The sequence below is a fragment of the Kitasatospora sp. NPDC059648 genome, assembly GCF_042734825.1.
GTDB lineage: Bacteria > Actinomycetota > Actinomycetes > Streptomycetales > Streptomycetaceae > Kitasatospora.
The window spans coordinates 182,728-225,320 of sequence record NZ_JBHWDU010000001.1 but is presented as its reverse complement, the minus strand read 5'-3'; the positions used below and the strand labels follow the sequence as shown (position 1 = coordinate 225,320).

The window sequence follows — 42,593 nt, the reverse complement described above, 5'->3', positions numbered from 1 at the left end:
GGGGGGGCCCCCCCCCCCCGGGGGCCCGGGGGCGGGGGGGGTCGGGGGGGGGGGGGGGGGGGGGGGGGGGGGGGGGGGGCCCCCCCCCCCCCCCCGCCCCGCCGGTCACCCGGCCGCCGCGGGCCCGCCGTGGATCCGCAGGAATGCGTCCACGCCCGCCGCCGCGATCCGCTCGACCTCCTCCGCGGCCACCGGCAGGGCGCCCCAGAAGGAGCGCTCGGCCACGCCGTGGAAGGTCAGCAGGGTGAACTGCTCGGCGGCCAGCTCCCCGTCCTCGACGGCCAGCAGTCCGCGGCCGGTGAGCACCGTGAAGTGCTGTGCGAGGTCCCGCTGGGAGGCCACCGGACCGGCTTCCAGCCAGGCCTCCAGCACGTCCGCCGGGATGTTGGCCACCTCGGCGCGGATGGCCCGGCCGAGCGCCCCGTGTTCGCCCGCGGACAGGACGGCGTTCGCCCGCTCGACCGCGAAGTCGACCAGGCCGCGGCGCGGGTCCACCACCCGGTCGAGGTGCTTTACCATCAACTCCCGAATCCGCTCGGTCAGTTCGGCCGAGCTCTGAAGCGCCACCGACAGGAAGAGGGTCTCCTTGTCGGCGAAGTGGTTGTAGACCGTGCGCTTGGACACCCCGGCCTCGGCCGCGATCGCGTCCATGCTGGCCCGGACGTAGCCCTCGCGCCCGAAGACCGTCGTCGCGGCCCGGGTGATCGCCTTGCGCTTCTCCGGTCGTCCCGCTCCGCCTGTGCTCGCCACGGCCCTCCTCCTTCTGCGCCGGCGTCCTCGCCGGCCTCCTAGAAACTGCTCGGTGCAGTGTAGGCGGACCTGCTCGCGGGCGACTTGCCGCCGAACAGGCGTGCTCTATGCTGCGTACGATCTCTACACCTCTGTAGAGCAAATCCGAAAACGTGCCTGCCCCCGAGCAGCGACGGGAAACCGGGAACGGGAACCGGCCGGCCGAACACCAGCGTCCCGTACTGGCAGCGCCGCTACCGCTCTTCCACGGCTGACCCGGCGCAGCGCCGAGGCGGCGCGCGAAGCACGGGAACACCGGGGGTGAGTGAGTGGCGGGGCAGCGAGGACGGTCGCCAGACCAGGGTTCACGGCGGCGGCCGGCGGGTCGCCCCACCGGCCCCACGAGGCCCTTCTCCGGCGGGCCGGCGCTGCCCGGGGTGGTGGCCGTGGGGCTGCCGCTGGTGGGCGCCGTGGTCGACGAGCTCTCGGGGCCGGGCACGGGCATCGCCTTCGCGGTGTGCGCGGTGCTCGGCACCGGCCTGGCGGCGGGGCTCAGCACCCGCCGCGGCTGGTGGTGGGTGCTCGCCGCCTCCCCGCTGGTCGTGCTCGGCGTGACGGCCGCCGTCGAATTCTCGGCGAACTCCGAGAAGTACCGGGGCAACGCCCTGGCGACGGGCTCCGCGAAGTGGGTGGTGCACGGCTTCCCGGTGATGGCACAGGCCGCGGCCGCGGCCCTGCTGGTGATGGTGGCCCGCGTGGTCGTGGACCGGAGGAGGCAGCATGGCTGACGAGCGCGAGCGACCGGAGGGCGGCCGGCCAGCCGCCCGCAGGGGCCCGGACGCCCCGGCGGCGCGTCGCGGCTCCCCGCTGCTGGTCGCCGCCCGGGTGGTCGCCTGCACGGCGGGCTTCGCGGTGTTCGCGGCCAGCGGCGTGGTCTGGTACGAGTACACGTCGCTGACCGACGGGATGACCACCTCCAACGCCATCTCGGAGACCAGGAAGGACGCCCCCAAGCACCTGGACAACTCGGTCAACCTGCTGCTGATCGGCCTGGACAGCCGCAAGAACATGGACGGCTCCGACCTGCCCCCGCAGTTCGTCCAGGACGAACTGCACGCCGGCCACAGCTCGGACGTGGGCGGCTACAACACCAACTCGCTGATCCTGCTGCACATACCGGCGGGCGGCGGCAAGGTTCAGGCGATCTCCATCCCGCGCGACGACTACGTCATGACCTACAACGGCGACGGCACCCAGCAGGGCATGCACAAGATCAAGGAGGCGTACGGGATCGCGAAGGAGAAGGTGAACCCGGGCCTCCAGGCCAAGGGCCTCAAGGGCGCCGATCTGGAGAAGGCCGGCCGCGACGCCGGCCGCGCGGCCACCGTCCGCACCGTGCAGAAGTTCCTCGACCAGCCGGTGGACCACATCGCCGAGGTCAACCTGATGGGCTTCTACGACATCGCCAAGGCCGTCGAGCCGATCCAGGTCTGCCTGACCCACGACACCAGGGACCCGGCCATGGAGGGCCAGGGCTCCGGCGCCGACTTCAAGAAGGGCGTCAACACCCTCAACGCCTCCCAGGCGCTCGCCTTCGTCCGCCAGCGCCACAACCTGGACGACGGCAAGGGCAACACCGGCGACTTCGCCCGCACCCACCGCCAGCAGGCCTTCATCTCCTCCGTCGTGCACAAGCTCAAGCAGGACGGCATCATCAGCGACATCGGCAAGCTCAAGGACCTGTTCGGCGTCGTCCAGAAGGACCTGGTGATCGACAACGAGTGGAACGTCCTGGACTTCGCCCAGCAGGCCCCGGCGCTGACCGGCGGCAACGTCGAGTTCAACACCCTGACCTTCGACGGCTTCGGCACCCGCAACGGCCAGGACGTCAACCTGGTCACCCCGGCGAAGATCCAGAAGGTGGTCAAGCAGCTGTTCGGCTACGCCGACGCGGCCGCGCCCGCCGCCGCGGCCGACGGCGCCACCGACGCGCCGACCACCGAGGCCCCCGCCCCCTCCCCGACCGCGACCACCCCGGCCAAGGCGGCCTCCCCGGCCACCGTCGACGTGTTCAACGGCTCCTCGGCCGCCGGGGTCTCCTCGACCGCCGAGTCCAGGGCCCTGGTCGCGATGGGGTTCAAGGAGGGCAGGACCGGACCGGCCGCCGGCAAGCCGAAGACCACCACGGTCACCTACGGCAAGGGCGCCAAGGACGCCGCCGACCAGATCGCCGCCCGCTACGGCGTCACCGCCACCGAGTCCGCCGCCGTCGCCCCCGACCACGTGGCGGTCACCCTCGGCAGTTCCTTCACCGGCGTCGCCTCCGACAGGCCCACCGCTCCCACGGGCCCCGCTCCCAGCGGCGACCCGGCCGCCAACCTGCCCATGCAGGGCCCGGGCGTCGACGCCGAGTCCGACGGCGGCATCCCCTGCGTCTTCTGACGCGACCGGCACCGCACCGAGGGAGGCCCCGCCGGGGCCTCCCTCGCGCCGTTTCCGACGCGGCTTCCCGGAGCAATCCTCCGAAGCGGTTTCCCGAAGGGGTTTCCCGCGCCGGCGCTTCCCGCCGACCCCTGGCGAGTTTCTCCGTACTATGTATAGTGTACTTCGTACGGGATAGCCGTGCGCCATGACGAGAGGGCTCCGCCATGCAGATCACCGACACCGCCGTCTCCCTGACCGTCGAGGACACCGCCGCCTCCGCCGCTTTTCTCCGGCGGCACTTCGGCTACACCGAGCAGATGTCCGCCGACGGGTTCGTCTCGCTCGCCCACCCGGGCGGCGGCGTCAACGTCGTCTACCTGCGGCGCGGCCTGGAGGTACTGCCCGAGGAGCAGCGGCACCGGACCGCGGACGGGGTGACCCTGGCCTTCGTGGTCGAGGACGTCGCCGCCGAAGAACGGCGGCTGCGCGGGGAGGGGGTCGCGATCACCCTGCCGCTGCGCGAGGAGCCGTGGGGGGAGAAGCTGTTCCAGGTCGCCGACCCGAACGGGGTCGTGGTCGAGCTGGTCGAGTGGGTGCAGCGGTAACCGTCCCGCGGAACGCGAGGCGCCCCCGCCCCGGGGGACCGGGACGGGGGCGTCGAACTCGACGCGTCGAACTCGCCGCGCCGGACGGTCAGTCCACCGTCCAGGTGTCGCTGCCCGCCAGCAGCGCCGCCAGGTCGCCCGGGCCGTGCCGGTCGACGGCGGTGGCCAGCTGGTCCGCCATCAGCTCGTCGTAGACCGGCCGCCGGACGTCCCGCAGCACGCCGATCGGCGTGTGGTGCAGGGTGTCCGCGTCGGCGATCCGGGAGAGTGCGAAGGCGGTGGCGGGGCCGGCCGCGTGGGCGTCGTGCACCACGACGTCCGCCTCGTTGTCGGCCGTGACCGGCGCCACGAACAGCTCGCCGTCCGGCCCCCGGAAGACGCCCTTGGCGGCGTCCGCGCCGAAGCGGACCGGCTGTCCGTGCTCCAGCCGGATCAGCGCCTCGTCCCGGGTGCCGGCCTCCTTCAGCACCTCGAAGGCGCCGTCGTTGAAGATGTTGCAGTTCTGGTAGATCTCCACCAGCGCCGTGCCCTCGTGCTCGGCCGCCGCCCGCAGCACCGACTGGAGGTGCTGGCGGTCCGAGTCGATGGTCCGGGCGACGAAGGAGGCCTCCGCGCCGATCGCCAGCGACAGCGGGTTGAACGGCGCGTCCAGCGAACCCATCGGAGTGGACTTGGTGATCTTGCCGAGTTCGCTGGTCGGTGAGTACTGGCCCTTGGTGAGGCCGTAGATCCGGTTGTTGAACAGCAGGATCTTCAGATTGACGTTCCGCCGCAGGGCGTGGATCAGGTGGTTGCCGCCGATCGACAGCGCGTCGCCGTCCCCGGTCACCACCCACACGCTGAGGTCCCGCCGGGAGGAGGCCAGCCCGGTCGCGATCGCCGGCGCCCGGCCGTGGATCGAGTGCACCCCGTAGGTGTTCATGTAGTACGGGAAGCGCGAGGAGCAGCCGATCCCGGAGACGAACACGGTGTTCTCGCGCTTGACGCCCAGCTCCGGCATGAAGCCCTGCACCGCTGCCAGGATCGCGTAGTCCCCGCAGCCGGGGCACCAGCGCACCTCCTGGTCGGTCTTGAAGTCCCGGGCGCTCTGCGGCCCTTCGGCCCTGGGCACCAGTCGCAGCGACGGGAAGCCGCGCTTCTCGGAGTCAACGTCACTCATCGGTGGTCCTCCTCGTCCAGGCTGCCGATCGCCGCCCGCAGCACGTCCGCCAACTGCGCCGCCTTGAACGGCAGTCCGCGCACCTGGTTGTAGGACTCCGCGTCCACCAGGTACTTCGCCCGCAGCAGCAGCGCGAGCTGCCCGAGGTTCATCTCGGGCACGATGACCTTCTCGTAACTGCGCAGGACCGCACCCAGGTTGGCCGGGAACGGGTTGAGGTTGCGCAGGTGCGCCTGGGCGACCTCGCCGCCGTCCGCGCGCACCCGGCGCACCGCCGCGGTGATCGGGCCGTACGTCGAGCCCCAGCCGAGCACCAGCACCCGGGCGTCGCCGGTCGGGTCGTCGACCTCCACCGGCCGGACCGTGATGCCGTCGACCTTGGCCTGCCGGGTGCGGACCATGAAGTCGTGGTTGGCGGGGTCGTAGGAGATGTTCCCCGTGCCGTCCTGCTTCTCGATGCCGCCGATCCGGTGCTCCAGGCCGGCCGTGCCGGGCACCGCCCAGGGCCGGGCCAGGGTGTGCGGGTCCCGCAGGTACGGCCAGAAGGCGCCGTCCTCGCGGTTCGGCTCCGTCGCGAACCGCGGGTCGATCTCCGGCAGTTCACCGACCTCCGGGATCCGCCACGGCTCCGAGCCGTTCGCCAGGTAGCCGTCCGACAGCAGGAACACCGGGGTGCGGTAGGTCACCGCGATCCGGGCCGCCTCCAGCGCCGCGTCGAAGCACTCGGCGGGCGTGGCCGGGGCCACGATCGGCACCGGCGCCTCGCCGTTGCGCCCGAACATCGCCTGCAGCAGGTCCGCCTGCTCGGTCTTGGTGGGCAGACCGGTGGACGGGCCGCCGCGCTGGATGTCCACCACCAGCAGCGGCAGTTCCAGCGACACCGCCAGGCCGATCGTCTCGGACTTCAGCGCCACGCCCGGCCCCGAGGTGGTGGTCACCCCGAGCGCCCCGCCGAAGGCCGCGCCGAGCGCCGCGCCGATGCCGGCGATCTCGTCCTCGGCCTGGAAGGTGCGCACTCCGAAGTTCTTGTGCTTGGACAGCTCGTGCAGGATGTCCGAGGCCGGGGTGATCGGGTACGAGCCCAGGTAGAGCGGCAGGCCGGAGCGGTGGGCGGCGGCGATCAGCCCGTAGGACAGCGCCAGGTTGCCGGAGATGTTGCGGTAGCGCCCGGCGGGCAGCCTGGCCGGCGCCACCTCGTAGGAGACCGCGAAGGACTCGGTGGTCTCGCCGAAGTTCCAGCCCGCCCGGAAGGCGCTGATGTTCGCCTCGGCGATCTGCGGCTTCTTGGCGAACTTGCCGCGCAGGAAGGCCTCGGTGCCGCGGGTGGGCCGGTGGTACATCCAGGACAGCAGCCCCAGGGCGAACATGTTCTTCGCCCGCTCGGCGTCCTTGCGGGCCAGCCCGCTGTCCTTGAGCGCCTCCAGGGTCAGCGTGGTGAGCGGCACCTTGTGCAGGTGGAAGCCGTCCAGCGAACCGTCGCCCAGCGGGTCCGCCGGGTAACCCACCTTCGCCAGCGCCCGCTTGGTGAACTCGTCGGTGTTGACGATGATCTCCGCGCCGCGCGGCAGGTCCGGCAGGTTCGCCTTCAGCGCGGCCGGGTTCATCGCCACCAGAACGTTCGGGGCGTCGCCCGGGGTGAGGATGTCGTGGTCGGCGAAGTGCAGTTGGAAGGACGAGACACCCGGCAGCGTGCCGGCGGGCGCCCGGATCTCCGCCGGGAAGTTCGGCAGCGTGGAGAGGTCGTTGCCGAACGCGGCCGTCTCCGAGGTGAACCGGTCACCGGTGAGCTGCATGCCGTCACCGGAGTCGCCGGCGAACCGAATGATCACCCGGTCGAGTCTGCGAACGGGCTTGGCGCGCCCGGGCGGCGGGCTGCCCGGGGCGTGCGGACCGGCCGGCCCGGCCGCTCCGGGGCGCTGCCCACCGCTGCCGGCGCGGGCCCCGTCGCCGTCCGATCCGTCCACTGCCTCTGACTGATCGACCTGACTGGTCACTGCCGCGGACCTCCTCGTGGGCACACCACCGCGGGCGCGGCCCCGTGCCCCGTCCGCCTGGTGCACCGCTCGCATCCTATGCGCGGGCACACGAGCCCGGCCGGAACTCCGGCAGGAATTTCCGCCCGCCCGCGGCTCTCGCCGCACCTACCGACAACGCCCGGCCACCGGAGATCATTCCGGGTACGGAGCAGCGCGCCGCGACGGGGCCGGAAGGGCTTCCCGGGCCGCGGGCGGGAGCGCCCCGGGAGCCGTCGCGGTCAGGAGTTGAGGTAGGTGAGCACCGCCAGCACCCGGCGGTGGTCCTCCGGGCTCTGCGCCAGGCCGAGCTTGAGGAAGATGTTGCTGACGTGCTTCTCCACCGCGCCGTCGGAGACCACCAGCTGCTTGGCCACCGCCGCGTTGGTGCGCCCCTCCGCCATCAGCCCGAGCACCTCGCGCTCGCGCGGGGTGAGATTGGCCAGAACGTCGCCCTTGCGGCTGCGGCTGAGCAACTGCTGCACCACCTCCGGGTCCAGCGCGGTGCCGCCCTCGGCGACCCGCACCACCGCGTCGGCGAACTCGCGCACCTCGGCGACCCGGTCCTTCAGCAGGTAGCCGACGCCCCGGGTGGAGCCGGCCAGCAGCTCGGAGGCGTAGCGCTCCTCCACGAACTGCGACAGCACCAGCACGCCCAGCTGCGGGTAGCGCCCGCGCAGTTCCACGCAGGCGCGCAGGCCCTCGTCGGTGTGGGTCGGCGGCATCCGCACGTCCGAGACCACCACGTCCGGCAGGGCGTCCGAGGCCGCCAGGTCGTGGACGGTCTTCACCAGGGCGGCGCCGTCCCCGACACCCGCCACGACCTCCAGGCCGCGGTCGGTGAGCAGCCGGGTCAGACCTTCCCGCAGCAGTACGGAGTCCTCGGCGATGACGACGCGACGCATGGTGACCTTCCGGGCAGGCGTGAGCTGACGGGAGCCAGTCTCCCCCATCCCGGCGGCGCCGTGGGCGGGGATCACATGGTGCGGATGGCCACCGCGTCGCACAGGCCGTCCAGGGCCGCCTTCGCCGCGCAGTCCGGCAGCGGGGCCAGCAGCGCCCGGGCCTCCTCGGCGTGGCGCAGGGTCTCCCGGCGGGCGCGCTCCAGCGCGGGGTGGGCGCGCAGCAGGCGCAGCGCCTCGGCGTGCAGGGCGTCGTCCGAGAGGTCCTGGGTGAGCAGTTCGCGCAGCCGGGTGTCGTCCGGGTCGGCCGGGTCGGCCGGCATCTGCTGGAGCAGCAGGGTCGGCAGGGTGGCGACGCCCTCGCGCAGGTCGGTGCCGGGGGTCTTGCCGGACTCGTCGCCGTCGCTGGCGATGTCCAGCACGTCGTCGGCCAGCTGGAAGGCGATGCCGATCCGCTCGCCGAACTCGCCGAGGGTGTCCACCAGCCACGGCTCGGCGCCGGCCACCAGCGCTCCTATCCGGCAGGAGACGGCGATCAGCGACCCGGTCTTGCCCTCCAGCACGTCCAGGTAGTGCAGCAGAGGGTCCCCGTCCGGGCCGGGGCCGCGGGTCTCCAGGATCTGGCCGGTGACCAGCCGCTCGAAGGCCTCGGCCTGCATCCGCACCGCCTCCGGGCCGAGGTCCGCCAGCACCTGGGAGGCGCGGGAGAACAGGAAGTCGCCGGTGAGGATGGCCACCGAGTTGTCCCAGCGGGAGTTGGCGCTCTCCGTCCCGCGGCGCACCGGGGCCTCGTCCATCACGTCGTCGTGGTACAGCGTGGCCAGGTGGGTCAGCTCGACCACCACCGCGGCCGGCACCACGCCGGGCGCCCCCGGGTCGCCGAACTGGGCGGCGAGCAGCAGGAGCAGCGGGCGGAAGCGCTTGCCGCCGGCCTCGATCAGGTGGCTGGCGGTGACGGTGATGAAGGGGACGTCGCTCTTGACGGCCTCGGAGAGCGCCGCCTCCACCGCCTCCAGTCCGAGCTGGACGTCCCGGGTCAGGTCGCGGTCCTGCACGCTGAGCCCGAAGGGTCCCACGACGGTCACGAAGACCACTCCTCTGTCCCTGGTCGATCTAGCGGCCTGGTCCCTGAGTGCCGCCGCTGGCCATACAGGCAGGGTATCCGGTCGCGAGTGGATCACTGCACGGGCGTGCGGATCCCGTCATGCCCGCGCCCGAAGGCCTGGTCAGGGGCGCTTCGGGGGCGAAACGGCGGTGGGGGCGAATGCGTCCGGAAATAAGGGCTGGAGATCGGCCCGGCACCCGGACCGATCTCCAGCAAACCGACCGGTGACGGTCAGTACGCGAACAGCGAAGCCTTGGAGGCGAGGTCCAGGAAGTACTGCGGCAGCAGGCCCAGGCCCAGCGTGACCAGCACCCCCACCCCGATCGCCGTCGCCGTGAAGGCGCTCGGGATCGCCACCGTCGGGCCGCCCGGCTTCGGGTCGGAGAAGAACATCAGCACGATCACCCGGATGTAGAAGAACGCGGCCACCGCCGAGCTCAGCACACCGACGATCACCAGCGGCGTCGCCCCGCCGGCCGCCGCCGCCTGGAACACCGCGAACTTCCCGGTGAACCCGGAGGTCAGCGGGATCCCGGCGAAGGCCAGCAGGAACAGTGCGAACACCGCCGCCACCAGCGGCGAACGCCGCCCCAGCCCCGCCCAGCTGGACAGGTGGGTCGCCTCGCCCTTGGAGTCCCGCACCAGGGTGACCACGGCGAAGGCGCCGAGCGTCACGAAGGAGTACGCCGCCAGGTAGAACAGCACCGAGGACAGGCCCTGCTTGTTGACCGCGATCACCCCGGTCAGGATGAACCCGGCGTGCGCGATCGAGGAGTACGCCAACAGCCGCTTGACGTCCTGCTGGGTCACCGCCAGCACCGCGCCCACCACCATGGTCAGGATCGCCACGCCCCACAGCACCGGCCGCCAGTCCAGCCGCAGCCCCGGGAAGGCCACGTAGAACAGCCGGAGGAACGCCCCGAAGGCCGCGACCTTGGTGGCCGAGGCCATGAACCCGGTCACCGGGGTCGGCGCGCCCTGGTAGACGTCCGGCGTCCAGGAGTGGAACGGCACCGCGCCGACCTTGAACAGCAGGCCCACCGCCAGCATCGCCAGGCCCATCAGCAGCAGCACGTCGCCCTGGGTGCTGCTCAGCTGCGCCGGGGTGGTCGTCGTCTTGCCGGAGACGATGTCCGCGATGTCGCCGAGCTTCACGCTGCCGGCGTAGCCGTACAGCAGCGCCGTGCCGAACAGGAAGAACGCCGAGGCGAAGGCGCCGAGCAGGAAGTACTTGACCGCCGCCTCCTGGGACAGCAGCCGGCGGCGCCGGGCCAGCGCGCACAGCAGGTACAGCGGGAGGGAGAAGACCTCCAGCGCCACGAACATGGTCAGCAGGTCGTTGGCGGCGGGGAAGAGCAGCATGCCGCCGACCGCGAACATGGTCAGCGGGAACACCTCGGTGGTGGTGAAACCGGCCCGGATCGCGGCCCGCTCCTGCTCCCCGCCCGGGGTGGCGGCGGCCTGGGCGGCGAAGGCGTCGGCGGGTTCGCCGCCGGCCCTCGGCTCCAGCTTCCGCTCGGCGTAGGTGAGCACCGTGACGACCGCCACCAGCAGGATCACGCCCTGGAGGAACAGCGCCGGGCCGTCCAGCGCGACCGACTCCATGGCCAGCAGGTCGAGCCGGGGGGCGCCGTGGCCCTGCGCGGCCAGCACCACCACGGCGACGAAGGCGCCGACCAGCGCGACCAGGGCGAGCGAGACCTGGGTCCAGTGCCGCAGCCGCCGGGGGACGAACGCCTCCACCAGGATGCCGGCCACGGCGGCGCCGAACACCACCAGCATCGGGGAGAGTTGGCCGTACTCGATGTGCGGTGCGGGAATGCTCGGGGTGTTGCCGCCGGCGGCGGCGAGCACTGCGCTGGCACTCACTTCTGCTCACCTCCTGAGGTGGCGGCGACCGGGTGGGCCGGCGCCGGATCGGTCCGGTGGACCTGCGAGAGCGTCGCGTCCACCGAGGGGTTCACCAGGTCGGTGAGCGGCTCGGGGTAGACGCCGAGCAGGATCGTCAGCGCCACCAGCGGTGCCACCACGGCCAGTTCGCGGACCTTGAGGTCGGGCATCGAGCGCACGCCCTCCTTCACCGGCCCGGTCATGGTGCGCTGGTACAGCAGCAGCGCGTACAGCGCGGCCAGCACGATGCCCACGGTGGCGATCACACCGATCGCCGGGTAGCGGGTGAAGGTGCCCACCAGCACCAGGAACTCGCTGACGAACGGGGCCAGCCCCGGCAGCGACAGGGTCGCCAGGCTGCCGATCAGGAACGTCCCGGCGAGCACCGGGGCGACCTTCTGCACCCCGCCGTAGTCGGCGATCAGCCGCGAGCCGCGGCGGGAGATCAGGAAGCCGGCCACCAGCATCCACGCGGCGGTGGAGAGGCCGTGGTTGACCATGTAGAGGGTCGCGCCGCTCTGGCCCTGGCTGGTCAGGGCGAAGATGCCCATGATGATGAAGCCGAAGTGCGAGATCGAGGCGTACGCGACCAGGCGCTTGATGTCCTTCTGGCCGATCGCCAGCAGCGCGCCGTAGACGATCCCGATCAGCGACAGCACCAGGATCGCCGGGGCGAAGGTCTTCGAGGCGTCCGGGAACAGCCCGAGGCAGAAGCGCAGCATCGCGAAGGTGCCGACCTTGTCTACCACGGCGGTGATCAGCACGGCGGTGCCCGCGGTGGCCTCGCCCATCGCGTTCGGCAGCCAGGTGTGCAGCGGCCAGAGCGGGGCCTTCACCGCGAACGCGAAGAAGAAGCCCAGGAACAGCGCGTTCTGGGCGGTGCCGGACAGCTTCAGGCTGCCGCCGGCGATCGCGTTCGTCAGGGTCGGCAGGTCGAAGGTGCCGAAGCCCTGGTCCTGGGCGACCACGTACAGGCCGATCACGGCGGCCAGCATCACCAGGCCGCCGAGCAGGTTGTACAGCAGGAACTTGACGGCCGCGTAGGAGCGCTGGCGCGCCGACTCGGGGCCGCCCGCCCGGTCGCCGAAGCCGCCGATCAGGAAGTACATCGGGATCAGCATGGCTTCGAAGAACACGTAGAACAGGAAGACGTCGGTGGCGTAGAAGGAGACGATCACCATCGCCTCCACCGCCAGGATCAGGGCGAAGAAGCCCTGGGTGCGGCGCCGCCGTTCGAAGGTGTCGGGGTCGACGGTGCCGTCCGGCGCGGCCGGCCCCGGGTCGGCGTCGTGCCAGGAGGCCAGCATCACCATCGGCACCAGGACGGCCGTGAGCAGCGCGAGCACCGCACCGATGCCGTCCACGCCGAGCGAGAAGGTGATGCCGAAGGAGCGGATCCAGCTGTACGACTCGGTCAGCTGGTAGCGGGCGCCGTGCGGGTCGAAGCGCAGCGCCACCGCGGCGGCCAGCGCCAGGGTGACGGCCGAGACGGCCAGCGCGACGGTCTTGGTGGTGCGGCGCCGGGCCTCGATCGCCCCGGCGGGCAGGGCGGCGGTCAGCACCGCGCCGGCCGCCGGGACGGCGCAGGTGACGGTCAGCAGGGCGCTCATGCCCGGCCTCCCCCGCGGGTTGTGGGTTCCTTGTCCATCACACGGACCTCATCAGGAGAGTCGAGGCGACCAGCACCAGCGTGCCGCCGAACATGGAGAGCGCGTACGAGCGGACGAAGCCGTTCTGGATCCTCCGCAGCCGGCCGGACAGGCCCCCGATGACGGCGGCCAGACCGTTGACGAAGCCGTCCAGGCCGCGGCTGTCGAAGAAGACCAGGGTCGCGGTGAGCGCCGAGCCCGGCCGCACCAGCACGGCGTGGTTGAAGTCGTCCTGGAGCAGGTCGCGGCGGGCGGCCCGGGTGAGCGGGGAGCCGACCGGCGGCACCACCGGGACGGGCGAGCGCCCGTACATCACGTACGCGAGGCCCAGGCCGGCCAGCATGCAGACCGTGGTCAGCCCGGTGACGGTCCACGGGGCGAGCGGCGAGTCGCCCTCGCTGTGTCCGGTGACCGGCTCCAGCCACTTCACGAAGGAGTCGTTGATGTCGAACAGCGCGCCCGCGAAGACCGAGCCGAACGCCAGCAGCACCATCGGGACCACCATGGTCTTCGGCGCCTCGTGCGGGTGCGGCAGGTCGCCCTTGGCGTCCGGCTGCCAGCGCTTCTCGCCGAAGAACGTCAGCAGCATCACCCTGGTCATGTAGAACGCGGTGATGGCCGCGCCCACCAGCGCGCACAGGCCGAGGATCCAGCCCTCGGTGCCGCCCTTGGCGAAGGCCGCCTCGATGATCCGGTCCTTGGAGAAGAAGCCGGACAGGCCGGGGAAGCCGATGATGGCGAGGTAGCCGAGGCCGAAGGTGGCGAAGGTCCAGGGCATGTGCTTGCGCAGGCCGCCGTAGTGACGCATGTTCACCTCGTCGTCCATGCCGTGCATGACCGACCCGGCGCCGAGGAACAGCCCGGCCTTGAAGAAGCCGTGGGTCACCAGGTGCATGATCGCGAAGACGTAGCCGATCGGGCCCAGGCCGGCCGCCAGCACCATGTAGCCGATCTGCGACATGGTCGAGCCGGCCAGCGCCTTCTTGATGTCGTCCTTGGCGCAACCGACGATCGCACCGAACAGCAGCGTCACCGCGCCGACCACCACCACGGCGGTCCGGGCGCCGGGCGCCAGGTCGAAGATCGCCGCGGAGCGGGTGATCAGGTAGACCCCGGCGGTCACCATGGTGGCCGCGTGGATCAGGGCCGAGACCGGGGTCGGGCCCTCCATCGCGTCCCCGAGCCAGGACTGCAACGGCACCTGCGCCGACTTGCCGCAGGCCGCCAGCAGCAGCAGCAGGCCGATGGCCGTCAGCTTGCCCTCGCTCGCCTCGTGCGCCGCCCCGAAGACCGGGGTGAAGGCGAAGGAACCGAACTCCGCGAACATCAGCATGATCGCGATCGACAGGCCCATGTCGCCGACCCGGTTGACGATGAAGGCCTTCTTCGCCGCCGTCGCCGCGCTCGGCTTGTGCTGCCAGAAGCCGATCAGCAGGTACGAGGCCAGGCCCACGCCCTCCCAGCCGAAGTACAGCAGCAGGTAGTTGTCCGCCAGCACCAGCAGCAGCATGGCGGCCAGGAACAGGTTCAGGTACGCGAAGAAGCGGCGCCGGCGCTCGTCGTGCGCCATGTAGCCCACCGAGTACAGGTGGATCAGCGTGCCCACCCCGGTGATCAGCAGCACGAAGGTCATCGACAACTGGTCCAGCCGGAACGACACGTCCGCCTGGAAGCCGTTCACCGGCACCCAGGTGTAAAGGTGCTCGGTCAGCGTCCGGTGCTCGGCGTCACGGCCGAGCAGGTCCGAGAACAGCGCCAGGCCGAAGCCGAACGAGAGCGCGGCGAGTGCGGTGGCCAGCCAGTGGCCGAACCGGTCGAGTGCCCGGCCGCCCAGCAGCAGCAGGGCGGCGCCGGCCAACGGGGCCGCCACCAGCAGCGGAATGAGAGAGTTCACCGAAGGCCCTCCGCCTACAGCTTCATCAGGTTGCTGTCGTCGACCGAAGCGGAGTGCCTGGTCCGGAAGATGGAGACGATGATGGCGAGGCCGACCACGACCTCGGCCGCCGCGACCACCATCGTGAAGAAGGCGATGATCTGGCCGTCCAGGGTCCCGTGCATCCGGGAGAACGTCACCAGCGCCAGGTTCGAGGCGTTCAGCATCAGCTCGACGCACATGAACAGCACGATCGCGTTGCGCCGGATCAGCACCCCGGACGCCCCGATGGTGAACAACAGGGCCGACAGGTACAGGTAGTTGACCGGGTTCACTGCGCCTCCTCCTCGTCGCTCTCGTGGTTGCCGTGACCATTTGCGCCGGCCGGCTCCAGGGACTTGCGCGGACCGCCCGCCGCGGGCCGCTCCGAGGACGGACGGCCCAGCCAGTCCGCCGTGCTGTTCTCCAGCTCCGCCATCCGCCGCAGCATCGCCTGGCTGACGTCCCGGACCTGACCGCGCTCGCGCAGCGTCGCCATCACCGAGTCCTCGGCGACCGTGCCGTCCGGCAGCAGCGCCGGGACGTCCACCGCGTTGTGCCGCGCGTACACGCCCGGCGCCGGCAGCGGCGGCACCTGGATGTTGTCCCGCACCCGCTGCGCCGCCAGCTCGCGCTGGGTCTTCGGCGCCTTCACGTGCTCGCGGTGGGTCAGCACCATCGCGCCGATCGCCGCGGTGATCAGCAGCGCGCCGGTGACCTCGAAGGCCCACACGTACCGGGTGAAGATCAGCCGGGCCAGAGCCGGCACGTTGCCCTCGGCGTTCGCGTCGGCCAGCCCGGTGAAGTGGTCCAGCCTCGCGTTGGCGATCCCCGCGATCAGCAGCACGCCGAAGCCCAGCCCGCACAGCACCGCCGCGAACCGCTGGCCCTTCAGCTGCTCCCCGGGCCCCTCCTGCCCGTTGGCGGGCAAGGAGGGAGAGTCCTCGCTGGTCACGCCGACCAGCATCACCACGAACAGGAACAGCATCATGATCGCGCCGGTGTAGACCACGATCTGCACCACTCCCAGGAACACCGCGCCCTGGGCCATGTAGCAGACCGCCAGCGCCAGCATGGTGGCCGCCAGGCACAGCGCGCTGTGCACGGCCTTGCGCATCAGCAGCATGCCCAGCGCGCCACCGACCGCGATCACCGCGAGCACCCAGAACTGGACGGCCTCACCCGTGGAGGTCGTCCCGCTCGCCGCCGCCAGATGTGCGATCACGGCCGCACCTCCCTCTCCCGGTCGGTGCGCTCCTGCCGGACCGTCCCCGGCGCCGCCGCGGTGACCTCGCCCCGGTAGTACGCACCCTCGTCGGCGCCCGGGAAGATCGCGTGCGGGGTGTCGACCATGCCCTCGGACAGGCCCACCAGCAGCTGCTCCTTGGTGAAGATCAGGTCCTTGCGGGAGGAGTCGGCCAGCTCGTACTCGTTGGTCATGGTCAGCGCCCGGGTCGGGCAGGCCTCGATGCACAGCCCGCACAGGATGCAGCGGGCGTAGTTGATCTGGTACACCGCGCCGTAGCGCTCACCCGGGGAGTAACGCTCCTCGTCCCGGTTGTCCGCGCCCTCCACGTAGATCGCGTCGGCGGGGCAGGCCCAGGCGCACAGCTCGCAGCCGACGCACTTCTCCAGGCCGTCCGGATGCCGGTTCAGCTGGTGGCGGCCGTGGAAGCGCGGAGCGGTGGGCTTCTTCTGCTCCGGGTACTGCTCGGTGAGCCGCTTCTTGAACATGGCCTTGAAGGTCACGCCGAAGCCGGCGGCCGGGCCGAGGATCGACGGCCGGTCGGCCCGCTCGGGCCGGCCCGTCTGGTCGGACGACATCGCGGATCAGCTCCCTTCGGAATGGTCGGCCCCGTTGAGGGCGTCCTGGAGTTGCTTCGGGGCGCGGCCGGGCCGGCGCGGCACCGGCGGGAGCATCTGGCCGGGCAGCGGCGGCACCGGGTACCCGCCCGCCATCGGGTCGAACTCGCCCCTGGCCGGACCGTCCCCGGCCGCCTCGGCCTCCTCGGGCTGCTTCCGCAGGAAGTCCCGCACCAGCGCCAGCAGCAGGACCGCGCCCACCGGCGCGCCCACGTACAGCACCACCTGGCCGAAGCCGTACCCCTCGTTGCGCAGCGCCCGCACGCTCGCGATCAGCACCAGCCACACCAGCGAGACCGGGATCAGCACCTTCCAGCCCAGCTTCATGAACTGGTCGTAGCGGAACCGGGGCAGCGTGCCGCGCAGCCAGATGAAGAAGAACAGCAGCAGCTGGATCTTCAGCGTGATCCACAGCATCGGCCACCAGCCGTGGTTGGCGCCCGCCCAGAAGGCCGACACCGGCCACGGGGCCCGCCAGCCGCCCAGGAACAGGGTCGAGGCCACCGCCGAGACCGTCACCATGTTGACGTACTCGGCCAGCATGAACATCGCGAACTTCAGCGAGGAGTACTCGGTGTTGAAGCCGCCCACCAGCTCGCCCTCGGCCTCCGGCAGGTCGAACGGCGCCCGGTTGGTCTCGCCCACCATCGCGATGACGTAGACGATGAACGACACCGGCAGCAGCGCCGCGAACCAGGTCGGCTGCTGGTGCGCGACGATCTCCGAGGTCGACATCGAACCCGAGTAGACGAACACCGCCGCGAAGGACAGGCCCATCGCGATCTCGTAGCTGATCATCTGCGCCGAGGAGCGCAGCCCGCCCAGCAGCGGGTACGTCGAACCCGAGGACCAACCCGCCAGCACGATCCCGTAGATGCCCACCGAGGCCGTCGCCAGCACGTACAGCAGCGCCACCGGGAAGTCGGTCAGCTGCAGCGGCGTCCGGGTGCCGAAGACCGACACCTCGTTGCCGGGCGGACCGAACGGGATCACCGCGAAGGCCATGAACGCCGGGATGGCGCAGACGATCGGGGCCAGGACGTAGACCACCTTGTCCGAGCCCTTGACCACCAGGTCTTCCTTCAGCGCCAGCTTCACACCGTCCGCCAGCGACTGCAGCAGGCCCCACGGGCCGTGCCGGTTCGGCCCGATGCGCAACTGCATCCAGGCCACCACCTTGCGCTCCCAGACGATCGCGACCAGCACCGTCAGCACCAGGAACGCGAAGCAGAACACCGCCTTCAGCGCCACCAGCCACCACGGGTCCTGCCCGAAGAAGTGGAGCGTCTCGTACGGCTGCGAAGTCATCGGACCTCCCCTTCCCGGGCCACGGCACCGGCCTCGGAACCGGTGCCGGCCTGCTCCAGCTCGGCCGCGGCGATCGTCACCAGGTGGCCGACGGTGGTGCCGAGCGCGCGATGGGCGCCGCCCGGCGTGGAGTTGAGCGGGATCCAGACCGTGCGGTCCGGCAGCGACTCGGTGATCTCCAGCGGCAGCACCAGCGAACCGGCCGGGCCGGTCAGCCGCAGCGCACCGGCCGCCCGCGCACCCGCCTCCCGCGCACCCGTCTCCTGTGCGCCGACCTCCTGTGCGGTGGCCGGCGAGACCCGGGCCACCGCCCGGTGCCGGGTGCCCGCCAGGTGCGGATCACCCTGCTGCAGCGAGCCCTCGTCCAGCAGCAGGCGCCAACCCGCCAGCACCGCCTGGCCGGTGGCCGGCCGCGGCAGCACACCCGGGTGCGCCGCCGGAGCGGCCGCCCGATCGCCCCGCCACGGCTCGAAGCGGTCCAGCTCCAACCGGGCGGCCCGCACGTCCGCCAGGTCCAGCCGGTGGCCCAGCGCGTCCGCCAGCATCGTCAGCACCCGCAGGTCCGACTGGAGGTGGCGGCCCATCTGCTGGTCCGGCTTCAGCGCGGCTTCGAACATCCGCACCCGGCCCTCCCAGTCCAGGAAGGTGCCCGCCTTCTCCGCCACCGCCGCCACCGGCAGCACCACGTCGGCGCGCTCGGTCACCGCCGACGGACGCAGCTCCAGCGACACCACGAACGCCGCCGCCAACGCCTCCCCGGCCAGCGCCGGATCCGGTAGGTCGTCCGGATCCACCCCGCCGACCAGCAGTGCGTCCAGATCGCCCCGCACGGCCGCGGTCAGGATCTGGCCGGTGTCCCGGCCCGGACGCGACGGCAGCTCCGCCACCCCCCACACCGCGGCCGCATCCGCCCGGGCCGCCGCCGCGGCCACCGGACGGCCGCCCGGCAGCAGGCCCGGCAGCGCACCCGCCTCCACCGCCCCGCGCTCGCCCGCCCGGCGCGGCACCCAGGCCAGCTCGGCCCCGGTCGCGTGCGCCAGCCGCAGCACCGCCGTCAGCGCACCCGGCACCGACGCCAGCCGCTCACCCGCCAGGATCACCGCACCCGGCCGGCGCAGCAGCTCCGCCGCCCGGCCCGCCTCGTCGTTCAACGGCTCGTCCGCGGCCAGCGCCGCGAACCACTCCGGCTCGGTGCCCGGAGCCGCCGGCAGCAGCGCACCGCGCAGCTTCGCCAGCCCCCGGGAGGCGAAGGCCGCCACCGAGAACACCTTCAGGCCGTTCGCCCGGCTCGCCTTCCGCAGCCGCAGGAAGACGATCGGCGACTCCTCCTCCGGCTCGAAACCCGCCAGCAGCACCGCCGGGGCCTGCTCCAGCCGCTCGTAGTCCACGCCGGTGCCGTCCACGTCCACCCCGCGCCCGGCGACCGCCGCGGCCAGGAAGTCCGCCTCCTCACCGCTGTGCGGGCGGGCCCGGAAGTCCACGTCGTTGGTGCCCAGCACCACCCGGGCGAACTTCGCGTAGGCGTACGCGTCCTCCACCGTCACCCGGCCGCCCGCCAGCACGCCCGTACGGGCCCCGCGCAGCCCCTCCGCCGCCCGGGCCAGCGCCTCCGGCCAGGACGCCGGCACCAGCTCGCCGTCCACCCGCACCAGCGGCGTGGTCAGCCGGTCGCGCTGCTGGGCGTAGCGGAAGGCGAACCGGCCCTTGTCGCAGTTCCACTCCTCGTTCACCGCCGGGTCCTCGCCCGCCAGTCGGCGCAGCACCTTGCCCCGCCGGTGGTCGGTGCGCTGGGCGCAGCCCGACGAACAGTGCTCGCACACGCTCGGTGAGGAGGTCAGGTCGAAGGGCCGCGAGCGGAAGCGATAAGCCGCCGAAGTCAGCGCACCCACCGGGCAGATCTGGATGGTGTTCCCGGAGAAGTAGGACTCGAAGTCGTCCCCCACGCCCGTGCCGACCTGTTGCAGCGCCCCGCGCTCCACCAGGTCGATGAACGGGTCCCCGGCGATCTGCTGCGAGAACCGGGTGCAGCGCGCGCACAGCACGCAGCGCTCCCGGTCCAGCAGCACCTGGCTGCTGATCGGCACCGGCTTCTCGTAGGTGCGCTTCATCCCCTCGAAGCGGGAGTCCGCGTCGCCGGTGGACATCGCCTGGTTCTGCAGCGGGCACTCGCCGCCCTTGTCGCAGACCGGGCAGTCCAGGGGATGGTTGATCAGCAGCAGCTCCATCACGCCGCGCTGCGCCTTCTCGGCTACCGGCGAACTCAGCTGGGTGCGCACCACCATGCCCTCGGCGACCGGGACGGTGCAGGAGGCCACCGGCTTGCGCTGGCCCTCGATCTCCACGATGCACTGCCGGCAGGCGCCGGCCGGGTCCAGCAGCGGGTGGTCGCAGAAGCGCGGGATCTGGGTGCCGATGGTCTCGGCCGCCCGGATCACCAAGGTGCCCTTGGGGACCTTCACTTCGACGCCGTCGATGGTGAGCGTGACCAGTTCGACCGCGGCTGTGTCGTTCGTGGAGGCGGTCGGCTCGGTGATCGTCACGCGTGCACCTCCCTTTCGGTGGCGGACTGGTGGCCGGGGCGGGGGCCGTCGGCCCAGACGGTGGAGGCGGCCGGGTCGAACGGGCAGCGGCGCTCGGCCAGGTGCTGCTCGTACTCGGCCCGGAAGTACTTGAGCGAGGAGACGATCGGGCTGGCCGCGCCGTCGCCCAGCGCGCAGAAGGACTTGCCGTTGATGTTGTCGGCGATGTCGAGGAGCTTCTCCAGGTCGCCCTCGACGCCCTCGCCGGCCTCGATCCGCTTCAGCAGCTGGACCAGCCAGTAGGTGCCCTCCCGGCAGGGGGTGCACTTGCCGCAGGACTCGTGGGCGTAGAACTCGGTCCAGCGGGTGACCGCCCGCACCACGCAGGTGGTCTCGTCGAAGACCTGCAGCGCCTTGGTGCCGAGCATCGAGCCGGCCGCGCCGACGCCCTCGTAGTCCAGCGGTACGTCGAGGTGCTCGTCGGTGAACATCGGGGTGGAGGAGCCGCCCGGGGTCCAGAACTTCAACCGGTGTCCGGCCCGGACGCCGCCGCTGAGGTCCAGCAGCTGGCGCAGGGTGATGCCGAGCGGCGCCTCGTACTGGCCCGGGTTGGTGACGTGGCCGGAGAGCGAGTACAGCGTGAAGCCCGGGGACTTCTCGGTGCCGAGGCCCTTGAACCACTCCTTGCCGCGCGCCAGGATCGCCGGCACCGAGGCGATGGACTCGACGTTGTTGACCACCGTCGGACAGGCGTACAGGCCGGCGATCGCCGGGAACGGCGGCCGCAGCCTCGGCTGGCCGCGCCGGCCCTCCAGCGAGTCCAGCAGCGCCGTCTCCTCGCCGCAGATGTACGCGCCGGCGCCGGCGTGCACGGTGATGTCGAGGTTCACGCCGGAGCCGAGGACGTTGCGGCCCAGCAGCCCGGCCTCGTACGCCTCGGCGACGGCCGCGTGCAGGCGGCGCAGCACCGGGACGACCTCGCCGCGCAGGTAGATGAAGGCGTGGTCGCAGCGGATCGCGTAGGAGGCGATCACCATGCCCTCGATCAGCGAGTGCGGGCTGGCGAACAGCAGCGGGATGTCCTTGCAGGTGCCCGGCTCGGACTCGTCGGCGTTGACCACCAGGTAGTGCGGCTTGCCGTCGTTCTGCGGGATGAACTGCCACTTCATCCCGGTGGGGAAGCCCGCGCCGCCGCGGCCGCGCAGGCCGGAGTCCTTGACCAGGGCGATCACGTCGTCCGGGGGCATGGCGAGGGCCGCCTTGAGGCCCTCGTAGCCGTGGTGGCGGCGGTAGGTGGCGAGGGTCCACGGGCGGCTGTCGTCCCAGGAGTCGGACAGGACGGGGGTGAGCAGCTTCTCGGCCGGCTCGGCGGAGGTCATCACGCTTCGGTCCCTTCCTGGCCGTCGGCCTTGCCCTCGTGGCGGAGCTCGTCGTGGCGGAGCTCGTCGTGGCGGAGCTCGTCGTGGCGGAGTTCCTCGTGGCGGGGGGAGACGACCTTGGCGCCCGGGGTGCCGGGGAGGGCCTCACCGCGGGCCAGCCGCAGGCCGGCCAGCGAGGGGGCGCCGCCCGCGCCGGACTCGTCGTTGGCGCCGGGGCGCTCGTCGGGGAAGCCCGCCAGGATCCGGGCGGTCTCCTTGAAGCCGCACAGCCGGGCGCCGCGGGTGGGCCGCACCTCGCGGCCCGCCCGCAGGTCGTCCACCAGCTGCCGGGCGCTCTCCGGGGTCTGGTCGTCGAAGAACTCCCAGTTGACCATCACCACGGGGGCGTAGTCGCAGGCGGCGTTGCACTCGATGTGCTCGATCGAGATCCCGCCGTCCTCGGTGGTCTCGTTGTTGCCGATCCCCAGGTGCTGCTGGAGCTCGGCGAAGATCTGGTCGCCGCCGAGCACCGCGCACAGGGTGTTGGTGCAGACCCCGACGTGGTATTTCCCGGCCGGGCGCCGCCGGTACATCGTGTAGAAGGTGGCGACGGCGGTGACCTCGGCGGTGGTGAGGTCCAACTGCTCGGCGCAGAAGCGGATCCCGGTCGGGCTGACGAAGCCCTCCTCGGCCTGCACCAGGTGCAGCAGCGGCAGCAGCGCCGAACGGGCCTGGGGGTAGCGGCCGATCAGCTCGGCGGCGTCGGCGGCGAGCCGGGCGCGCACCTCCTCGGGGTAGGGCGGGGCCGGCAGCGCCGGCAGTCCGAGTTCGACGTTGGTCACCGGTCCACGCCTCCCATCACCGGGTCGATCCCGGCCACCGCGACGATCACGTCGGCCACCTGGCCGCCCTCGCACATCGCCGCCATCGTCTGCAGATTGGTGAACGACGGATCCCGGAAATGGACCCGGTACGGGCGCGTCCCGCCGTCGCTGACCACGTGCACGCCCAGCTCGCCCTTGGGCGACTCGACCGCCGCGTACGCCTGGCCGACCGGGACCCGGAAGCCCTCGGTGACCAGCTTGAAGTGGTGGATCAGGGCCTCCATCGAGGTGCCCATGATCTTGCGGATGTGGTCGAGCGAGTTGCCCAGGCCGTCGGGCCCGACGGCCAGTTGGGCGGGCCAGGCGATCTTCTTGTCGGCCACCATGACCGGGCCCGGGCGCAGCCGGTCCAGACACTGCTCGACGATCCGCAGCGACTGCTTCATCTCCTCCAGGCGGATCAGGAAGCGGCCGTAGGAGTCGGCGGTGTCCGCGGTGACGACCTCGAAGTCGTAGTCCTGGTAGCCGCAGTACGGGTCGGTCTTGCGCAGGTCGTGCGGCAGGCCGGTGGCCCGCAGGATCGGGCCGGTGGCGCCGAGGGCCAGGCAGCCGGCCAGGTCCAGGAAGCCGACGTCGACCAGGCGGGCCTTGAACACCGGGTTGGTGGTGGCGAGTTTGTCGTACTCGTGCATCCGGGAGCGGAAGGTGCGGACCGCCTCGCGGATCTGGTCCACCGCGCCCGGGGGCAGGTCCTGGGCCAGCCCGCCGGGGCGCACGTACGCGTGGTTCATGCGCAGTCCGGTGACCAGCTCGAAGACGTCCAGGATCAGTTCGCGGTCCCGGAAGCCGTAGATCATCAGGGTGGTGGAGCCGATCTCCATGCCCCCGGTGGCCAGGCAGACCAGGTGCGAGGCGATCCGGTTGAGCTCCATCATCATCACGCGGATGACGTTGGCCCGTTCCGGGACGTCGCCGGTGATGCCGAGCAGCTTCTCGACCGCCAGGCAGTAGGCGGTCTCGTTGAACAGCGGGGTCAGGTAGTCCATGCGGGTCACGAAGGTGGTGCCCTGGACCCAGCTGCGGAACTCCATGTTCTTCTCGATGCCGGTGTGGAGGTAGCCGATGCCGCAGCGGGCCTCCTTCACCGTCTCGCCGTCGATCTCCAGGATCAGCCGCAGCACGCCGTGGGTGGACGGGTGCTGGGGGCCCATGTTGACGATGATGCGCTCGTCGTCGGCCCGGCCGACCGCCTCGACCACCTCGCCCCAGTCGCCGCCGGTGACGGTGAAGACCCGGCCCTCGGTGGTCTCGCGGGCGTCTGCTTCCTCGTAGTGCTGGGTGCTCATCAGCTGTACGACCTCCGCTGGTCGGGTGCCGGGATCTGGGCGCCCTTGTACTCGACGGGGATGCCGCCGAGCGGGTAGTCCTTGCGCTGCGGGTGCCCCAGCCAGTCGTCCGGCATCATGATCCGGGTGAGCGCCGGGTGGCCGTCGAAGACCAGGCCGAAGAAGTCGTAGGCCTCGCGCTCGTGCCAGTCGTTGGTCGGGTAGACGCTCACCACGGAGGGGATGCGCGGGTCGGCGTCCGGCGCGGTGACCTCCAGCCGGATCAGCCGGCCGTGGGTGATCGAGCGCAGGTGGTAGACCGCGTGCAGCTCGCGGCCCTTGTCGCCGGGGTAGTGCACTCCGCTGACGCCCAGGCACAGTTCGAAGCGCAGCGCCGGGTCGTCGCGCAGGATGCGCACGGCCTTCAGGAGGTGGGCGCGGTCGAGGTGGAAGGTCAGCTCGCCGCGGTCGACCACGGTCTTGTCGATCACCTCGGCCGGGTCCAGGCCCTGCTCCTCCAGGGCGCCCTCGAACTCGTCGGCCATTTCGTCGAACCAGCCGCCGTACGGGCGTTCACTCGGGCCGGGCAGCACGATCGGGGCGGACAGGCCGCCGAAGCCGGAGGTGTCGCCGCTGCCCCGGGTGCCGAACATGCCCTGGCGGCGGCCGACCACCTCGACCGGGATCTCGCGCACCGGCTGCGCACGGCGGGTCTCGGGTACCTGCTCGTTCATCGCAGCTGCCCCCGCATCTCGCTGACCGGGGTGGCCTTGAGGGCCAGGGCCTCGCCGAGTTCCTCGGCGCGGCGCCGGTTCACGCCCAGCGGCTCGTGCTGGATCTTGTCGTGCAGCTTCAGGATGGCGTCCATCAGCATCTCCGGGCGGGGCGGGCAACCGGGCAGGTAGATGTCCACCGGGACGATGTGGTCGACGCCCTGGACGATCGCGTAGTTGTTGAACATCCCGCCGGAGGAGGCGCAGACGCCCATCGAGATGACCCACTTCGGGTTGGCCATCTGGTCGTACACCTGGCGCAGCACCGGGGCCATCTTCTGACTCACCCGGCCCGCCACGATCATCAGATCGGCCTGCCGGGGGGATCCCCGGAAGACCTCCATGCCGAACCGGGCCAGGTCGTAGCGGCCGGCGCCGGTGGTCATCATCTCGATCGCGCAGCAGGCCAGACCGAAGGTGGCCGGGAAGAGTGACGCCTTGCGCACCCAGCCGGCGGCCGTCTCCACGGTCGTGAGCAGAAAGCCGCTCGGCAGCTTCTCCTCGATTCCCATCAGATCCCTCTCAATGCCCTCAAGTCCTCTGGTACTTCCGGCGATGCGCCCGGTGAGCCTCCGGGGTGCGCCCGGGGAGCCCGGGAGAACGTCCGGGGAGCCCGGGAGGACGTCCGGCTCGTTGGAGCTTGTCCGCTCGTTCACAAGGGCGGCGGCGCCGCCCCCGGCTCAGTCCCGCTCCAGGGCTCAGTCCCACTCCAGGCCGCCGCGGCGCCAGACGTAGGCGTAGGCGACGAAGACGGTGGCGATGAACAGGAGCATCTCGACCAACCCGAAGATCCCCAGGGCGTCGAAGGTCACCGCCCAGGGGTAGAGGAAGACGATCTCGATGTCGAAGACGATGAAGAGCATCGCCGTCAGGTAGTACTTGATCGGGAACCGACCGCCGCCCACGGGCTGCGGGGTCGGCTCGATGCCGCACTCGTACGCCTCCAACTTGGCCCGGTTGTAGCGCTTGGGGCCGGTGAGTGAGGCCATCACGACGGAACCGACCGCGAACGCCGCCGCGATGGCACCGAGTACGAGGATCGGCGCGTAGGCATTCATAGCCCCCGCTCCCTCCGTCCAGTCGTCCTTGACTGCAGATCGGAACCGACGGGTCACGCTGAGGTGAACCCGCGTTCCAGTTCCCGGGATCCACCTCATGTGAGGCAGTTCACAAAGCCTGGAACGAGCGCATCCTATGCCCGGTAGCTTGTGATCTGCGACACGCAGTTCGTCGCCATCTTTGTGATCTACGACACCATGTGAATGGTCGCGAATGTGAACATGCCCAGAGTTGTCGACGTAAAGGAGTCAAATGGTCACAAGCAGTCGCATTTATCTTTGAAGCGACTGGTCAGGGACGGGTTCCTATATCAACTATGCGTCGCGAGTGGCAAATTTCCGGACGTCATGTTGACGTGTTATGGGGGCTCACTCGGAGGGGTGGTGAGGGGAGGAACGCTTGCTTGACCCTTCGTTCACAAGCGCGCGAAGTTGTCGTGGGGTCCTCTCCCCCCTCCCCGCCCGCCGCCCGCCGCCCGCCGCCCGCCGCCCGCCGCCCGCCGCCCGCCGCCCGCCGCCCGCGCCAGGGTTCCCCACCTGCTGCCGGTGTCACGTGCGCTGAGCCGGCCGGTCTCAGCGCGGAGCTGCTGCGCGCTCGCAGCTCCGGCAGCCTGTTGGGTGGGGCCCTGGGGCCTGCCCTCGCCCTCGTCCTCCTCCACCGCCTATCGCGGCTCTGCGTTCCGTTGCGGGCGGCCCGACGTCCTGGTGCGGCCCTCGAATCCCTCAGCCCGCCTCCACCTCTGGCGTCGCCCTCCTCTCGTTCGCGGGGCTCACCCTTGTGCGGGCCTCCTCCCGTGATCCGCTTACGCTCTGCGGGCCAGGCAGCCGGTTACCGGTTACTGGCTGCCCGTTCCCACACCCAGGCCGCGACGCCCACCCGGTTGCGGGCGCGGAGCTTGCGCTGGATGTTGGCGAGGTGGTTCTTCACCGTTCCCGGTGAGATGAAGAGCCCGGCGCCGATCTCGGCATTGGTCGCTCCGTCGGCCACCAGCTCAGCGATCTCTCTTTCTCTCTCGGTCAGTTCCTCCGCCGGGCCGGCTATCAATGGGCCTGACGCACCTACCGCGGCCGCGGGCCCGGGCGCCGGGCCGGAACCGGGCAGCGCCATGTGCTGCAACAGCCGGACCGTGATCTGTGGGCTGATCATCGCGTCGCCGGCCATCGCCGCCCGGACCGCCTCGATCAGCAGTACCGGCCCGGAACGCTTCAGCAAGAAGCCCGCCGCACCGTGCCGCAAGGCCGTGTACACGTACTCGTCCAGGTCGAAGGTGGTCACCACGATCACCTTGCACTGGCCGGCCAGCTGCCTCGTGACCTCCAAGCCGTCCAGCTTCGGCATCCGGATGTCCGCGAGCACCACGTCCGGCCGCAGCCTCTTCGCCTCCTCCACCGCGGCGGCGCCGTCCGCCGCCTCGGCCACCACCGCCATGTCCGGCTGGGCGTCCAGGATCATCCGGAACGCGCTTCGGACTTCGGCCTGGTCGTCCGCGACCAGGATCCGGATCGGCCTTGCACTGTTGCTCATCTGCTCTTCTCCCCTGCACCCGCACTGGTCCTCATCGGGGTCTCCGAACGCTCCGGTTCCGCCCGCCCCGCCAGTGGCAGCCTCGCCGTCACGCGCCAGTCCTCCTGCCCGTGCGGACCTGCGTCGAACGCGCCGCCCAGAGCCTCCACTCGCGCTGCCAGTCCTGCCAGTCCGCTGCCGCCGCCACGGCGGGGGCGGGCGACCGGACCCGGCGCCCGGCCGTCGTTCGTCACGGTCAGCTCCAGCCATTCACCGGTGCAGCTGGCCCGGACGTCGATACGGCGGGCGCCCCGGGCGTGCCGTCGGACGTTGGTCAGCGCCTCGACGACGATCCGGTGGACCGTCCCACCCGCCTCGCGCGGGACCGGCTGGTCCGGCAGCACCAGCTGGACCGCGGCACCACCGGCGGCCGTGAACTGCTCGGCCACTTGGACCAGTTCGGCGAGGCCCGGCTGTGGACTGCGGCCTCCCGCCTCCTCGCTGCGAAGCAGCTGCACGGTTCGGTCCAACGAGGCCAGGGCCCGCTGCCCTGCCTGTTCTATCCGCTCGAACATCTCGGCCGTCCGGGCCGGGTCGACGGAGGCCAGATACGCCCCCGCCTGCGCCTGGGCGACCATGCCGCTGACGTCGTGCGCGACGAAGTCGTGGAGGTCGTGTGCCAGCTCGATCCGCTGAGCACGCCTGGCCTCGGCGACCGCACGGGCCCGGCCCTCGTCCAGACCGCGCAGGTAGAGGCCGATCAGCACCGTCGGCAGGGCCAGCATCGATCCGAACCCGAAGAGCGTGAGCGCGTCGACGGGCCCGTCGAACCGGGACGGCCAGAGCGCGACCGCTCCGCATGCCGTCCAAGCGGCCGCCGCACACCGCGGGCCGTCCTCGGCGCGCAGGCTGAGGAGCACCGCCAGCAGCAGGCCCGCCAGTTCGGCCAGGCCGACCAGTCCGGTCCAGCGGTCCGCCTCCGCCCAGTGGCCGGCGAACCAGACGACGAACGAGACCGCCACCGACACCGCGCCCAGCGCGGTGGTCACCGCCGCCGGTCCGTAACGGCCGCGGAGCAGCCAGGCCGGCAGCAGCAACGCCGGGACGGCCAAGGACAGGAGCTGAGTCATCGTCACCGCCTCTCGTGAACTCTTCGACTGCCGTCACATTACGACGGGCCGAAGCCGGTCCACCTGTGCCGATCGGCATATTTCACAGTCCGGTTGAGCAGGGGGAACAGCCCGATCGGCACTGCCGCAGCCCCCTGGTGGACCTCCAGTCTTGAGTCATCGCACCGGCCGAGGGGGCCGGGCCGAAAGGAGCGCACCGTGTCGAAGCTCGCGATCAACTCCCGCGTCGCTGCCACCCACCGAGGCCGTGCTGCCGGAGCGGCGGGCGTGGCCGTCGAGCCCGCGCCCCGCTGGGCTCAGCTGGCCGCCAAAGCCGCCGCCCTGAGCACCGTCCCCTCGGGGGTGTGGCGGATCGTCTTCGGCTTCGGCGTCCCGGTCGGCTTCAGCGGGGCGACGGCCGCGGCCTTCGAAGCGCACCAGCCGGGTTGGGGCACGGTCTACTGCGTGGTGCTGAGCGCCCTGACGGAGGCACTGGCCTTCCTGACCCTGGGCCTGGTGCGATCCTGGGGGCTGGTGGCGCCCCGGTGGATCCCGCTGATCGGCGGCCGCCGGGTCCAGCCGCTCGCCGCGATCGTGCCGGCTCTGCTGGGTTCGGCGATACTCACCTCCCTCGGCTTGGAGGGGTTGTTCGGCCGCTGGGCCCACAACCTGGCCGATCCGGATGCGCCGCACGGATTCGCCGGCCTGGTGATGACGGCCGCGTACCTTCCTCTGGTGGCCTGGGGTCCGCTGCTCGGCGCAGTCACCGTCGACTACGCCCGTCGGACGCTGTGGCGGCGCCGGTGACCACGACGACGGATCACGCCGGGGTGGACTCCCGGGTCTGCCTCCCGGTCCTCGCGTCCGCCGCCGCACCTGCCTCCTCCTCGCCCCTGGCCGGGCGCGGTGCGGGGGCGGTGCGCCGACCCCACTCGGTGGCGAACAGCACCAGGGCCCCGCCGAGCAGGGCGAGCGGGCCCATCCGGTTCCCGGCGACGGTGATGCCGAAGACCGCGGCCCACAGCGGTTCTGTACCGAGCAGCAGGCTCACCCGGGACGGCGAAGTCGCCCGGACGGCCCACATCTGAACGAAGAAGGCGAAGAGCGTGCAGAACAAGGACAGGTGCAGCAGCCAGGCCCACTGGCCGGCTCCGTACGAGAGCGCGACGGTCCACGGGGCGGGGCCGACGGCGAATGCGACGACGGCGAACACTGCGCTGGCAACCGCCAGTTGGATCCAGGTGACGGCGAGCATGTCGGTGTCGCGAACGGCCCGGGTGCGGGCCATGGCGAGGACGTACGCGGAACGGACCAGGGCGGCGCCGAGTACAAGGAGGTCGCCGAGGGTCGGAGGGTGCAGCCCGCCGTCGCCGGTGAGCAGGGCGACGCCGAGGACGGCCAGCCCGGCAGCCGCGAGGAAGGCTCGTGGTGGTGCGGTCCGGCCGAGGGCGCTCTCGCCGAGCGGGGTGAGCACCATGGCGAGGCTGATGATCAGCCCGGCGTTGGTGGCGGAGGTGTGCACAGCGCCATAGGTCTCCAGCAGGAAGATGCCGCTGAGGACGAGGCCCAGTGCGCCGCCGCCGAGCCACTCGGCGCGCGTCAGCTTCCGCAGGGCCCGCCACGCAGCCAGCCCGAGCAGCGGCAGCACCAGCCCGAAGCGCAGCACGAGCATCGCCACGACCGTCCCGGGCTCGGCCACCCGTTGGACGGCGAGGAAGCTCGATCCCCAGACCACTGCCACCAGCAGGACCGGCAGATCACGAAGAACCGACGAGGACGAGGACAGGGAGGCACGCATGAGGAGGATCCCTCCGAGCGAACGGAACCGGCGGGTGCGAGGACCGTACGGCGTCGGACGGACCCAGGAGCTGGGCGTGTGGCTCAGCGGCGGACGGGGTGAGGGGTGGAGCAAGGGGGCGCCATCCTCGCGCACCAGGCCGCCGGTGATCAATGCCCCGGCCGGGTGCCGACGGGTCAGGAGGCGAGCAGGCCGTTCGCGTCGGCAATGGCCTCGATGTCGGCTGGGCTGCCGGACATGATGGCTCGGACCTGCTCGGTGACGAGTTCGACCGGCCAGTCCCACCAGGCGGCGCGGAGCAGGCGTTCGATGTCGGCGTCGTCGAAGCGGCGCCGGATCGGACGGGCGGGGTTGCCGCCGACGATCGTGTAGGGCTCGACGTCGGCGGTGACCATCGCACCGGCCGCGATGATCGCTCCGTCGCCGATCCGGACGCCAGGCAGGACGGTGGCGCCGAAGCCGAACCAGACGTCGTTGCCGACCACGGTGTCGCCCCGGCTGGGGAGACCCGTGACGATGTCGAGGGTCTGCTCCGTCCAGCTGCCGCCGAACATCGTGAAGGGGAAGGTGGACACACCGATGGTCGGATGGGCGGCCCCGGCCATCAGGAAGCGGGTTCCGGTGGCGATCGCGCAGTACTTGCCGATCACCAGCCGTTCGGGCCCGTAGGCGTAGAGGACGTTGCGCTCCTCGAAGCGGGTGGCCCCGTCGGGGTCGTCGAAGTAGGTGTACTCACCGACCTCGATCCTCGGGTCGGCGACAAGCGGGCGCAGCAGGACCACCCGGTCGTGGCCGGTGAGCGGGTGGAGAACGGTCGGGTCGGGGATGGCGGTGGCGGTCACACAGGCTCCTCTCGTAATGCGACTCAGGTCGCATTAAGATGAGCATGGCATGATCGCCACCCCGCAGCAAGTCTTAATGCGACTGGAGTCGACTTTGAGCGAGCCCACCCACCCCGACCAGCACCCCCGCACGCCGTCCCCGCGTCCAGGCGGCCGCAGCGCCCGGGTCCGTGCGGACGTGGTCGCCGCCACGCTCGCCGAGGTCACGGAGAAGGGCTACGACAGCCTCACCGTGGAGGCGGTCGCAGCCCGGTCCGGCGTCCACAAGGCGACCCTCTACCGGCGCTGGGGCGGGGTCGACGGACTGGTCGCGGACGCCCTGGCCGCCTCGGCCGACCAGCCCTGGCCGCTGCCCGACACCGGAGACCTCCAGGAGGACCTCCGCCGGATCACCCAGGAGGTGTTCACCGTCTTCACCGACCCCGAGCAGAGCCCCACACCCACCGCGCTGATCTACGCCGCCCAGCGCTCCGACGCCGGGGCGGCAGCCCTTCGCGAGTTCTTCGCGGCCCGTCACCGCCAGGCCGCCGAAGTCGCCCAACGGGCTGTCGCCCGAGGCGAGTTGTCGGCCGGGACGGACGGCGCCGAGATCATCAGGGCCGCCACCGCCCCGCTCTACTACCGACTGTTCGTCACCGGCGAACCACTGGAAGCCCGCACCGCCGAACGGGCCGCCGACGCCGCCGCCCTGGCCGCCCGCGCCGGGCTGTTCACCTCCGCCCCGGCCGACCCGGAGCCCGACACCGCCCCGACCGACCCGGAGCCCGACACCGCGCCGAACGCCCCCACCCCATAGCCGCAGGCCGGCAACCCAACACGTCGGCAACCCAACACGTCAGCAGGCCAGCAGCCCCGGTCGGCCACTCCCGCAAGCCAGCCGACCGGCCGTCAACACCACGCGACCAAAGGAGCCCCAGCCGCCCCGACCCCCTACCGGAGACCCACCCGGCCGTGGATGATGCCTCCATGACAAGCATGCCGTCCACCACCCCACGGAAGGCCCGTCACGTGAAGCGCAAGCACTGGGCGCTGGTCGCCGCCGCCACCGTTCTCCCGCTCGCCGTGAGCACCGGCACCGCCGTCGCGGCACCATCCGGCGCCAGCCCCGCTCAGGGTGCGGCCTGCACCTACACACCCGCCGTCCCGGCCGACAACTTCAAGGGCATCCCGGCCTTCGACGCCCAGCAGGCCGCCCGCCCCTACCACGCGACCCTCCGGACCAACCAGGGCCCGATCACCTTCGAGGCGCTGACCGACAAGGCGCCCTGCACCACCTTCTCGTTCCGGTTCCTCGCCGAGCACGACTACTTCGACCGCAGCCACTGCCACCGCCTCACCACCCAGCGGATCTACGTCCTGCAGTGCGGGGACCCGACCGGGACGGGCAGCGGCGGTCCGGGCTACTCCTTCCCGGACGAGAACCTGACCGGTGCCACCTACCCTGCGGGCACCGTGGCCATGGCCAACGCCGGTCCGAACACCAATGGCAGCCAGTTCTTCATCGTCTGGAAGGACACCAAGCTCTCCCCCGCCTACACCCCGTTCGGCCGGGTCACGGCCGGCCTCGACGTCCTGCAGAAGATCGCCGCCGCCGGCGAGGACGACCAGAACGGCCCCGGCGACGGCTACCCCAAGGTCCCCGTGAACATCCGCAACGTGCAGATCAGCAAGCACTGACTGTCAGCCGACCGGCGGGAGGGCCGGGCGCAGCCGCCCGGCTCCACCCCCCGTTGCCGCTCCCGTACGGTGGCAGCACCAACAACACCGCAGGGAGCAGCACCACATGGACGGCCGGATCTGGGAGAGCGTCGACCACCTGGTCGCATGGCTGGACGAGCACAGCACGCAGTCGCCGCAGGAGGAGCGCCTGCTGCGGCTCCTCAAGCTCTCCGAGGAGGTGGGCGAGGTCGGAGCCGCGGTGATCGGCGCCACCGGTCAGAACCCGCGCAAGGGCGTCACTCACAGCTGGGAGGACGTCCAGCACGAACTCTGCGACGTCGTCTTCAGCGCCCTCGTCGCCCTGCGGACGCTCACCCCCGACGCCGCCCAGGTGTTCGCCGAGCGCCTGGCCTACGTCGAGCAGCGCTCCGCCGCCTCCCGGCGCCCGGTCGGCGGGCCCGATAAGACGGCGGAGACGGCGTAGAAGACGGCGGCGGAGACGGCGCAGTAGACGGCAGAGGAGAAAGCCCGAGCCGGAGCCCACCCAAGACCGACGAGGCCCGAACCAACCCCACACCGCCGTCAGGCGCCGCGCATCAGGCGTTGGGCGCGACCTTCGCCAGCCCGTTGATCACGCGGTCCATCGCGTCGCCGCCCTTCGGGTCGGTGAGGTTGGCGAGCAGCTTGAGGGTGAAGCGCATCAGCAGCGGCCGGGGCAGGCCGTGCTGGGCGGCGAGCTGCATCACCTTGGGGTTGCCGATCAGCTTCACGAACGCGCGCCCGAGCGTGTAGTAGCCGCCGTACACGTCCTTGAGGATGCGCGGGTAGGCCTGCAGGGCGCGCTCGCGGCCGCCGTCGGTGAGGCGGGCGTGGGCCTGCACGATGACGCCTGCGGCGATCTGGCCGGATTCCATCGCATAGGCGATGCCCTCGCCGTTGAACGGATTGACCATGCCGCCCGCGTCGCCGACGAGCAGCAGGCCGCGGGTGTAGTGCGGCTGCCGGTTGAAGGCCATCGGCAGCGCGGCGCCGCGGATCGGTTCCGTCATGTTCTCGGGGGTGTAGCCCCACTCCTCCGGCATACCGGCGCACCAGGCCTTGAGCACCTCGCGCCAGTCGAGTTCGCCGAACGCGGGCGAGGAGTTGAGGATGCCGAGGCCGACGTTGGAGGTGCCGTCGCCCATGCCGAAGACCCAGCCGTAGCCGGGCAGCAGCTTGCGCTGGCCGCCGCGGGTGTCCCACAGCTCCAGCCAGGACTCCAGGTAGTCGTCGTCGTGGCGCGGCGAGTTGAAGTAGGTGCGGTAGGCGACGCCCATCGGGCGGTCCTCGCGGCGGTGCAGGCCCATGGCGAGCGAGAGCCGGGTGGAGTTGCCGTCGGCGGCGACCACGAGCGGGGCCCGGAACGTGACCGGCCGCTTCTCCTCGCCGAGCTTGGCGGTGACGCCGACGATCCGGCCGGTGCGGTCGTCCAGGACCGGGCCGCTGACGTTGCAGCGCTCGTAGAGCCGGGCGCCGGCCTTCTCGGCCTGACGGGCCAGCAGCTCGTCGAAGTCGGCGCGCTTGCGGACCAGGCCGTAGTCCGGGAAGGAGGCCAGCTCGGGCCAGTCCAGCTCCAGCCGGACGCCGCCGCCGATGATGCGCAGGCCCTTGTTGTGCAGCCAGCCGTTCTCGGTGGAGACGTCGATGCCCATGTCCACCAGCTGCTTGGTGGCGCGCGGAGTCAGGCCGTCGCCGCAGACCTTCTCGCGGGGGAAGGCGGTCTTCTCCAGCAGCAGCACGTCCAGCCCCGCCTGGGCGAGGTAGTACGCGGTCGTGGAGCCGGCCGGGCCCGCGCCGACCACGATGACGTCGGCGGTGCTCTCGACCGTGCTGTCCCGCTTCGTCAGATCGGCTGCGGTCTCGGACACGTGGACACACTCCTGGAGCTGCGGCGGGGGATGGCGGCTTTTGTCTCCGGCAGTCTAGTTCCGCTCACGCCACCGGAGTCGCCCGCGCCCCGACGCGGGACGGGGCGAGGCGGGGCGGGACGGGGTGGCAGGGAGCCGTGCGGAGCGGTACCGGACGGAACGGGCAGCACGGCCCGCACCCGACCTTCCGCCTCGCGCCGCCGCGCCGCCCCTGTCCCGTCGCCGCTACACCTTCACCCCACGTCCGCCCCGCGCTACGCGGACTTGTACCCGCGGTGCAGCGCGACGATCCCGCCGGTCAGGTTCCGCCAGGCGACCTTCGACCAGCCGCTCTCCTGCATCCGGGCGGCCAGCGCCGGCTGGTCCGGCCAGGCCCGGATGGACTCGGCGAGGTAGACGTACGCGTCCGGGTTGCTGCTGACGGCGGTGGCGACCGGCGGCAGCGCGCGCATCAGGTACTCGGTGTAGACGGTCCGGAACGGCGTCCAGGTCGGCGTGGAGAACTCGCAGATCACGAGCTTGCCGCCGGGCTTGGTGACCCGGTGCATCTCGCTCAGCGCCGCGTCCGTCTCCTGGACGTTGCGCAGCGCGAAGGAGATCGTCACGGCGTCGAAGGTGTCGTCCGCGAACGGCAGCCGGGTGGCGTCGCCGGCGGTGAGCGGCAGCTCGGGGTGGCGGCGCTTGCCCTCGGTCAGCATGCCGACGGAGAAGTCGCACGGGACGACCTTGGCCCCGGCCTCGGCGAAGGGCAGCGAGGAGGTTCCGGTGCCGGCCCCGAGGTCGAGCACGAGGTCCCCCGGTCCGGCGTCGACCGCCTCGGCCACCGCCCGTCGCCAGGCGCGGGCCTGGCCGAGGGAGAGCACGTCGTTGGTGAGGTCGTACTTGGCCGCGACGTCGTCGAACATGGCGGCGACTTCGTGCGGCTGCTTGTCCAGGGAGGCTCGGGTCACGCCCCCATTCTTCACCCTGTGACGGGCGCCCCGACCAACGGGGCACACCGGGAGGGCACCACGGGCCCGACCGGCACGAGCCCGACCACCAACCCGACGGGCCGCCCCGACAGGCCGCCCCGACAGGCCGCCCCGCCGGTCACCCGCCCTGGTGCGACCCCCGCCGCCCGCCCGCGCGCCGCCTGCGCCGGGAGCGCTTGCCCTGGGTTATCGCGGGCATCCCCTCGGTCAGCGCCCCGGTCGCCAGCGCGAGGTTGGCGGCGAGCCGGCCCTGCCCGGTGCGGACGGCCACGGCCCGCCGGTGGCGCCGGATGCGCAGCACGCAGACCAGGAACAGCACGACGGCGACCGGCACGCTGAACCGGGCCAGTCCCACGCCGACCGGCTGGGGGTAGGTGTCGCCGCAGATCCGCACCGCTCCCGCATCGTCGGCCGCGTGCTCCAGGCAGACCGTGTCGCCGACCTTGGCGCCGTCGGCGAGCGGCAGCGCGGCCGCGGTGTGCGGCTGGCCGCTCACCGTGTAGCTGACGGCGCTGTACGTGCCGCCGCCGGTCGGAAGCTGGGTGACGACGCCCTCGACTCTCACCGGATGGGCCGCGATCCGGTCGGCCTGGTCGGCCTGGCGCCAACCGAGCAGGCACATCCCGACGGCCAGCACGGCGCTGAGCACGGCGGCGAGGTACCAACCACGGCCCAACCGCGGGGCTCGCGGCGGGGAGACGGTCGCGGTTTGCATGGTTCCTGTCCTGGCTTGCCTCCGGGGCCTGGGACACGGCCCCGCCGCCCGCGGGCACGGGCAGTGGTGTGGTGAGGGTACGGAGTGAGCTGTCCGGGATCGTATCCGCTGGCGGGCCCTCAGGTCACGGCGAAGGGGCAATCACCCCCCTGGGAGAGCACGGCAGTTCGAGTGCACACGAAGCAAGTCCCCTACCCACCAAGGAAATCCGACTACTGACGAGTACGTCACACCGGCCGGTCACCGACCCCCGACGAGCAGTCACCGTCGCCTGTACACCAACCGCCCGCCCAGCACCGTCGCCAGGCACCCACCGGGCGCCGGCCGCGCCCCGCCCCCACCCTCGCCGGGCGGCGCCGACACCCCCGGCAGCGCCGACACCACCGGCAGCACCGGGAACACCGCGAAGTCCGCCCGCCCGCCGGCCGCCACCCGCCCGTGCACGGCCCATGCCAACGGCAGCACCGCCAGCGGGTCCAGCGACCCCGCACCGGCGCCGGAAGCCCCTGGCAGCGTCCCCAGCCCCGAACGTGCCACCGCCGTCCGCACCGCGGCCCGTTCGAACGGCCCGGCGACCGCCGTCACCCCGAACCCGAGCATCCGCTGCAGCCCGCGCCGCGCGCTCGCCCCGTACCGGGTCTCGTCGGTGCAGCCCACCAGCCCGTCCGCCACCGGCTCGACGCCGATCTCCTCGCGCGGATCCGGGTGGTAGTCACGCTCCAGCAGTCGCTGCCCCCAGGGGTTGCGCAGCCCGGGCGTGAGCACCGCCGCTGCGCCCCAGTCCCGCACCCGCGCCGACGGGTGTGCCGCCGCCAGCTCCCCGAACGACCCGACGGCCTCGACCAGTTCGCCGCGCACCACCACCGCCCCGTCGGCGAAGGACGGGGCGGTGGGATCGGCCGGGTCGGGCAGCACCAGGGCCGCCCGGTGGAGGGTCAGCACCGGTTCGGGCTCCGAGGACTCGACGAGCCCGACGAACTCGACGGGCTCAAAGGACACGAAGAACACGAAGAACGCGCAGGACGCGCAGGACGCGCAGAAGAGGGACGACGCGGACGACGCGAAGGACTCAGTTGTCCAGGATCTTCAGCTCCGGGTGCGCCGTCCCGCCCTCGATCGCCGTGGAGGCGATGTGCGAGGCGACCCGCGGGTCGACCGGGTCGTTCGCCGGGTCGTCCAGCACCCGCAGGTGCTCGTACGTGGTCGAGCGCTGCGCCGGGACGCGGTCGGCGGCACGGATGAGGTGGATCAGCTCGGTCAGGTTGGAGCGGTGCTTGGCACCGGCCGCCGAGACGACGTTCTCCTCCAGCATCACGGAGCCGAGGTCGTCTGCGCCGTAGTGCAGCGACAGCTGGCCCGCCTCCTTGCCGGTGGTGAGCCAGGAGCCCTGGATGTGGGCGACGTTGTCGAGGAACAGACGGGCGATCGCGATCATCCGCAGGTACTCGAAGACGGTGGCCTGGGTCGAGCCCTTCAGGTGGTTGTTCTGCGGCTGGTAGGTGTACGGGATGAAGGCGCGGAAACCGCCGGTGCGGTCCTGCACGTCGCGGATCATCCGCAGGTGCTCGATCCGCTCGGCGTTGGTCTCGCCGGTGCCCATCAGCATGGTGGAGGTGGATTCCACGCCGAGGCCGTGCGCGGCCTCCATGATCTCCAGCCAGCGCTCGCCGGACTCCTTGAGCGGGGCGATCGCCTTGCGCGGCCGCTCCGGGAGCAGCTCGGCGCCGGCGCCGGCGAAGGAGTCCAGGCCCGCCTTGTGGATCCGGGTGATGGCCTCCTCGATGGAGACGCCCGAGATCCGGGACATGTGCTCGACCTCGGAGGCGCCCAGCGAGTGGATCACCAGCTGCGGGAACTCGGCCTTGATCGCCGAGAACGCGCGCTCGTAGTACTCCACGCCGTAGTCCGGGTGGTGGCCGCCCTGGAACATGATCTGGGTGCCGCCCAGCTCGACCGTCTCCGCGCAGCGGCGCAGGATCTCGTCGAGCTCGCGGGACCATCCCTTGTCGCTCTTCGGCGGTACGTAGAAGGCGCAGAACTTGCATGCCGTCACGCACACGTTGGTGTAGTTGATGTTGCGCTCGATGATGTACGTCGCAATGTGCTCGGTACCCGCGTAGCGGCGGCGGCGCACCGCGTCGGCGGCGGAGCCGAGCGCGTGCAGCGGCGCGGACCGGTAGAGGTCGAGCGCCTCCTCCGGGGTGATCCGGCCGCCGGCGGCGGCCCGGTCGAGCACGGCCTGCAGGTCGGTGCTGGACGCATCGAGGGTGGTCGCTGCGAGCTCGGTCACCTGGCGGCCTTCTCTCTCTCAAGTGCTACTGGGGTACGGCCGAACCAGCCTACGCCAGCCCTTTCGGGCGCCCGCGTCAGCCCGCTGAACTGCGCCGCAGCACGAAGGGGCACCACTCCGGCCGAGGCACACCCCGGCCCCCGGCCCCGCCTCACCCCTTTGCCCCTTCACCCCTTTGCCCCTTCGCCCCTTGCCGCTTCGCCCCTTCTCGCCCTCACCTCTTCAGCCCTTCGCCCCGTCCACCCGGCGCATCGTCCCGGCCGGGTTCCCCGCCGCCGGATCTGCGGAGGTGAAGCGGATCGTCCCGTCGGCCTGAAGGGTGAGAGTCTCCGCATTGGAGCCACCGGTGCAGGCGCCGGGGATCGACGACTTCACCAGCCGGGACTGGAACACCAGCACGGTGTCGGAGACCGACCGGAGCGTCCAGGCGCCCTCGCAGCTGATCGAGATCAGCCCGGAGAGGACATTGCGACTGGTGGTGGCCTCCTGCCCGACCGCCGCCTGGCGGACGGTGAGCGTGGTGGTGCCCCCGGGCAGTCCCTTGTCGGTCACCATGTCGCCGCTCCAGGTACCCAGGAACGCGGCCGGCACCGCGTTCGGCCCACCTGTCGCACCCGTCGTGGAGGGCCCGCCCGTCGCGCCCGTCGCACTTGTCGTGGACGGCCCACCCGTCGCACCCGTCACACCTGTCGCACCCACCCCGGACGGCGACGCCGTAGCGACGGCCGACACGGAAGCCGAGGACGACGGCCCCGACACCACCGGATCCGGCCGGCGGGTCATCGCGTACAGCCCGTACCCGCCGCCCCCGAGCACCGAGGCCACCAGCACCGCCGCCCCCGCGAGCCCGACCCGGCGCTTCCACGGACCGGCCTCCCCCCGCCGCACCGACTCCGCCTCCGACACCGGAACCGGACGGCCCCCGGGCACCAAGGTCGGGGTCGGCACCACCTCGGCCGCAGCGCCGCCCCCGCTCTCCGACCCCGCCTCCGCCCCCTCCAGGTCCAGCAGCTCCACCGCGCTGCGCCCCACCCCCGCCGCCAGCACCGCCGGCAGCCAGTCGCCCCGCGACAGCCGGGCGGCGGCCGCGCCGTCCGGGTCCAGGCGCGCGGCCAACCGCTGCGGGGTTGGCCGCGCGGCCGGGTCCTTGGCCAGGCAGTCGAGGACGATCGCCCGCAGCCCTTCGGACAGCCCGGCCACGTCCGGTTCCTCGTGCAGCACTCGGTAGAGCAGGACGGCCGCGCTGACGCCTTCGCCGAAGGGGTGGACGCCGCTGGCGGCGAAGGCCAGGACGGCACCGAGCGAGAACACGTCGCCGGCCGGTCCGACGGTCTGCCCGTTCGCCTGCTCGGGTGACATGAAGCCGGGCGAGCCCACCACGTAACCCGAACGAGTGAATCCGCTGGTCGCGTCCAGGGCCCGGGCGATCCCGAAGTCGATCAGCCGCGGCCCGTCCAGGGTGAGCAGCACGTTGGAGGGCTTGACGTCGCGGTGCACCAGGTCGAGCCCGTGCACGTGGGCGAGCGCCCCGGCGAGTCCGACGCCGAGGGCACGGACGGACGCCTCGGGCAGCGGCCCGTGCTCCTGGACGGCTTCGGCGAGCGCGGGGCCCGCGACGTAGCCGGTGGCGACCCAGGGCTGCTCGCCCTCGGTGTCGGCGTCCAGGACGGGCGCGGTCCAGGTGCTCCCGACCCGGCGGGCGGCGGCCACCTCCTGGCGGAACCGGGCACGGAACTCGGGGTCGTCCGCGAGTTCGGCCCGCACCACCTTGACGGCGACGGTGCGGCCGCCTGCCGTCCGGCCGAGGTAGACCCGGCCCATCCCGCCCGACCCGAGCCGCCGCAGCAGCCGGTAGGCGCCCAACCGGCGCGGATCGTCCGACCCCAGTGCCCGCATGCCCCGCACGCTCCCCTCGCACGCGCACGCGCGGCCCCGGGCGGGTGCCCGGCCGCGTACGCCGCTCCCGAACCGCACCCCGCGCAACGCCTGCCGGACGCGCCTCGGGAGCAGACCGTACCGGGCCGGGCGGACCGCCGTCCGGCCGTCACGGCCACCGCCTGCCCGACCGCACCCGGCCGCGCCCGACCGCGCCCGACCCGCCGGGCCTTCCCCCCGACCTGCGGCCCAACTCCAGGCCTGTCCCCCCTGACCTACCCCCGGATCTACCTCCCGACCGGCAGCGCCGCCGGCTCCAGCAGCCGCACCGCCACGTCCGGCGCGAAGCCGCTGTCGTGCGCGACCCGCCGGGCGAACTCGGCGACCCCGGCCAGCTGCCGCTCGCCGAGCGAGAAGTCGAGCGCCTCGCTGAAGTACCGCTCCAGCACGTCCGCCCCGAAGGCCTCCCAGCGGGCGGCCTGCTCGGCGACCTTGGCGGCCTCCACCAGCGACAGGTCGCGGGACTCCAGGAAGGCCCGGTGGACGGCCGCGGTCAGCTCGGGACGACGCTCGGCGAACTCGCGGCGCACGGCCCAGACGGCGAAGACGAACGGCAGCCCGGTCCACTCCTTCCACATCTCGCCGAGGTCGTGGACGGTCAGCCCGAGGTCGGCGGCCTGCCCGAGGTAGGCGCGCAGGGCCGGGTCGCCGATCAGGACGGCGGCGTCGGCCTCGGCGAGCATCGCGCTGAGGTCCGGGGGGCAGCTGAAGTAGTCCGGTCGCACGCCTTCGCGCTCCTCCAGGAGGAGCCGGGCGAGCCGGACGGAGGTGCGGCTGGTGGAGCCGAGGGCGACCCGGCGGCCGTCGAGGTCGGCGAGGGGCACCTTGCTCACGATCAGGCAGGACATCACCGGACCGTCGCTGCCGACCGCGATGTCGGGCAGGACCAGCAGGTCGCCGGCGTTGCGCAGGTACTCCACGCAGGTGATCGGCCCGATGTCGAGGGAGCCGCCGACGAGCTGGTCGCTCAGCTTCTCGGGGGTGTCCTTGGTGAGGTCCAGGTCGAGGAGGTTGCCGGTCCTGGCGAGGCCCCAGTAGAGGGGGACGCAGTTCAGGAACTGAATATGGCCGACCCGCGGTCTGACCGGGGTGTTCTCTTCGGGCTCGTCGGGCTCCCGCTTTTGCGCGTCCGGTGCTGCCACTGCGCCGCTCCCTTGCTGTTCGTGCGCTTCCCCGCAGGGTATGCCCGCTGCACACGACGGCTCGCACCGGCCGCCCGACACGCGCGGGAACGCCGCTCGTCAGGGCCGTGCGCGCCCCCAACGCGCCTTCCACCGCCCGCTCCCAGCGCTCCCCCGCCCCCTTCCGGGGGCGCACGACACGCGGTGTCCGAAGGGCAAGTGACCCCTGGTCGTCACAGCGGCCGCATGCTAGCGTTGCCCTCAGTTGCAGTTTGATTCCCCTTGCAGTACTTGAAGCCTGCGGAGCATGTAACCGCAGGCTTTTTGTAGTTTTTCAGCAATATCGAAAAACTTCGGACTCGTCCGGAGGCAGGGCGATCAGCGCAGCGGACCGGGGACCACACGGTGTGGCCCCCGACACGCATCGCAAGGAGAACGGCATGGCTCAGGGAACCGTCAAGTGGTTCAACGCTGAGAAGGGCTTCGGCTTCATCGCCCAGGAGGGCGGCGGCCCCGACGTCTTCGTCCACTACTCCGCCATCAACGCGAACGGCTTCCGTTCGCTGGAGGAGAACCAGGCGGTCACCTTCGACGTCACCCAGGGCCCGAAGGGCCCGCAGGCGGAGAACGTCACCGCCGTCTGACCATCCTCTGATGTTCTGATCGCTCGGGACCCCTTCGGGTCCGCCGGCGGCTCCCGACAGCCGTCACCATGAGCACAAGAGCAGCACCCAAGGGGGCCTGCCCAACGCGGCGGGCCCCCTGCCTTTTCTCCGGGGAAGGCGACGAGGAAGTCCGAAGGGCCCTCCCCCGTGATCGGGGAAGGGCCCTTCGCACACCCGTCGGAGAACCCGCCCGGGAGACCCGGATTCGGGAGGCCCGACCAGGAGGCCCGGACCGGACCAGGAGACCCGGATCAGGCCGTGGCCGCGCCCTCGGCGTCGACCAGCACCGGGACGGCGGCCTTCGGCGCGTCCTCCTCGTACAGGTCCCCGGAGGGGTTGTTGTACGCGGCGACGTCCAGGATCCGCTCCCGCGCCGCGACCACGATCGGCACGACCACCTGGCCGGCGACGTTGGTCGCGGTCCGCATCATGTCCAGGATCGGGTCGATGGCGAGCAGCAGGCCGACGCCCTCCAGCGGCAGGCCCAGGGTGGACAGGGTCAGCGTCAGCATGACGATCGCGCCGGTGAGGCCGGCGGTCGCGGCCGAGCCGACGACCGAGACGAAGGCGATCAGGATGTAGTCCTTGATACCCAGCTCGATGTTGTAGACCTGGGCGACGAAGATCGCGGCGACGGCCGGGTAGATCGAGGCGCAGCCGTC

General features: G+C 71.9%; 39 protein-coding genes (1 of these 39 running past the window's edge). 8 read left to right on the top strand and 31 right to left on the bottom strand.

The window, feature by feature from the left end:
* Positions 1-105: 105 nt before the first annotated feature.
* The gene (locus tag ACFV1W_RS01070) at positions 106-750 is read right to left on the bottom strand and encodes a TetR/AcrR family transcriptional regulator (protein WP_380411664.1); all 645 of its coding nucleotides are present in this window, start codon (positions 748-750) and stop codon (positions 106-108) included.
* A gap of 425 nt (positions 751-1,175) precedes the next feature.
* Between ACFV1W_RS01070 and ACFV1W_RS01065 the strand changes: the two genes are divergently transcribed.
* The 3 genes from ACFV1W_RS01065 to ACFV1W_RS01055 all read left to right on the top strand — a co-directional run bounded on the left by ACFV1W_RS01065 (position 1,176) and on the right by ACFV1W_RS01055 (position 3,758).
* Complete coding sequence (locus ACFV1W_RS01065; protein ID WP_380411661.1) at positions 1,176-1,517, top strand: DUF6542 domain-containing protein; 342 nt, start codon at positions 1,176-1,178, stop codon at positions 1,515-1,517.
* On the top strand, positions 1,510-3,171 hold the full coding sequence (locus tag ACFV1W_RS01060) for an LCP family protein (RefSeq protein ID WP_380411659.1): 1,662 nt from the start codon (positions 1,510-1,512) through the stop codon (positions 3,169-3,171). The genes ACFV1W_RS01065 and ACFV1W_RS01060 overlap by 8 nt, the downstream gene beginning before the upstream one ends.
* Before the next feature lie 206 nt (positions 3,172-3,377).
* On the top strand, positions 3,378-3,758 hold the full coding sequence (locus ACFV1W_RS01055) for a VOC family protein (RefSeq protein ID WP_380411657.1): 381 nt from the start codon (positions 3,378-3,380) through the stop codon (positions 3,756-3,758).
* An 88-nt stretch (positions 3,759-3,846) separates the two neighbouring features.
* On the opposite strand, the gene ACFV1W_RS01050 is transcribed toward ACFV1W_RS01055, so the two are convergent.
* From ACFV1W_RS01050 to ACFV1W_RS00955, 20 genes are all read right to left on the bottom strand, one after another.
* Positions 3,847-4,917, bottom strand: a complete 1,071-nt coding sequence (locus tag ACFV1W_RS01050) for a 2-oxoacid:ferredoxin oxidoreductase subunit beta (protein ID WP_380411655.1) — start codon at positions 4,915-4,917, stop codon at positions 3,847-3,849.
* Complete coding sequence (locus ACFV1W_RS01045) at positions 4,914-6,911, bottom strand: 2-oxoacid:acceptor oxidoreductase subunit alpha (RefSeq protein ID WP_380411652.1); 1,998 nt, start codon at positions 6,909-6,911, stop codon at positions 4,914-4,916. The genes ACFV1W_RS01050 and ACFV1W_RS01045 overlap by 4 nt, the downstream gene beginning before the upstream one ends.
* A 260-nt stretch (positions 6,912-7,171) precedes the next feature.
* Positions 7,172-7,834, bottom strand: coding sequence for a response regulator (locus ACFV1W_RS01040; RefSeq protein ID WP_380411650.1), 663 nt, complete (start codon positions 7,832-7,834; stop codon positions 7,172-7,174).
* Between the two features lie 71 nt (positions 7,835-7,905).
* Positions 7,906-8,916 (bottom strand): polyprenyl synthetase family protein, encoded by a 1,011-nt coding sequence (locus ACFV1W_RS01035; RefSeq protein WP_380411647.1) that lies wholly within the window; start codon positions 8,914-8,916, stop codon positions 7,906-7,908.
* 251 nt (positions 8,917-9,167) lie between these two features.
* Positions 9,168-10,805: an NADH-quinone oxidoreductase subunit NuoN gene (gene nuoN / locus ACFV1W_RS01030; protein WP_380411645.1), complete on the bottom strand. Its 1,638-nt coding sequence runs from the start codon at positions 10,803-10,805 to the stop codon at positions 9,168-9,170.
* Positions 10,802-12,436, bottom strand: a complete 1,635-nt coding sequence (locus tag ACFV1W_RS01025) for an NADH-quinone oxidoreductase subunit M (RefSeq protein WP_380411642.1) — start codon at positions 12,434-12,436, stop codon at positions 10,802-10,804. Before ACFV1W_RS01025 ends, nuoN begins: the two co-directional genes overlap by 4 nt.
* A gap of 37 nt (positions 12,437-12,473) precedes the next feature.
* Positions 12,474-14,369: an NADH-quinone oxidoreductase subunit L gene (gene nuoL / locus ACFV1W_RS01020; protein ID WP_380411639.1), complete on the bottom strand. Its 1,896-nt coding sequence runs from the start codon at positions 14,367-14,369 to the stop codon at positions 12,474-12,476.
* A 14-nt stretch (positions 14,370-14,383) separates the two neighbouring features.
* On the bottom strand, positions 14,384-14,683 hold the full coding sequence (nuoK, locus tag ACFV1W_RS01015; RefSeq protein WP_030235394.1) for an NADH-quinone oxidoreductase subunit NuoK: 300 nt from the start codon (positions 14,681-14,683) through the stop codon (positions 14,384-14,386).
* The gene (locus ACFV1W_RS01010) at positions 14,680-15,609 is read right to left on the bottom strand and encodes an NADH-quinone oxidoreductase subunit J (protein WP_380411882.1); all 930 of its coding nucleotides are present in this window, start codon (positions 15,607-15,609) and stop codon (positions 14,680-14,682) included. The genes nuoK and ACFV1W_RS01010 overlap by 4 nt, the downstream gene beginning before the upstream one ends.
* Positions 15,609-16,211, bottom strand: a complete 603-nt coding sequence (nuoI, locus tag ACFV1W_RS01005) for an NADH-quinone oxidoreductase subunit NuoI (protein WP_380411636.1) — start codon at positions 16,209-16,211, stop codon at positions 15,609-15,611. Before nuoI ends, ACFV1W_RS01010 begins: the two co-directional genes overlap by 1 nt.
* Positions 16,212-16,217: 6 nt before the next feature.
* On the bottom strand, positions 16,218-17,558 hold the full coding sequence (nuoH, locus tag ACFV1W_RS01000; protein ID WP_380411634.1) for an NADH-quinone oxidoreductase subunit NuoH: 1,341 nt from the start codon (positions 17,556-17,558) through the stop codon (positions 16,218-16,220).
* The gene (locus tag ACFV1W_RS00995) at positions 17,555-20,098 is read right to left on the bottom strand and encodes an NADH-quinone oxidoreductase subunit G (RefSeq protein WP_380411632.1); all 2,544 of its coding nucleotides are present in this window, start codon (positions 20,096-20,098) and stop codon (positions 17,555-17,557) included. Before ACFV1W_RS00995 ends, nuoH begins: the two co-directional genes overlap by 4 nt.
* The gene (gene nuoF, locus ACFV1W_RS00990) at positions 20,095-21,456 is read right to left on the bottom strand and encodes an NADH-quinone oxidoreductase subunit NuoF (RefSeq protein WP_380411630.1); all 1,362 of its coding nucleotides are present in this window, start codon (positions 21,454-21,456) and stop codon (positions 20,095-20,097) included. Before nuoF ends, ACFV1W_RS00995 begins: the two co-directional genes overlap by 4 nt.
* Positions 21,456-22,277 (bottom strand): NADH-quinone oxidoreductase subunit NuoE, encoded by an 822-nt coding sequence (gene nuoE, locus ACFV1W_RS00985; RefSeq protein ID WP_380411627.1) that lies wholly within the window; start codon positions 22,275-22,277, stop codon positions 21,456-21,458. Before nuoE ends, nuoF begins: the two co-directional genes overlap by 1 nt.
* A complete protein-coding gene (locus tag ACFV1W_RS00980) occupies positions 22,274-23,605 on the bottom strand; it encodes an NADH-quinone oxidoreductase subunit D (protein WP_380411625.1) in 1,332 nt (443 codons plus the stop codon). The genes nuoE and ACFV1W_RS00980 overlap by 4 nt, the downstream gene beginning before the upstream one ends.
* Complete coding sequence (locus ACFV1W_RS00975) at positions 23,605-24,318, bottom strand: NADH-quinone oxidoreductase subunit C (RefSeq protein WP_380411622.1); 714 nt, start codon at positions 24,316-24,318, stop codon at positions 23,605-23,607. Before ACFV1W_RS00975 ends, ACFV1W_RS00980 begins: the two co-directional genes overlap by 1 nt.
* Positions 24,315-24,869 (bottom strand): NADH-quinone oxidoreductase subunit B family protein, encoded by a 555-nt coding sequence (locus tag ACFV1W_RS00970; protein ID WP_030286559.1) that lies wholly within the window; start codon positions 24,867-24,869, stop codon positions 24,315-24,317. Before ACFV1W_RS00970 ends, ACFV1W_RS00975 begins: the two co-directional genes overlap by 4 nt.
* 186 nt (positions 24,870-25,055) lie before the next feature.
* Positions 25,056-25,415 (bottom strand): NADH-quinone oxidoreductase subunit A, encoded by a 360-nt coding sequence (locus tag ACFV1W_RS00965; protein WP_030060100.1) that lies wholly within the window; start codon positions 25,413-25,415, stop codon positions 25,056-25,058.
* A gap of 829 nt (positions 25,416-26,244) precedes the next feature.
* Entirely contained in the window at positions 26,245-26,940 is a 696-nt protein-coding gene (locus tag ACFV1W_RS00960; protein ID WP_380411620.1) for a response regulator, read from the bottom strand.
* The gene (locus ACFV1W_RS00955; RefSeq protein WP_380411618.1) at positions 26,937-28,049 is read right to left on the bottom strand and encodes a sensor histidine kinase; all 1,113 of its coding nucleotides are present in this window, start codon (positions 28,047-28,049) and stop codon (positions 26,937-26,939) included. Before ACFV1W_RS00955 ends, ACFV1W_RS00960 begins: the two co-directional genes overlap by 4 nt.
* Positions 28,050-28,247: 198 nt before the next feature.
* Here ACFV1W_RS00955 and ACFV1W_RS00950 point away from each other — a divergent pair, with 198 nt between their 5' ends.
* The gene (locus tag ACFV1W_RS00950) at positions 28,248-28,835 is read left to right on the top strand and encodes a hypothetical protein (protein ID WP_380411616.1); all 588 of its coding nucleotides are present in this window, start codon (positions 28,248-28,250) and stop codon (positions 28,833-28,835) included.
* A 13-nt stretch (positions 28,836-28,848) separates the two neighbouring features.
* On the opposite strand, the gene ACFV1W_RS00945 is transcribed toward ACFV1W_RS00950, so the two are convergent.
* The gene (locus ACFV1W_RS00945) at positions 28,849-29,826 is read right to left on the bottom strand and encodes a DMT family transporter (RefSeq protein ID WP_380411614.1); all 978 of its coding nucleotides are present in this window, start codon (positions 29,824-29,826) and stop codon (positions 28,849-28,851) included.
* A 176-nt stretch (positions 29,827-30,002) separates the two neighbouring features.
* Positions 30,003-30,668, bottom strand: a complete 666-nt coding sequence (locus ACFV1W_RS00940) for a CatB-related O-acetyltransferase (RefSeq protein ID WP_380411613.1) — start codon at positions 30,666-30,668, stop codon at positions 30,003-30,005.
* Positions 30,669-30,762: 94 nt separating this feature from the next.
* On the opposite strand from ACFV1W_RS00940, the gene ACFV1W_RS00935 reads away from it, so the two are divergent.
* From ACFV1W_RS00935 to ACFV1W_RS00925, 3 genes are all read left to right on the top strand, one after another.
* Positions 30,763-31,464, top strand: a complete 702-nt coding sequence (locus ACFV1W_RS00935) for a TetR/AcrR family transcriptional regulator (protein ID WP_380411610.1) — start codon at positions 30,763-30,765, stop codon at positions 31,462-31,464.
* Between the two features lie 170 nt (positions 31,465-31,634).
* Positions 31,635-32,345 (top strand): peptidylprolyl isomerase, encoded by a 711-nt coding sequence (locus ACFV1W_RS00930; protein WP_380411607.1) that lies wholly within the window; start codon positions 31,635-31,637, stop codon positions 32,343-32,345.
* 106 nt (positions 32,346-32,451) lie between these two features.
* Positions 32,452-32,811 carry a MazG-like family protein gene (locus tag ACFV1W_RS00925; protein ID WP_380411605.1) on the top strand — a complete coding sequence of 120 codons (360 nt, stop codon included), beginning with the start codon at positions 32,452-32,454 and terminating at the stop codon, positions 32,809-32,811.
* Positions 32,812-32,923: 112 nt separating this feature from the next.
* Here the strand turns inward: ACFV1W_RS00925 and ACFV1W_RS00920 are convergent, their stop codons facing one another.
* The 7 genes from ACFV1W_RS00920 to ACFV1W_RS00890 form a co-directional block, all read right to left on the bottom strand.
* Complete coding sequence (locus ACFV1W_RS00920) at positions 32,924-34,234, bottom strand: geranylgeranyl reductase family protein (protein WP_380411604.1); 1,311 nt, start codon at positions 34,232-34,234, stop codon at positions 32,924-32,926.
* A gap of 254 nt (positions 34,235-34,488) precedes the next feature.
* The gene (locus ACFV1W_RS00915; protein ID WP_380411602.1) at positions 34,489-35,184 is read right to left on the bottom strand and encodes a demethylmenaquinone methyltransferase; all 696 of its coding nucleotides are present in this window, start codon (positions 35,182-35,184) and stop codon (positions 34,489-34,491) included.
* 139 nt (positions 35,185-35,323) lie between these two features.
* The gene (locus ACFV1W_RS00910; RefSeq protein WP_380411599.1) at positions 35,324-35,920 is read right to left on the bottom strand and encodes a hypothetical protein; all 597 of its coding nucleotides are present in this window, start codon (positions 35,918-35,920) and stop codon (positions 35,324-35,326) included.
* Positions 35,921-36,181: 261 nt separating this feature from the next.
* Positions 36,182-36,862, bottom strand: a complete 681-nt coding sequence (locus ACFV1W_RS00905) for a hypothetical protein (protein ID WP_380411879.1) — start codon at positions 36,860-36,862, stop codon at positions 36,182-36,184.
* A 127-nt stretch (positions 36,863-36,989) separates the two neighbouring features.
* Positions 36,990-38,210, bottom strand: coding sequence for a cyclic dehypoxanthinyl futalosine synthase (gene mqnC / locus ACFV1W_RS00900; protein ID WP_380411597.1), 1,221 nt, complete (start codon positions 38,208-38,210; stop codon positions 36,990-36,992).
* Between the two features lie 222 nt (positions 38,211-38,432).
* On the bottom strand, positions 38,433-40,106 hold the full coding sequence (locus tag ACFV1W_RS00895) for a serine/threonine-protein kinase (RefSeq protein WP_380411595.1): 1,674 nt from the start codon (positions 40,104-40,106) through the stop codon (positions 38,433-38,435).
* A gap of 266 nt (positions 40,107-40,372) precedes the next feature.
* On the bottom strand, positions 40,373-41,287 hold the full coding sequence (locus tag ACFV1W_RS00890; RefSeq protein ID WP_380411594.1) for a menaquinone biosynthetic enzyme MqnA/MqnD family protein: 915 nt from the start codon (positions 41,285-41,287) through the stop codon (positions 40,373-40,375).
* A gap of 419 nt (positions 41,288-41,706) precedes the next feature.
* Here ACFV1W_RS00890 and ACFV1W_RS00885 point away from each other — a divergent pair, with 419 nt between their 5' ends.
* A complete protein-coding gene (locus ACFV1W_RS00885) occupies positions 41,707-41,910 on the top strand; it encodes a cold-shock protein (protein WP_030287184.1) in 204 nt (67 codons plus the stop codon).
* A 272-nt stretch (positions 41,911-42,182) separates the two neighbouring features.
* Here the strand turns inward: ACFV1W_RS00885 and ACFV1W_RS00880 are convergent, their stop codons facing one another.
* Positions 42,183-42,593 carry the 3' portion of a dicarboxylate/amino acid:cation symporter gene (locus ACFV1W_RS00880; RefSeq protein ID WP_380411593.1) on the bottom strand. The gene runs 939 nt beyond the window's last position, so only the last 411 of its 1,350 coding nucleotides appear in the window; the start codon falls outside the window, past its right edge; its stop codon occupies positions 42,183-42,185.

Coding starts and splice junctions, on each gene's coding strand:
- ACFV1W_RS00965 (WP_030060100.1), bottom strand. CDS start 25,415: ATGAATGCCTACGCGCCGATCCTCGTACTCGGTGCCATCGCGGCGGCG.
- ACFV1W_RS01060 (WP_380411659.1), top strand. CDS start 1,510: ATGGCTGACGAGCGCGAGCGACCGGAGGGCGGCCGGCCAGCCGCCCGC.
- ACFV1W_RS01050 (WP_380411655.1), bottom strand. CDS start 4,917: ATGAGTGACGTTGACTCCGAGAAGCGCGGCTTCCCGTCGCTGCGACTG.
- ACFV1W_RS00885 (WP_030287184.1), top strand. CDS start 41,707: ATGGCTCAGGGAACCGTCAAGTGGTTCAACGCTGAGAAGGGCTTCGGC.
- nuoI (WP_380411636.1), bottom strand. CDS start 16,211: ATGTCGTCCGACCAGACGGGCCGGCCCGAGCGGGCCGACCGGCCGTCG.
- nuoF (WP_380411630.1), bottom strand. CDS start 21,456: ATGACCTCCGCCGAGCCGGCCGAGAAGCTGCTCACCCCCGTCCTGTCC.
- ACFV1W_RS00955 (WP_380411618.1), bottom strand. CDS start 28,049: ATGACTCAGCTCCTGTCCTTGGCCGTCCCGGCGTTGCTGCTGCCGGCC.
- ACFV1W_RS00960 (WP_380411620.1), bottom strand. CDS start 26,940: ATGAGCAACAGTGCAAGGCCGATCCGGATCCTGGTCGCGGACGACCAG.
- ACFV1W_RS00930 (WP_380411607.1), top strand. CDS start 31,635: ATGACAAGCATGCCGTCCACCACCCCACGGAAGGCCCGTCACGTGAAG.
- ACFV1W_RS00925 (WP_380411605.1), top strand. CDS start 32,452: ATGGACGGCCGGATCTGGGAGAGCGTCGACCACCTGGTCGCATGGCTG.
- ACFV1W_RS01040 (WP_380411650.1), bottom strand. CDS start 7,834: ATGCGTCGCGTCGTCATCGCCGAGGACTCCGTACTGCTGCGGGAAGGT.
- ACFV1W_RS00945 (WP_380411614.1), bottom strand. CDS start 29,826: ATGCGTGCCTCCCTGTCCTCGTCCTCGTCGGTTCTTCGTGATCTGCCG.
- ACFV1W_RS00970 (WP_030286559.1), bottom strand. CDS start 24,869: ATGGGAATCGAGGAGAAGCTGCCGAGCGGCTTTCTGCTCACGACCGTG.
- ACFV1W_RS00895 (WP_380411595.1), bottom strand. CDS start 40,106: ATGCGGGCACTGGGGTCGGACGATCCGCGCCGGTTGGGCGCCTACCGG.
- ACFV1W_RS00910 (WP_380411599.1), bottom strand. CDS start 35,920: ATGCAAACCGCGACCGTCTCCCCGCCGCGAGCCCCGCGGTTGGGCCGT.
- ACFV1W_RS01025 (WP_380411642.1), bottom strand. CDS start 12,436: ATGAGCGCCCTGCTGACCGTCACCTGCGCCGTCCCGGCGGCCGGCGCG.
- ACFV1W_RS00980 (WP_380411625.1), bottom strand. CDS start 23,605: ATGAGCACCCAGCACTACGAGGAAGCAGACGCCCGCGAGACCACCGAG.
- ACFV1W_RS01055 (WP_380411657.1), top strand. CDS start 3,378: ATGCAGATCACCGACACCGCCGTCTCCCTGACCGTCGAGGACACCGCC.
- ACFV1W_RS00975 (WP_380411622.1), bottom strand. CDS start 24,318: ATGAACGAGCAGGTACCCGAGACCCGCCGTGCGCAGCCGGTGCGCGAG.
- nuoH (WP_380411634.1), bottom strand. CDS start 17,558: ATGACTTCGCAGCCGTACGAGACGCTCCACTTCTTCGGGCAGGACCCG.